The sequence below is a fragment of the Martinezella lusitana genome (assembly GCF_900094565.1).
GTDB lineage: Bacteria > Pseudomonadota > Alphaproteobacteria > Rhizobiales > Rhizobiaceae > Rhizobium > Rhizobium lusitanum.
This window is the reverse complement of the sequence record NZ_FMAF01000002.1, coordinates 574,460-629,683: the sequence shown is the minus strand read 5'-3', so window position 1 is coordinate 629,683 and position 55,224 is coordinate 574,460. Positions and strand designations below refer to the sequence as shown.

General features: G+C 61.5%; 56 protein-coding genes and 1 tRNA gene (2 of these 57 only partly in view). 27 read left to right on the top strand and 30 right to left on the bottom strand.

The genetic code is table 11. The annotated features are described in order from the left end of the window. A protein-coding gene (locus GA0061101_RS06260; protein ID WP_037196624.1) for a M23 family metallopeptidase crosses the window boundary here: on the top strand, window positions 1-983 show its 3' portion. 958 nt of this gene lie to the left of the window's left edge; only the last 983 of its 1,941 coding nucleotides appear in the window; the start codon falls outside the window, past its left edge; it ends in the stop codon at window positions 981-983. A 38-nt stretch (window positions 984-1,021) separates the two neighbouring features. Here the strand turns inward: GA0061101_RS06260 and GA0061101_RS06255 are convergent, their stop codons facing one another. The 9 genes from GA0061101_RS06255 to GA0061101_RS06215 all read right to left on the bottom strand — a co-directional run bounded on the left by GA0061101_RS06255 (window position 1,022) and on the right by GA0061101_RS06215 (window position 12,603). Further along, window positions 1,022-1,531: a P-loop nucleotide/nucleoside kinase family protein gene (locus GA0061101_RS06255; RefSeq protein ID WP_092573242.1), complete on the bottom strand. Its 510-nt coding sequence runs from the start codon at window positions 1,529-1,531 to the stop codon at window positions 1,022-1,024. Between the two features lie 127 nt (window positions 1,532-1,658). Next, the gene (gene clpB / locus GA0061101_RS06250) at window positions 1,659-4,259 is read right to left on the bottom strand and encodes an ATP-dependent chaperone ClpB (protein ID WP_037196631.1); all 2,601 of its coding nucleotides are present in this window, start codon (window positions 4,257-4,259) and stop codon (window positions 1,659-1,661) included. Window positions 4,260-4,513: 254 nt separating this feature from the next. Then, the gene (locus GA0061101_RS06245) at window positions 4,514-4,891 is read right to left on the bottom strand and encodes an HIT family protein (protein WP_092573241.1); all 378 of its coding nucleotides are present in this window, start codon (window positions 4,889-4,891) and stop codon (window positions 4,514-4,516) included. 190 nt (window positions 4,892-5,081) lie between these two features. Further along, window positions 5,082-5,771, bottom strand: a complete 690-nt coding sequence (locus GA0061101_RS06240) for a DUF4167 domain-containing protein (RefSeq protein WP_047553414.1) — start codon at window positions 5,769-5,771, stop codon at window positions 5,082-5,084. Window positions 5,772-6,119: 348 nt separating this feature from the next. Beyond that, window positions 6,120-6,995 carry a peptide chain release factor N(5)-glutamine methyltransferase gene (gene prmC, locus GA0061101_RS06235; protein WP_092573240.1) on the bottom strand — a complete coding sequence of 292 codons (876 nt, stop codon included), beginning with the start codon at window positions 6,993-6,995 and terminating at the stop codon, window positions 6,120-6,122. Next, window positions 6,992-8,071, bottom strand: coding sequence for a peptide chain release factor 1 (gene prfA / locus GA0061101_RS06230; RefSeq protein ID WP_037196636.1), 1,080 nt, complete (start codon window positions 8,069-8,071; stop codon window positions 6,992-6,994). The genes prmC and prfA overlap by 4 nt, the downstream gene beginning before the upstream one ends. A gap of 90 nt (window positions 8,072-8,161) precedes the next feature. After that, the gene (gene ptsP / locus GA0061101_RS06225; RefSeq protein ID WP_047640852.1) at window positions 8,162-10,429 is read right to left on the bottom strand and encodes a phosphoenolpyruvate--protein phosphotransferase; all 2,268 of its coding nucleotides are present in this window, start codon (window positions 10,427-10,429) and stop codon (window positions 8,162-8,164) included. Window positions 10,430-10,529: 100 nt separating this feature from the next. Further along, complete coding sequence (locus GA0061101_RS06220; RefSeq protein ID WP_037196641.1) at window positions 10,530-11,804, bottom strand: aspartate kinase; 1,275 nt, start codon at window positions 11,802-11,804, stop codon at window positions 10,530-10,532. A gap of 175 nt (window positions 11,805-11,979) precedes the next feature. Then, on the bottom strand, window positions 11,980-12,603 hold the full coding sequence (locus GA0061101_RS06215; RefSeq protein ID WP_047640864.1) for a hypothetical protein: 624 nt from the start codon (window positions 12,601-12,603) through the stop codon (window positions 11,980-11,982). A 257-nt stretch (window positions 12,604-12,860) separates the two neighbouring features. Here GA0061101_RS06215 and ubiG point away from each other — a divergent pair, with 257 nt between their 5' ends. After that, window positions 12,861-13,607, top strand: a complete 747-nt coding sequence (gene ubiG, locus GA0061101_RS06210; RefSeq protein ID WP_092573239.1) for a bifunctional 2-polyprenyl-6-hydroxyphenol methylase/3-demethylubiquinol 3-O-methyltransferase UbiG — start codon at window positions 12,861-12,863, stop codon at window positions 13,605-13,607. Window positions 13,608-13,639: 32 nt separating this feature from the next. Here the strand turns inward: ubiG and GA0061101_RS06205 are convergent, their stop codons facing one another. Genes GA0061101_RS06205 through GA0061101_RS06185 form a run of 5 tightly spaced genes read right to left on the bottom strand, consistent with a single transcriptional unit; the run spans window position 13,640 to window position 16,597 of the window. Beyond that, on the bottom strand, window positions 13,640-14,227 hold the full coding sequence (locus GA0061101_RS06205; protein WP_092573238.1) for a DUF3291 domain-containing protein: 588 nt from the start codon (window positions 14,225-14,227) through the stop codon (window positions 13,640-13,642). Then, entirely contained in the window at window positions 14,227-14,655 is a 429-nt protein-coding gene (locus GA0061101_RS06200) for a DUF1178 family protein (protein ID WP_037196647.1), read from the bottom strand. Before GA0061101_RS06200 ends, GA0061101_RS06205 begins: the two co-directional genes overlap by 1 nt. Then, a complete protein-coding gene (locus GA0061101_RS06195) occupies window positions 14,652-15,509 on the bottom strand; it encodes a carbon-nitrogen hydrolase family protein (RefSeq protein ID WP_037196648.1) in 858 nt (285 codons plus the stop codon). The genes GA0061101_RS06200 and GA0061101_RS06195 overlap by 4 nt, the downstream gene beginning before the upstream one ends. Before the next feature lie 23 nt (window positions 15,510-15,532). Further along, a complete protein-coding gene (grxC, locus tag GA0061101_RS06190) occupies window positions 15,533-15,790 on the bottom strand; it encodes a glutaredoxin 3 (RefSeq protein ID WP_092573237.1) in 258 nt (85 codons plus the stop codon). Between the two features lie 30 nt (window positions 15,791-15,820). Continuing rightward, window positions 15,821-16,597, bottom strand: a complete 777-nt coding sequence (locus tag GA0061101_RS06185) for a ComF family protein (RefSeq protein WP_047553429.1) — start codon at window positions 16,595-16,597, stop codon at window positions 15,821-15,823. A gap of 94 nt (window positions 16,598-16,691) precedes the next feature. Here GA0061101_RS06185 and GA0061101_RS06180 point away from each other — a divergent pair, with 94 nt between their 5' ends. After that, a complete protein-coding gene (locus tag GA0061101_RS06180; RefSeq protein ID WP_092573265.1) occupies window positions 16,692-17,573 on the top strand; it encodes a class I SAM-dependent methyltransferase in 882 nt (293 codons plus the stop codon). A 38-nt stretch (window positions 17,574-17,611) separates the two neighbouring features. On the opposite strand, the gene GA0061101_RS06175 is transcribed toward GA0061101_RS06180, so the two are convergent. Continuing rightward, window positions 17,612-17,833: a Flp family type IVb pilin gene (locus GA0061101_RS06175; RefSeq protein WP_425349990.1), complete on the bottom strand. Its 222-nt coding sequence runs from the start codon at window positions 17,831-17,833 to the stop codon at window positions 17,612-17,614. A 49-nt stretch (window positions 17,834-17,882) separates the two neighbouring features. After that, window positions 17,883-18,200, bottom strand: a complete 318-nt coding sequence (locus GA0061101_RS06170) for a hypothetical protein (RefSeq protein WP_034481918.1) — start codon at window positions 18,198-18,200, stop codon at window positions 17,883-17,885. A gap of 388 nt (window positions 18,201-18,588) precedes the next feature. On the opposite strand from GA0061101_RS06170, the gene GA0061101_RS06165 reads away from it, so the two are divergent. Beyond that, a complete protein-coding gene (locus GA0061101_RS06165) occupies window positions 18,589-18,915 on the top strand; it encodes a hypothetical protein (RefSeq protein ID WP_092573236.1) in 327 nt (108 codons plus the stop codon). A 2-nt stretch (window positions 18,916-18,917) separates the two neighbouring features. On the opposite strand, the gene mutT is transcribed toward GA0061101_RS06165, so the two are convergent. The 4 genes from mutT to GA0061101_RS06145 form a co-directional block, all read right to left on the bottom strand. Further along, the gene (gene mutT, locus GA0061101_RS06160) at window positions 18,918-19,331 is read right to left on the bottom strand and encodes an 8-oxo-dGTP diphosphatase MutT (protein ID WP_092573235.1); all 414 of its coding nucleotides are present in this window, start codon (window positions 19,329-19,331) and stop codon (window positions 18,918-18,920) included. Next, a complete protein-coding gene (locus GA0061101_RS06155) occupies window positions 19,328-20,137 on the bottom strand; it encodes a GNAT family N-acetyltransferase (RefSeq protein WP_037196656.1) in 810 nt (269 codons plus the stop codon). The genes mutT and GA0061101_RS06155 overlap by 4 nt, the downstream gene beginning before the upstream one ends. After that, the gene (argJ, locus tag GA0061101_RS06150) at window positions 20,118-21,359 is read right to left on the bottom strand and encodes a bifunctional glutamate N-acetyltransferase/amino-acid acetyltransferase ArgJ (protein WP_092573234.1); all 1,242 of its coding nucleotides are present in this window, start codon (window positions 21,357-21,359) and stop codon (window positions 20,118-20,120) included. Before argJ ends, GA0061101_RS06155 begins: the two co-directional genes overlap by 20 nt. 63 nt (window positions 21,360-21,422) lie before the next feature. Next, a complete protein-coding gene (locus GA0061101_RS06145; RefSeq protein ID WP_092573233.1) occupies window positions 21,423-22,325 on the bottom strand; it encodes a peptidylprolyl isomerase in 903 nt (300 codons plus the stop codon). 245 nt (window positions 22,326-22,570) lie between these two features. Between GA0061101_RS06145 and secA the strand changes: the two genes are divergently transcribed. The 3 genes from secA to GA0061101_RS06130 all read left to right on the top strand — a co-directional run bounded on the left by secA (window position 22,571) and on the right by GA0061101_RS06130 (window position 28,156). Beyond that, window positions 22,571-25,291, top strand: a complete 2,721-nt coding sequence (gene secA / locus GA0061101_RS06140; RefSeq protein WP_092573232.1) for a preprotein translocase subunit SecA — start codon at window positions 22,571-22,573, stop codon at window positions 25,289-25,291. A gap of 172 nt (window positions 25,292-25,463) precedes the next feature. After that, the gene (locus GA0061101_RS06135; protein ID WP_092573264.1) at window positions 25,464-26,882 is read left to right on the top strand and encodes a lipopolysaccharide biosynthesis protein; all 1,419 of its coding nucleotides are present in this window, start codon (window positions 25,464-25,466) and stop codon (window positions 26,880-26,882) included. Window positions 26,883-26,884: 2 nt separating this feature from the next. Further along, window positions 26,885-28,156 carry a GNAT family N-acetyltransferase gene (locus GA0061101_RS06130; RefSeq protein ID WP_037196670.1) on the top strand — a complete coding sequence of 424 codons (1,272 nt, stop codon included), beginning with the start codon at window positions 26,885-26,887 and terminating at the stop codon, window positions 28,154-28,156. 82 nt (window positions 28,157-28,238) lie between these two features. On the opposite strand, the gene GA0061101_RS06125 is transcribed toward GA0061101_RS06130, so the two are convergent. Further along, window positions 28,239-29,885: an AMP-binding protein gene (locus GA0061101_RS06125; protein WP_092573231.1), complete on the bottom strand. Its 1,647-nt coding sequence runs from the start codon at window positions 29,883-29,885 to the stop codon at window positions 28,239-28,241. Window positions 29,886-30,139: 254 nt separating this feature from the next. On the opposite strand from GA0061101_RS06125, the gene GA0061101_RS06120 reads away from it, so the two are divergent. Beyond that, window positions 30,140-31,120, top strand: a complete 981-nt coding sequence (locus GA0061101_RS06120; protein WP_037196674.1) for an aldo/keto reductase — start codon at window positions 30,140-30,142, stop codon at window positions 31,118-31,120. A gap of 251 nt (window positions 31,121-31,371) precedes the next feature. Beyond that, window positions 31,372-32,166 carry a class I SAM-dependent methyltransferase gene (locus GA0061101_RS06115; RefSeq protein WP_047553454.1) on the top strand — a complete coding sequence of 265 codons (795 nt, stop codon included), beginning with the start codon at window positions 31,372-31,374 and terminating at the stop codon, window positions 32,164-32,166. Between the two features lie 64 nt (window positions 32,167-32,230). Here GA0061101_RS06115 and GA0061101_RS06110 read toward each other — a convergent pair whose 3' ends face one another. Then, complete coding sequence (locus tag GA0061101_RS06110) at window positions 32,231-32,818, bottom strand: TetR/AcrR family transcriptional regulator (protein WP_047553457.1); 588 nt, start codon at window positions 32,816-32,818, stop codon at window positions 32,231-32,233. A gap of 233 nt (window positions 32,819-33,051) precedes the next feature. Between GA0061101_RS06110 and GA0061101_RS06105 the strand changes: the two genes are divergently transcribed. Further along, window positions 33,052-34,350: an MFS transporter gene (locus GA0061101_RS06105; protein WP_047640860.1), complete on the top strand. Its 1,299-nt coding sequence runs from the start codon at window positions 33,052-33,054 to the stop codon at window positions 34,348-34,350. A 142-nt stretch (window positions 34,351-34,492) separates the two neighbouring features. After that, window positions 34,493-34,577 (top strand) — tRNA-Leu (locus tag GA0061101_RS06100). A 78-nt stretch (window positions 34,578-34,655) separates the two neighbouring features. On the opposite strand, the gene GA0061101_RS06095 is transcribed toward GA0061101_RS06100, so the two are convergent. Beyond that, window positions 34,656-34,895: a hypothetical protein gene (locus GA0061101_RS06095; protein WP_081938725.1), complete on the bottom strand. Its 240-nt coding sequence runs from the start codon at window positions 34,893-34,895 to the stop codon at window positions 34,656-34,658. A 229-nt stretch (window positions 34,896-35,124) separates the two neighbouring features. On the opposite strand from GA0061101_RS06095, the gene GA0061101_RS06090 reads away from it, so the two are divergent. Together GA0061101_RS06090 and GA0061101_RS06085 are read left to right on the top strand one after the other, a co-directional pair. After that, window positions 35,125-35,718: a YqaA family protein gene (locus tag GA0061101_RS06090; RefSeq protein ID WP_037196680.1), complete on the top strand. Its 594-nt coding sequence runs from the start codon at window positions 35,125-35,127 to the stop codon at window positions 35,716-35,718. Between the two features lie 17 nt (window positions 35,719-35,735). Next, window positions 35,736-36,248 carry a disulfide bond formation protein B gene (locus GA0061101_RS06085; protein ID WP_037196681.1) on the top strand — a complete coding sequence of 171 codons (513 nt, stop codon included), beginning with the start codon at window positions 35,736-35,738 and terminating at the stop codon, window positions 36,246-36,248. A 116-nt stretch (window positions 36,249-36,364) separates the two neighbouring features. Here the strand turns inward: GA0061101_RS06085 and GA0061101_RS06080 are convergent, their stop codons facing one another. Further along, window positions 36,365-36,922 carry an HNH endonuclease gene (locus GA0061101_RS06080; protein WP_037196682.1) on the bottom strand — a complete coding sequence of 186 codons (558 nt, stop codon included), beginning with the start codon at window positions 36,920-36,922 and terminating at the stop codon, window positions 36,365-36,367. A 110-nt stretch (window positions 36,923-37,032) separates the two neighbouring features. Then, window positions 37,033-37,722, bottom strand: coding sequence for a DNA-3-methyladenine glycosylase family protein (locus tag GA0061101_RS06075; RefSeq protein WP_245297440.1), 690 nt, complete (start codon window positions 37,720-37,722; stop codon window positions 37,033-37,035). On the opposite strand from GA0061101_RS06075, the gene gluQRS reads away from it, so the two are divergent. Next, on the top strand, window positions 37,721-38,602 hold the full coding sequence (gene gluQRS, locus GA0061101_RS06070; protein ID WP_037196684.1) for a tRNA glutamyl-Q(34) synthetase GluQRS: 882 nt from the start codon (window positions 37,721-37,723) through the stop codon (window positions 38,600-38,602). The genes GA0061101_RS06075 and gluQRS overlap by 2 nt on opposite strands. Here gluQRS and GA0061101_RS06065 read toward each other — a convergent pair. Then, window positions 38,567-39,487, bottom strand: a complete 921-nt coding sequence (locus GA0061101_RS06065; RefSeq protein WP_037196685.1) for a YihY/virulence factor BrkB family protein — start codon at window positions 39,485-39,487, stop codon at window positions 38,567-38,569. The two genes, gluQRS and GA0061101_RS06065, sit on opposite strands and share 36 nt — an antisense overlap. A 98-nt stretch (window positions 39,488-39,585) precedes the next feature. On the opposite strand from GA0061101_RS06065, the gene GA0061101_RS06060 reads away from it, so the two are divergent. The 6 genes from GA0061101_RS06060 (at window position 39,586) to GA0061101_RS06035 (ending at window position 44,266) form a co-directional block, all read left to right on the top strand. Further along, window positions 39,586-40,419, top strand: a complete 834-nt coding sequence (locus GA0061101_RS06060) for an SDR family oxidoreductase (protein WP_037196686.1) — start codon at window positions 39,586-39,588, stop codon at window positions 40,417-40,419. 121 nt (window positions 40,420-40,540) lie between these two features. Beyond that, complete coding sequence (locus GA0061101_RS06055) at window positions 40,541-40,744, top strand: twin transmembrane helix small protein (RefSeq protein ID WP_037196687.1); 204 nt, start codon at window positions 40,541-40,543, stop codon at window positions 40,742-40,744. Between the two features lie 13 nt (window positions 40,745-40,757). Next, complete coding sequence (locus tag GA0061101_RS06050; protein ID WP_037196688.1) at window positions 40,758-41,336, top strand: cob(I)yrinic acid a,c-diamide adenosyltransferase; 579 nt, start codon at window positions 40,758-40,760, stop codon at window positions 41,334-41,336. A gap of 197 nt (window positions 41,337-41,533) precedes the next feature. Next, window positions 41,534-42,283 (top strand): electron transfer flavoprotein subunit beta/FixA family protein, encoded by a 750-nt coding sequence (locus GA0061101_RS06045; protein ID WP_037196689.1) that lies wholly within the window; start codon window positions 41,534-41,536, stop codon window positions 42,281-42,283. A gap of 27 nt (window positions 42,284-42,310) precedes the next feature. Further along, window positions 42,311-43,240, top strand: coding sequence for an electron transfer flavoprotein subunit alpha/FixB family protein (locus GA0061101_RS06040; protein WP_037196690.1), 930 nt, complete (start codon window positions 42,311-42,313; stop codon window positions 43,238-43,240). 147 nt (window positions 43,241-43,387) lie between these two features. Continuing rightward, window positions 43,388-44,266, top strand: coding sequence for a 3-hydroxybutyryl-CoA dehydrogenase (locus tag GA0061101_RS06035; protein ID WP_034511539.1), 879 nt, complete (start codon window positions 43,388-43,390; stop codon window positions 44,264-44,266). Window positions 44,267-44,430: 164 nt separating this feature from the next. Here GA0061101_RS06035 and tlpA read toward each other — a convergent pair whose 3' ends face one another. Beyond that, the gene (gene tlpA, locus GA0061101_RS06030; protein WP_037196692.1) at window positions 44,431-45,096 is read right to left on the bottom strand and encodes a thiol:disulfide interchange protein TlpA; all 666 of its coding nucleotides are present in this window, start codon (window positions 45,094-45,096) and stop codon (window positions 44,431-44,433) included. A 23-nt stretch (window positions 45,097-45,119) separates the two neighbouring features. Between tlpA and argH the strand changes: the two genes are divergently transcribed. From argH to GA0061101_RS06010, 4 genes are all read left to right on the top strand, one after another. Beyond that, window positions 45,120-46,520, top strand: coding sequence for an argininosuccinate lyase (gene argH / locus GA0061101_RS06025; protein ID WP_037196693.1), 1,401 nt, complete (start codon window positions 45,120-45,122; stop codon window positions 46,518-46,520). Window positions 46,521-46,619: 99 nt separating this feature from the next. Continuing rightward, a complete protein-coding gene (gene lptM, locus GA0061101_RS06020) occupies window positions 46,620-46,811 on the top strand; it encodes an LPS translocon maturation chaperone LptM (RefSeq protein ID WP_037196915.1) in 192 nt (63 codons plus the stop codon). Window positions 46,812-46,824: 13 nt separating this feature from the next. Beyond that, the gene (gene lysA / locus GA0061101_RS06015; RefSeq protein WP_092573230.1) at window positions 46,825-48,096 is read left to right on the top strand and encodes a diaminopimelate decarboxylase; all 1,272 of its coding nucleotides are present in this window, start codon (window positions 46,825-46,827) and stop codon (window positions 48,094-48,096) included. 246 nt (window positions 48,097-48,342) lie between these two features. Next, window positions 48,343-51,084, top strand: coding sequence for a TIGR02302 family protein (locus tag GA0061101_RS06010; protein WP_092573229.1), 2,742 nt, complete (start codon window positions 48,343-48,345; stop codon window positions 51,082-51,084). Window positions 51,085-51,099: 15 nt separating this feature from the next. Here the strand turns inward: GA0061101_RS06010 and GA0061101_RS06005 are convergent, their stop codons facing one another. The 3 genes from GA0061101_RS06005 to GA0061101_RS05995 form a co-directional block, all read right to left on the bottom strand. Then, a complete protein-coding gene (locus GA0061101_RS06005) occupies window positions 51,100-51,459 on the bottom strand; it encodes a response regulator (protein WP_047637973.1) in 360 nt (119 codons plus the stop codon). A gap of 158 nt (window positions 51,460-51,617) precedes the next feature. Then, window positions 51,618-52,166 (bottom strand): hypoxanthine phosphoribosyltransferase, encoded by a 549-nt coding sequence (gene hpt, locus GA0061101_RS06000; protein WP_037196699.1) that lies wholly within the window; start codon window positions 52,164-52,166, stop codon window positions 51,618-51,620. 199 nt (window positions 52,167-52,365) lie between these two features. Then, window positions 52,366-53,034, bottom strand: coding sequence for a hypothetical protein (locus GA0061101_RS05995; RefSeq protein WP_047637903.1), 669 nt, complete (start codon window positions 53,032-53,034; stop codon window positions 52,366-52,368). Window positions 53,035-53,243: 209 nt separating this feature from the next. On the opposite strand from GA0061101_RS05995, the gene ftsE reads away from it, so the two are divergent. From ftsE to GA0061101_RS05980, 3 genes are all read left to right on the top strand, one after another. After that, window positions 53,244-53,903: a cell division ATP-binding protein FtsE gene (ftsE, locus tag GA0061101_RS05990; RefSeq protein ID WP_034511554.1), complete on the top strand. Its 660-nt coding sequence runs from the start codon at window positions 53,244-53,246 to the stop codon at window positions 53,901-53,903. After that, entirely contained in the window at window positions 53,896-54,942 is a 1,047-nt protein-coding gene (locus tag GA0061101_RS05985; protein ID WP_208864991.1) for a cell division protein FtsX, read from the top strand. The genes ftsE and GA0061101_RS05985 overlap by 8 nt, the downstream gene beginning before the upstream one ends. Before the next feature lie 114 nt (window positions 54,943-55,056). Continuing rightward, window positions 55,057-55,224, top strand: the 5' portion of a protein-coding gene (locus tag GA0061101_RS05980) for a YdcF family protein (RefSeq protein WP_037196917.1). It continues 510 nt past the right edge of the window; the window shows 168 of its 678 coding nt (coding positions 1-168); its start codon is at window positions 55,057-55,059; its stop codon lies off the right edge, out of view.

Sequence of the window (55,224 nt, the reverse complement as noted above, 5' to 3'; positions counted from 1 at the left end):
AGAAGGGCGAGCAGGCCAAGATCATCCGCGCCAGCATCTACCGCGGCACCAAGCATTTGCTGACCATCGCGCAGAACGATCGTGGCGATTTCGTCGCCGGCAGCGAACCGCATATGCTTGACGCCATCGCCACCGCCTTCGACAACGACGCCCCCCCCTCTGTGGCCGGCCGCGATCTGCCGAGCGTCTATGACGGCATCTATCGCGCAGCGCTTTCCTACGGCATGAACAAGGAAATGGTGGCGCAGATCGTCAAGCTGCTTGCCAGCAATGTCGATTTCCAGGCGCAGCTGAAACCGGCGGATTCGCTGGAAGCCTTCTTCTCGGTTGCCGATGAAAACGGCCAGGCGACAGCCGATTCCGAACTGCTCTTCGTCAACGCCAAGTTCGGCGATACCGTGACCCGCTTCTACCGTTTCGAAGATCCGGCCGATAATTCGATCGATTACTTCGATGACGGCGGCAAGAGCATCCGGCAATTCCTGTTGCGCAATCCTGTTCCGACCGGCGTGTTCAAATCCGGCTTCGGCATGCGACGCCATCCGATCCTCGGTTTTGCGCGCATGCATACGGGCGTGGATTGGGCTGCGCCCCGCGGCACGCCGATCATCTCCGCCGGCAACGGCATCGTCGAAAAGGCCGGCTGGGATTCAAGCGGCTTCGGCAATCAGACGCTGATCCGTCATGCCAATGGCTACGTCTCCTCCTATAACCATCAGAGCGCCATCGCCAAGGGCATCGTGCCGGGCGCGAAGGTGGTTCAAGGACAAGTCATCGGCTTCATCGGCTCGACCGGCCTCGCGACCGGCCCGCACCTCCACTATGAACTGATCGTCAACGGGACGAAGGTCGACCCGCTGCGCATCCGCCTTCCCGGCGGCAAGTCCCTCGAGGGCGAGGCTCTCGCCAAATTCCAGGAAGAGCGCAAGCGCATCGATACGCTGCTCAGCGACGACAAGTCGAAACAGGTCGCAAGCAAGTAGCCCTGAAGGCTGGGACATCCCCGTCAGCGGGCAACCAGTTAGGCTCGAACAGATCCCATCCGAACAACCAGTTCCGCCATGAGCTCATCCACCGCCTTGAAAGCCGTATCGACGACGATAGGCCCCGAGCTCCAGCTATCATAGTTTCGCGTAACGACCTCGTCCCAGGTCGGGTTCACAAGGCCTTCGATATCGGCCTCGCGCGTTTCCACGCGCCGGCGATGCTCGGTCCTGTCGGAACAGATGACCTCCACCTCGATTGACGGCACACCCGCCCGCTGCGCGACGTGCCTCCAGGCTTCGCGCGTCACCGAAATGGGATTGACTGTATCCGCAATCACGGTTCTCCCCAGTTTCAGATTGTCTTCGGCGACCCCATAGGCAACCATATATCCGGCAGGTCCGACATCAGCTCTCAACATACCGGAATTCCGCAACGCCTGCTCGATCGTGTCGAGCCGGACGTGCACACCGCCCAACCGCTGCGCCAGCGCGCGCGCAATGGTGGTTTTTCCGCTGCCCGGCAGGCCACCGAAGATAACAAGCATGGTTTCCTCCGTCCCTCTCCAAACCCGCGCCAGCATCACAGAGGAGGCAAGGTCAGGCAAGCAGGCTCTCAAAAGCAAGATGGCGGCCGAAAGGCCGCCATCCGCATTTCATCAAACATTCTCGACCTTATGCCGCCTCGTTCACCGCATGGCGCGGGCGGAACAACAGCCTGTCGGAACCGCTGGTGACCTTGACCAGCGAGCCATCCGGAATCTGCCCGGAGAGGATCTGTTCGGCGAGCGGATCCTGGACATATTTCTGGATCACCCGCTTCAGCGGCCTTGCACCATAGGCGGGGTCGTAGCCCTTGTTGGCGAGCCAGTTGCGGGCATCGTCGTCGAGCTCGAGCGTGATCTTGCGCTCCGACAAAAGCTTCAGCAGCCGCTCCAGCTGGATATCGACGATCGCGCCCATCTCCTCGCGCTTCAGGCGATGGAACAGGATGATCTCGTCGACACGGTTCAGGAATTCCGGGCGGAAATGCGACCGCACCACATCCATCACCTGTTCGCGCACCAGATCGCTGTCATCGCCTTCCTTCAGCTGGGTCAGATATTCGGCGCCCAGGTTGGAGGTCATGATGATCATGGTGTTGCGGAAGTCGACCGTGCGGCCCTGGCCATCCGTCAAACGCCCGTCGTCCAGAACCTGGAGCAGGACGTTGAAGACATCGGGATGCGCCTTCTCGATCTCGTCGAACAACACGACCTGATAGGGTCGGCGACGGACGGCTTCGGTCAGCGCACCGCCTTCCTCATAGCCGACATAGCCGGGAGGGGCGCCGATCAGCCGGGCCACGGAGTGCTTCTCCATGTACTCGGACATATCCATGCGCACCATGGCCGTATCGTCATCGAAGAGGAAGCGGGCGAGCGCCTTGGTCAGCTCCGTCTTGCCGACGCCGGTGGGGCCGAGGAAGATGAACGAGCCGATCGGCCGGTTCGGATCCTGCAGCCCAGCGCGCGACCGGCGGACGGCACGCGATACCGCCTGAACGGCATCGCCCTGGCCGACGACCCACTTCGCCAGTTCGTCTTCCATCCGGAGCAGCTTGTCGCGTTCACCTTCCAGCATCTTGTCGACCGGAATCCCGGTCCAGCGGGAAACGATCTGGGCGATATTGTCGGCGGTGACCACTTCCTGCACCATGGAATCGCGGGCACTGTCCCGCTCTTCCGCAGTTTGCAGCTCCTTCTCCAGCTTCGGGATCACGCCATAGGCGAGCTCGCCGGCACGCTGGAATTCACCCTTGCGTTGGGCGGTCGCCAACTCGTTGCGGGCTTCGTCAAGCTGCTTCTTCAGATCGGCGGCAAGACCCAGCTTCTGCTTTTCGGCTTGCCAGCGCGCCGTCAGCGCATCGGCTTCCTCTTCCAGCGAGATAAGCTCGGTCTCCAGCCGCTTCAGCCGGTCGGCCGAGGCCTGGTCGGTTTCCTTCTTCAGCGCCTCACGCTCGATCTTCAGCTGGATGATACGGCGATCGAGTTCGTCGAGTTCTTCCGGCTTCGAGTCCACCTGCATGCGCAGGCGGGCCGCAGCTTCGTCCATCAGGTCGATGGCCTTGTCCGGCAGGAAACGATCGGTGATATAGCGGTTCGACAGCATGGCGGCGGCCACCAGGGCGGCATCGGCGATGCGGACCTTGTGGTGCTGCTCATACTTTTCCTTCAAGCCGCGCAGGATCGAAATCGTATCCTCGACTGTGGGCTCCTCGACCATGACGGGCTGGAAGCGTCGTGCGAGAGCCGGATCCTTTTCGACATGCTTGCGATATTCGTCGAGCGTGGTCGCGCCGACGCAATGCAGCTCACCGCGGGCGAGCGCAGGCTTCAACAGGTTGGAAGCATCCATGGCGCCATCCGCCTTGCCCGCGCCGACCAGCGTGTGCATTTCGTCGATGAACAGGATGATCTCGCCGTTTTCCGACTGGACCTCGTTGAGCACGGCCTTCAGCCGCTCTTCGAACTCGCCGCGGAATTTCGCGCCGGCAATCAAGGCGCCCATGTCGAGCGCCATCAGCTTCTTGTCTTTCAGCGATTCAGGCACGTCGCCATTGACGATGCGGAGCGCCAGGCCCTCGACGATCGCCGTCTTGCCGACGCCGGGCTCGCCGATCAGCACGGGGTTGTTTTTCGTGCGGCGGGAAAGAACCTGAATGGTGCGGCGAATTTCGTCGTCACGGCCGATGACCGGGTCGAGCCTGCCTTCGCGAGCCTCGGCGGTGAGGTCGCGTGCATATTTCTTCAGTGAATCGAAGCCCTGCTCCGCATTGGCGGAATCGGCGGTACGACCCTTGCGGATATCATTGATGACTTGATTGAGTGTAACAGGCGTCACGCCGGCTTTCTTCAGCGTCGCGGAAGTGGAAGCGGACGACTCGATCGCCAGTGCCTGCAAGAGGCGCTCGACGGTGACGAAGCTGTCGCCCGCCTTCTTTGCCGCATCCTCGGCGGTGGCAAATACCTTGGCGAGCGGCTGTGCGAGATAGACCTGGCCATCGCCGCCGGAAACCTTCGGCAACTTGGCAAGCGCGGCGTCATTGGCAAGACGGGCAGCCTTGGCATCACCGCCGGCGCGTTCGATCAACGACGCGGCCATGCCTTGGTCGTCGTCCAAAAGCACTTTCAGAACATGTTCGGGTGTGAACTGCTGATTACCCTGCGCAAGCGCATAGGTTTGGGCGGATTGCAGGAAACCGCGCACCCGCTCGGAGTATTTTTCAATATTCATACTGGACCTCCATGGATCGGCCTGCCCTAACCGGCGCAGATCGATGATTGAGATTGAGCCCCCTCAAGAGGCGGACCCCGCCTTGTCGCTGTTGAGATTTGCGGCAAGGCAACTGAGGAGAATATGGGAGGGTATCTGAGGAGTTTAAAGGGCGGCAAAAGCGAAAAAAGTGAGGGATTTGCCGGGTTGAGCCGCGTTGACCCAAAGGCGGAAGATTGCAGCGACATCGGCCTCTGCAAAGCAGGAAGGACATGTCATCCGCGAACGATGGCGCGGATTCCCCTACCCGCGTTGCGCTCATCGGCAAAACGGGCAACCACGTGCAAATGAACATGAAACACGTGCTGCCCTGCAACGGCTCCGACATTCCAGCCGAGAGTGAAGCCATCCGGGTCGCAATATTCCAGGTGAGCCTTTGCCATTGTCAGCATTTCGCCCAACCCGGCCCACTCCTCGGAGCGGATATCGAAAGGGCTTTCCGCATGCCGACGCAGGATGATCATGACCACATGCGGCATTTCCGGATCGATAGTGCCAAGCATATAGAAGGAGCGGTTGCCACCCAGAGGCTCATCGGCGAGCAATTCATTCCCCAGACAGAAACGGCAGCCGGCTTTATCAGTCGAAAGCATCAAATTTCTCCACTCGATATGCCGGAGAAGGACAAGTTCCGTTTCGGAAGCGAATGATAACGGCTCCGGAAACTTCTGGCCGTACTCTGAGAAAAAAAGGAACCGAAAGCAGAAATGGGAACGGCGGCACTTTCAGCACCGCCGTTCCCATTTCGGTATTTTGACCGGCTTCCCCTGAGGGGAGGTCGTCTTATTCCGATGCAGCGTCGGCCAAAGCCGGGGCGTCGCCCGCGGCGGCCTCGTCCTTCCCTTCCGCATCAGCCGCGCGGCGGGGCTGGCGACGCGGGCGGTTTCCGGCATTGCGACGGCGCGGCTGGCGCTCGGCGGCTCCGCCGGGAGGCGTCTCTTCCTCGATTGCCACCTCGGCCGGGATGCCTTCAATCACCGGCTGCGGGCCGGTGCCGTCGATAACCTCGGGTTCGGGAGCCGGAGCGGGCGCAACGACGGGAGCATGCTGACGAACCGGAGGCGGAGCCATCTGCGGCTGGTCGTCCATGTCGTTTCCGTCGATATCGTCCATATCACGGTCGCCCGCATCGCGGTCGTTATAATTATTCTGATCGTCGCGCTGAAAGCGCTCCTGCATCTGCGCCTGGGCGCTGGCGATAATCCGATTGTAATGCTCGGCATGCTGAAGGTAGTTTTCAGCCATGACGCGGTCGCCGGAGCTGTGTGCGTCGCGAGCCAGAGCCGCGTACTTCTCGGCGATATGCTGAGCGGTTCCGCGAATCTTCACATCGGGACCGGAGCTGTCATAAGTCCTGGTCAGCGGATTCGAGCCTTTGCGGTTGAAGTTGTTATTGTTGTTGTTATTTCCGCCGCCGCCGCCGTTGTTGTTACCACGCCCCCGACCGCGCTTGTTCTGCTGTCCTGGCCTCATAGATCCTTCACCTGAATTCTCTTCGTTGGGATAAAATCATACACGACACCTGCCGCCGCGGCTCGGATACTTCCGAGCCAGGGCCTGCGTGCCGCAAGCAAACTGCGCTTTAGCGCCGGTCTGCCGCTCGACTACGTCAGATTAACTGATCACGCATTGGGTTATCTTCAACCTTTGACACTCTTACCAAAGAGCGGATCCCCGAGGCCTGTCCAAGATAGACGAATCGTCCCGTCTATTCCCAGCCGCCCAACGCGTGAGCGCAACCTATATCGCTTCCTCAGGAAATCCAAGCTTTTTATTTGCGATAACAACAGGGGGCCTACAAACCTGCAGCAACGTGTCGCGTTACCGATGAAATTGAAACACAAGCACCCGGTCGTTCTGGCCGTAGTCAAGAACCGCCTCGACAAGGAGAAATCCTGCTCCTTCAAAAACCGAAGTCACCGTTTCACGCTGATCGTAACCGATCTCCACCCCTATCTTGCCATCCGGGTATAGAAACCGCGCCGCATCCTTTGCGATCGCCCTATATGCATCCAGCCCATCAAGGCCCCCGTCAAGGGCCGCGGGAGGATCGAAATCCTTTACTTCTGGAGCGAGAGTAGAAATGACACTGGACGCAATATAGGGCGGATTTGAGACAATCACGTGAAATCGTTCGTGGATGGCATCAAACCAGCTTCCTTGCGCAGTCTCGAACCGCGCCGCCAAGCCATTCCGCTCCGCGTTCCCGCGGGCAGTCTCCAGCGCCTCAGCGGAGATATCGGAACCGACGCCCGTCGCTTGCGGGCATTCACGCAGCAGGGCCAGACAAATGGCCCCCGTTCCCGTTCCCAGATCCAAAATGTGGACATTCCCAAGCTCGGATTGAAGGCGCCGCACATGCGGCAGCATGGTATCGACGAGGATTTCGGTGTCGGGACGCGGCTCGAGCGTGGCGGGCGACAACCGCAACGACAGACCGTAGAATTCCCGCTCACCGAGGATTCGATAAACCGGCTCATGGTTCAAACGGCGGGCGACCGCCGCCCGCGCCGTCGTCACATCATCCGGCAGCACCGCCTGGGAACCCCGTGTCACAAGTTCCGTCGATGAAAGGCGGAGAAGCCCTCCGACCAGGATGCGCGCCTCGGTGGCGGGATCATCGAGGTCTGCCTCCGCAAAGCTGGCGCGCACCTCCTGCAGGAGCCCGGCTACGGTCGACCCCTGCCCGCCGCTCATGCCTGTTCGCCAAGCTGGGCGAGCTGGCTCGCCTGGTAATCCGCCAGAAGCGCATCGACCACCTCGTCGATCTCGCCTTCCATCATCCGGTCGAGCTTGTAGAGCGTCAGGTTGATGCGGTGATCGGTAACCCGTCCCTGCGGGAAATTATAGGTGCGGATGCGTTCGGATCGGTCGCCGGAGCCAACCTGGCTCTTGCGATCGGCCGAGCGTTCGCTGTCGGCGCGCTGGCGCTCCATGTCGAAGAGACGCGAGCGCAGCACCTGCATCGCCTTGGCGCGGTTCTGATGCTGCGACTTTTCCGAGCTCGTTACCACGATGCCGGAGGGAATATGGGTGATGCGCACCGCCGAGTCCGTGGTGTTGACGTGCTGGCCGCCGGCACCCGAAGAGCGCATCGTGTCGATGCGGATATCCTCGGCGCGGATCTCGATATCGATTTCCTCGGCTTCCGGCAGCACGGCGACGGTTGCCGCCGAGGTATGAATTCGGCCGCCCGCTTCGGTCTCCGGCACGCGCTGCACGCGATGCACGCCGGATTCGAACTTCAGCCGCGAGAACACGCCCTTGCCGCTGATGGTCGCGATGATTTCCTTGTAGCCGCCCGCCTCGCCTTCGCTCGCCGAGAGAACTTCGACTTTCCAGCCATTGTTCGCGGCGAAGCGCTCATACATGCGGAAGAGATCGCCGCCGAAAAGCGCGGCTTCCGAGCCGCCGGTCCCGGCGCGGATTTCCAGGATCGCGCTCTTCTCGTCGGCGGCGTCCTTCGGCAGCAGCAGGATCTGGATTTCCTGTTCCAGCACCTCGATCCGCTCCTTGACCTCGGGCAATTCCATATCGGCAAGATCGCGCATCTCGCGGTCGACGGACTTGTCGGTGAGCATGGCTTCCAGATCCGAAGCCTCGGCAATCGCCTTCTCATAGTCGCGGATCTTGGCGACGACCGGCTGCAATTCGGAATATTCCGAAGCAAGCTTCACATAGACATCCGCGGCGGGACCGGCGGACATGCGCGCCTCGATTTCACCGAAACGGCGCTCCAGCTCGCGCATTTTTTCAACGGGAAGCTTGGCCACCCTAGACTCCAATTCTTCTTATTATATCTGCTGTGATGTGATGCGCATGATCTCGTCCGGACACCGCTTACGGTCTTTCGGGATCACACGCTAAAGCGGAATATTGTGACTTTCGGCGAAGCGCACAAGGATATCGCGCATCGAGGTCGTCGGACGCTTGTCGTTCAGTGCCTCCTCCATGACGGTCGAGAGGGCCTGAAGATCGAGCCCCAGAAGCATCGCCTTGACCGGACCGATCGAGGCCGGCGACATCGATACCGAACGGAAGCCGAGGCCGAGCAGTGCCATGGCCGAAATCGTCTTGCCGGCCAGTTCGCCGCAAAGCGTCACCGGCGTCTTGTTGCGCTCGCCGGCCCGCACGATATCCCGAAGAATACGCAGGAACGGCCGGTCGAGCGGATCGAAGCGATCCGACACGCGGGCATTGCCGCGATCCACCGCCATCGAGAACTGGAACAGATCGTTGGAACCGACCGAGACGAAATCGACTTCCGCCATCAGCTCGTCCAGTTGCCAGAGCAGCGCCGGCACTTCCAGCATGGCGCCGAACTGCAGCTTGCGCGGCAGGCTATGCCCGAAACGGGAGAGATGCTGCACTTCCTTCTGCAACAGCTCGCGCACCGCCTTGATCTCGGAGACCTCCGTGACCATCGGCACCATCAACTTCAACTCGCCGTCGGCCGCCGCCTTCAGCATGGCCCGCAGCTGCATGCGCAGCAAGCCCGGGCGATCCAGGGAGAGACGAATGGCGCGCCAGCCGAGAGCCGGATTCTCTTCCTCATGCGCGCGGAAATAAGACACGACCTTGTCGCCGCCGATATCAAGCGTTCTGAAGGTGACGACGCGCCCGTCCGCCTGCTTTAACACATTGCGGTAGAACGCCTCCTGCTCATCCGCCTTCGGCATGGTGGAAGCGATCATGAACTGCAGTTCCGTGCGGAACAGGCCGATGCCTTCGGCACCGGATTCGGCAAGCTGCGGCAGATCGACCAGCAGGCCGGCATTCATCTGCAATGAAATGCGCTGCCCGTCCTTGGTGACCGGCTCGACCGAGCGCAACGCGCGGAACTGCTCCTGCCGGCGGGCGCGAAAACGCACCTTTTCCTCGTAGGAACGCTGGTGATCGGCCATCGGCCGGAGATGCACATGGCCACCATCGCCATCGATGATGACCGAATCGCCGTTTTCCGCAAGGGCGACGATCCCGGTCGCCTGGCCGATGACCGGAATGCCCATGGCACGGGCGACGATGACGACGTGGCTCGTGACGGCGCCCTCTTCGAGCACCAGGCCGCGAATATTGGCACGGGGATAGTCGAGCAGCTCGGCAGCACCCATGGCGCGCGCGAAGATGATCGCATCGTTCGGGAAACCTTCGGCGCTTGTGCGGCCCGAATGGCCGATAAGCTGCCTGAGCAGCCGATTCGCCAGGTCTTCGAAATCGTGCATGCGCTCGCGCAGATAAGGATCGGTCAGGCGCATCATGCGCGCCTTGGTATCGCTCTGCACTTTTTCGACAGCGGCTTCCGCCGTCAGGCCGTTGCGCACGGCTTCTTCGAGCTTGCGCACCCAGCCCTGGTCATGCGCGAACATGCGATAGGTTTCGAGCACCTCGCGATGCTCGCCCTCCATCGAGACGTCGCGGCGCGACAGCATGTCGTCGATCGAAATACGCAGCGAACCGAGCGCTTCGGCCAGCCGGCGGATTTCCTTGTCGGCATCCTCGTTCAAGAGGTTGGTGACGACGATGCGCGGCTCGTGCAGCACGACATAGCCGAGGCCGATGCCTTCATTGTAGCAGTCGCCGTCGATGGTAACCGAACGGGTGAGATCGAGTTCCAGTCCCGGCTTCGTGATCTTCTTCAGCTCGCCGGTGGCGATCATTTCGGCGAGCACCATCGCCGTGGTTTCGAGCGCTTCCAGCTCTTCTTCGCGATAGGTCCGGCTCGCCTTGTTCTGAACGACGAGAACGCCGAGCGACCGGCCGGTGCGCAGGATCGGCACGCCGAGGAAGGAATGGTAGATCTCTTCGCCCGTTTCCGGCAGGTAGCGGAAGGCGGGATGCGATTGCGCGTCGGACAGGTTGAGCGGCTGGGCGGAGGCGGCGATCGTGCCGACCAGGCCTTGCCCCATCTTCAATTGCGAAAGGTGGACGGCTTCCTTGTTAAGGCCCTCTGTAGCATAGAGCTCGAGTACCCCGTCGGCGCGCAGCACATAGACCGAGCAGACTTCGGCGACCATGTTGCTGGCGATCTGGCGAACGATCCGGTCAAGACGCTCCTGCGGCTCCAGCGGCTCCGCCATCAATTCGCGCAGCCGCTTGAGCAGAACGCGTGGACCGCCGGATAGGTCTCTCATTGCGTCTCTAGCTCCCGAATCAAGATGTCATGCCATTCTTGCCCGCGTCTGAGCCGGCCGAAGCTTGCCTCCGTCACGGTCCGTCGTCAGCAGTCCTGTATCAACTCTTATCCAGACCGTAGCAGGAATGCAAAGTCCTGACTGCCAGTTCCGCATAAGGACCGTCGATCAGAATGGAAATCTTGATTTCTGACGTCGTAATGGCCTTGATGTTGATACCTTTTTCGGCAAGTGCCCGGAAAGCGGTCGCGGCAACGCCAGCGTGCGAACGCATGCCGACGCCGATGACCGAAACCTTGACCAGACCTGATTCGTTTTGGATCACGTCGTAGCCGATCTTTTCCTTGTTCTCGCCGAGAACGCGCAGCGCCTTGTCGACATCGCCCGAGGGAACCGTGAAGGTCATGTCGGTCTTGGAGCCGTCCTCGGAAATATTCTGGACGATCATGTCGACATTGATGTGGTTTTCGGCCAGCGGCCCGAAGATGGCGGCGGAAACGCCCGGCCGGTCGGCAAGACGGCGCAGCGAGATCTGGGCCTCATCCTTGGCATAGGCAATGCCGGTGACTACTTCCTGTTCCACGATTTCTTCCTCGTCACAAATCAGCGTTCCGGGCGGGTTCAAGAGATCGCCCATGCCCGGAGCATCGGGATCTTCAAAAGAGGAGCGCACGAAGGTGCGAACCTTAAAGACCATGGCCAGCTCGACCGAGCGCACTTGCAGCACCTTGGCGCCGAGCGAGGCCATTTCGAGCATTTCCTCGAAGGCGATCTTCTTCAGGCGGCGTGCCTTCGGCTCGATGCGCGGATCGGTCGTGTAGACGCCGTCGACATCGGTATAGATATCACAGCGATCGGCCTTGACGGCAGCGGCGATCGCCACCGCCGACGTATCGGAACCGCCGCGGCCGAGCGTCGAGAGGCGGTTGTCCGGGCCAAGCCCCTGGAAGCCGGCGACGACAGCCACCTGGCCTTCTCCCATGCGGCGGATCATTTCGCCGCCGTCGATTTCGAGAATGCGCGCCGCGCCATGCGCATTGTCGGTGCGGATCGGGATCTGCCAGCCCTGCCAGGAGCGGGCGTTGATGCCCATGGCCTGCAGCGCGATCGCCAGCAGGCCCGATGTCACCTGCTCGCCGGAAGCCACCACCGCGTCATATTCGCGCGCATCATAGATCGAATGATCGGCACCGGCGACCTTCGGCATGTTCTGGACCCAGCCGACCAGCTCGTTGGTCTTGCCGGACATGGCGGAAACGACGACCGCGACCTCATGGCCGGCGTCGACTTCACGTTTCACATGGCGTGCGACATTCTTGATACGGTCCAGATCCGCGACGGACGTTCCGCCGAATTTCATCACGATGCGTGCCATGTGCCTCTACCAGTACCCGGCGCCGGGCGGCCGAAATGCGATAAGCCCGGCATGCAAAATCGCCCTTCCGGTTTGGTAGCCGGAAAAGCTTGATCTCAATGGGGGCGTCTCTTAGCGAGTTTGGCAGGCGGGTGCAATAGCTTGGCACAGCCGGCGCCCCTAAAACTATTCTCTACTACTCCACTTTTAGGCTCGACCACATCTTGTCGAGGATAGCCCCTTCCTTGGGGATATTTTCCTTGTTGGAGAAAGTGGCAACGAGTACGCCGCCATCCGGACGCCCCGTAGCCACGATCTCATACTCCATGACATCATTTTCCGTTGAGGTTTCCGCCTTGACGCCTTTCAGCACGACCCCGCCGATAATTGAGCGCTGCGTGGCCTGCTTCGTCATCTTGGCACCGGCGTTGATGCTTTCCTGAACCATCTGCTGCAGCACGAAATCCGTGATGCTTGAAGGATTGAGTCCCTTGTATTCCTGCACGATGATGCCGGTGCCAATCGGCGTTATCAGCGCATATTGCTGCACGGTGCCGCCAAGGTCAGTCTTGGCGACAGAGAACTGGCCATCGTGATCGAAGGAGAATTTGGTCCCGGTGAACGTCACCGTTTCGCTGCGCTGCAGCGCCACCGAGAGCTTGCGGCCATCCTTCATCGTCATGTCGAGCGTGTCGCCGGGATTGATTCCCACTTCGACGCCATCGATGGTCAGGCGAAAACCCTTGCCGTCTCCGGCCTTCGCCGGCGCGGCCGCGAGACAGGCAATTGCAATTGCCGCCGCAAAACATAGTGGTCTCATAAGGAACTCCTCCATAAGTCGGCCGATCGAAATCGATCCGGCTCTGCAAGTCCATTTGACAGCCCCGGCGATTGATCGGCCATGCGACGGTTCACTGTCAACCACCGTCCAGCCGGTCTCACCGATCGGGACAGCCGGCGGACAGCATCTAAGGCCCGGCCCTTGACATCGGCCGCCGATCGTCCGACTTCACATCCGACAGATTATTCCTCGCAACCGTCCGAACGAGTGGCGCGGCACAGACCAGGGAGTGAGCCATGACCGAAGCGGCGAAAAGCACGATCGACCAGAGCGAAGTGGACCGTTTCTCCGCCATGGCGGCCGAATGGTGGAGCCCGACCGGCAAGTTCAAGCCGCTGCACAAATTCAATCCCGTTCGCCTTGCCTATATCCGCGATCACGCCTGCGAAAACTTCGGCCGTGATCCGAAGAGCGGCCGGCCTCTGGAGGGCCTGCGCGTGCTCGATATCGGTTGCGGCGGCGGATTGCTGTCGGAGCCGATGGCGCGCATGGGTGCCTCCGTCGTCGGCGCCGACCCCTCCGAAAAGAATATCGGCATCGCCTCGACGCATGCGAAGTCCTCCGGCGTTGCCGTCGACTATCGCGCCGTCACCGCCGAGCAGCTGGCCGAAGCCGGCGAGACTTTCGATATCGTGCTGAACATGGAAGTGGTCGAGCATGTTGCCGACGTCGAGTTCTTCCTGTCGACCTGCGCGAAAATGGTGCGGCCCGGCGGCCTGATGTTCGTCGCCACCATCAACCGTACGATGAAGGCGGCAGCGCTTGCGATCTTCGCCGCCGAAAACGTCCTGCGCTGGCTGCCGCGCGGCACGCACCAGTATGAAAAGCTCGTTCGCCCGGAAGAGATCGAAAAGCCGCTCGCCGCCGATGGGATGGACATCATGGCCCGCACCGGCGTGTTCTATTCGCCGCTGCAGGACCGATGGAACCTGTCGAAGGACATGGATGTGAACTACATGCTGCTGGCGAAGCGGCCGGGCTAAAGCCACTATCTGCCGAAAGCGGGCAATTTGGCCTAGACTTTCAGCGCCCTGACATGCGCCAGCAGATCGCCCTGGCCTATGGCATTCAGGGCAGCGATTTCCTTCACCCGGCCACGGTCGATCTCTGCGGGATGGCCGTCAGGGCCGTAGGGGTGCTTGAACGAGAAGGCGCGAGCGCTCGGCCCGTTGTCGTGAAGATGTTCCAGCCGCTCGACACCGTCTTTCCATGCCGGAACCGTATCGGCATCCAACCACCAGAGAACCAGCGGCGGCCAGCTTTGCCTGACATTCCAATGCCGAGCATGTTTCAAGGCATCCGCATGCACACCGCTATAGCTAAACGCCATCAGCGATTCGATATCCGCCCAGAGCGATAGCGACGACGGAGCGGTCGCAAAGCCGCTACCTGCGATGAAGCGCGGAAAGATCTGTTCGCCCCAACAGGCTATGCCAGGCTCACCTGCATAACCGGAACGGCCGATGAAGCCATAGGCCCGAGCCGCCGCCTCGAAATTCGCCGCTTCCCGCAGGCGAAATCCTTCCACGGCGGGACTTTCATAAGCCGCGACATGCAGCCCGAAATTATACATGGCGAGATGCCTGCGGCCGTCTGCCGGCATCAATTGGTATCGTCGGGTAGGACGGGGATGGCGGCGATTTCGATACCCTCGTCGACAAGAGCCTTCGCCTCGTCCGGCGTCGCCTTGCCGATAATCCCGCGTGCATCCGCCTCGCCATAATGGATCTTGCGGGCCTCTTCGGGAAATTTCGTGCCGACATCCTCGGCATTGGCTTTGATGGCTTCGACCGCTTCCTTGAGCTTGGCCATCGCTTCCTTACGGGCAGCATCCATGGCAAGCGTCTGCATCTCGGTCTTCTTGCGCGCGGTAGATACAGACGGCGCCATCAGGAGCTTTGAAATCGCGGCCGAATTGCAGACGGGGCACGTCAGGAAACCGCTTTCGACCTGCCGGTCGAAATCGGCACTTTCCGAAAACCAGCCCTCGAACTCGTGGGCATTGTCACAACTAAGGGAGTAGCGGATCAAGCAGCGACGCCTCCAGCCGCCGGCGTCGCGATCTTTTCCAGCGAAAATTCACGCGCATTCTTCAGGTTTGGAATTTTGTCATGGGCTGCTTTCACCGCCGCAATATCGATCTCGGCGATAACCACCGCCTCGCCTGTGCCGCCGGCGGATGCCAGCACCTTGCCCCAGGGGTCGATGATCATCGAGTGCCCGAAGGTCTCACGGCCGTCCTCATGCTTGCCGGCCTGCGCGGCGGCGATGACGAACATGCCGTTCTCGATGGCGCGGGCGCGCAAGAGGATTTCCCAATGCGCCTCGCCGGTCTGCCTGGTGAAAGCGGCAGGGACCGTCATTACTTCGGCGCCGGCAACAGCCTGGGCGCGGAAGAGCTGCGGAAAGCGCACGTCGTAGCAGATGGAAAAGCCGAGTTCGGCAAAGGGCAGCGACGTGATTCGTGCCTCCGATCCAGGCCGATAGACCGCGCTCTCGCGCCAGCTTTCGCCATTGTCGAGATCGACGTCGAACATATGGATCTTGTCGTAACGGTTGACGAGCTTGCCGTCAGGACCGAAGAGGAAGCCGCGATTGGCGATCTTGCCGTCGTCGAGCGCGATTGCTGTCGAGCCGATGTGGAGGTAGATGCCGAGTTCCTTCGCCAGCTCGGCGGCCGTCTTGACGATGATGTCGCCTGCCTCATCGCGCAATACGGCGCGCAGACCGGGTCGGTCCTTCTGCACGGCGCCCGTCATCTCCGGCGTCTGCACATAGACAGCGCCCTGCGAAGCGCCTTCACGGACCAGACGCGCCATGTCGGCTGCGTTCTTCACCGGATCGACACCGGAGCACATCTGAATGGCGGCGGCTTTGAAGGTCATCGTCGTCTCCCTTGCGAAGCGGTTCAGGCGGCGAGCATCGGATCGAGCTTGCCGGCCCGATCGAGCGCATGGATGTCGTCGCAGCCGCCGACATGCTCGTCATTGATGAAGATCTGCGGGAAGGTCGAGCGGCCGTTTGCCTTTGATATCATCTCCTGGCGCAGCTCGGGCGAATAGGTTGCGTTGCGCTCGACATAATCGACGCCCTTGGATTCGAGCAGCGATTTCGCCCGGGCGCAATAGCCGCAGAATTCACGCGTATAGATAACGACGGATGTCATGATCCACTCCGGAAAAGTACAGGTTCACAGTCATATAAGATGGCCGACGACCCTTGCAAAGGTCAAAACCGTCACATCCGCCGCACCGGCTTTCTTCAGGGCGCGTGTCGCCGCCGCCACCGTCGCGCCGGTGGTGTAGACATCGTCGACAAGCACGACGCGCCGGCCGAACACATCGCCCGCGCGATGCTCTGACACCGCGAACGCCCCGCGCACATTGTCCTGCCGCGCCTTGGCGCCAAGACCGACCTGCTGGCTCGTGCGCTTGACGCGCAGCAGCGTCGCCGGAAGCAGCGGCTTGCCCGAAAGGCGGGCAAGATGGCGGGCGAGTTCGGCTGCCTGGTTGTATTTGCGCGCAAACAACCGCGCCCGATGCAGCGGCACTGGGATTATGGCGTCGCAAGCGGTGACCATGCCGTCGCTGGCGCGCAGCATCCAGCCGGCCATCATCGGCGCCAGATCGGTACGATCGCGATATTTCAAGCTGAGAACGAGGTCGCGCACGATGCCGTCGTGAACCGCGGCGGAACGCAGCCGGTCGAAAACCGGCGGGTCGGCGATCGCCTCGGCGCTGAGGATCCCAGCGCCGAGATCATGGGAAAACGGGCTGCCCAGGATCTCGCAATAGGGCCGCTCGATGAACCGGATACCGGACCAGCAGGCGGGACAAAGGCCGCGATGCGCGCCAACCGAAACCCCGCAACCGGGACAGGCAGGCGGATAGACCAGATCGGCCAGAGCCAGCCAGGGCCTTATCAGCCCGGACCGCAATTTCGTTAGCGTGATTTCGCGCGCCATCATCCCCATATGATTGACACTAGCTTTTTCCCGCAGGCTTTGCGAAGGGAAAAGTGCGTGCTCGCCACGCCCCGCCGAAGTGATGATATTGCAGGAAACCGCCATGGAAATCGTGTTCGACCAATCGCTGCTCGCTGCCCGCAAACGCCGGGCGCTGCGACAGGGCGACGCCAAGGCTGCGTTTCTTCTCGACATCGCGGCGAGCGAACTGGCGGAGCGACTTGGTGTCATCGAACGGCATTTCGACGAAGCGGTGGAGCTTCACGGCGCGACCGGCATCGCGGCGCGCCTCGCACTGGCGACCGGCAAGATCGGCCACCTCAGCAGGATCGAAAGCGAGACGGGCTTTGCCGCACCCGGCGAGACCTTGATCGCGGCGCCGCTCGAGGAATTGCCGCTCGAAGCCGAGTCGGTCAATCTTGTCCTCTCTCCCCTCAGCTTGCATGTCACCAACGATACGCCTGGCGTTTTCATCCAGGTCCGCCGCGCGCTGAAGGCCGACGGCCTTTTCCTGGCGGCGATCCCGGGCTTGGGAACCCTGCAGGAATTGCGCGATGTGCTGCTGGCAACCGAGATCGAACTGACGGGTGGAGCCAGCCCGCGCGTCATCCCCTTCGCCGATGTCCGCGATGTCGGCGGCCTTTTGCAGCGCGCCGGTTTTACCCTGCCCGTCATAGACGCCGAGACCTATACGGTGCGCTACGACAATCTGTTCGCGCTGATGCGCGACCTCCGCGCCATGGGCATGACCAATCCGCTTGCCGACCGCAGCCGCAAGCCGCTGACACGCGCCTTTTTCCTGCGCGCCGCCGAACTCTACTCTGAGCGCTATTCCGATGCCGACGGCAGGATTCGGGCCACCTTCTCGATCATCTATGCATCCGGCTGGACGCCGCATGAAAGCCAGCAGAAGCCGCTTCAGCCGGGTTCGGCCAAGGCACGCCTGGCCGATGCGCTCAAGGTCGAGGAGCACAAGCTCAAATAATAGTCCGTCAGTCGAGGCGAATGGAGCGGGCGGCCGCTTCAATTCCCGGAAGCGGACGAATTCTGAATCGTGTTGGACAATATATTGAAGGCGCTCGCAAGGCTCCCGCCGAAAGCGCCGACACCACTGATGATCGCCGCGGACATGAGGGCAGCGATGAGGCCGTACTCGATGACCGTTGCACCGGTCTTGTCATTGAAAAAACGCCGTACAGAACGCATACGCTCAAAGCTCCCAGCCCCAGCATTGGACATCAACATCTCGTGAATCCGATGCTCGTCATGGCATCTGGCAGGCTATGCGTAAGCTCTATTGGCAGCCGCTGTCGGCGCCGTACCCCTGAACGATGCAGACCGAACCCGGCTCATGCTGCAGCACACTGCGGCGGATCGTATAACGCTTGCCGTTTTCAGTCTGTGGGATCGAACCGGTGGTAATATTGTCGAGATCCGGTGCACTTGCAAGCACACGCGACTTGGATTTGTCGGAGAGCATTGGCGTCAGGATAAGCGAAAGCGCGACCGCCGCCGTACCGAACAGCAAAGCGATATTCAACGCGCCCGTCTTGCGCGACGTGGAATAGGACTGCTCTTTTTCCTGAACAGCTTTCCAGAAATCGTCGTCCATTGTGTCAAGCCTTCTCTAACGCACCCAACAACCGCTTGATTGAGAGCATTGAATGCCAGAAGGTCATAAACGATCCCTTAATATCCACATGCAAATTAATGAGGCGTAATATTCCGGGACAGCGCCCGATTCGGGCTATAGGCCTGATATTAAATGGCTAATTTCTGTTAACCATACTTGCCGGATGCCGTCTCTGAGCGCGCCAAATATGTGCGCTGCAAACTCAAACAAGACCCGGTGCGTCATCAGGCGACAAACTCCTCTCATAATAGCACGCCAAAGAATAGTTATAAATAGATTACACCAATAGATTGATGTTGACGCCCACTCGCGCGAATGCAACGCATGACAAAGATACCATTCTTATAAGTTGTGGCGGAGCTGACATATGGTGGGGTTGTTCAAAGCGGTCGGCGGCCTCGTTGTCGCCTTCGCGATCGTGTTGGCCGTCTCGATGCTTTTCATCGGTGGCATCGGCGGCTTTGTCGCGGGGCTGGCCGCGGCGCTTTTCTATGCATTTTGCGGTGCCGTGATTTTTACCTTCGGATTGATGCTCGAGCATCTAGAGGCAATCCGCCGGGATTCAGCCACACAATCGGAAATGCTGACGGAGTTGCTCCGGAGAACACCGAAGACAGAGCCTTCCCATCGAGAGGCTACGGCGAATAATCTCGATCAGCTCGCTCAGTCGAACTTCCGCTTCAAGGAAATCTAACCCTAAAGCAGATCCTGCAGGAATGGGATCAGCGGCTCATCGGCCGGCGGCATCGGATAGTCGCGCAGGGCCTGCGGCCGCACCCATTTGATCGCCTGCCCTTCCCGGCCATGCGGGATGCCTTCGTAACGCCGGCAGATATAGAGCGGCATCAGCAGATGGAAGGTTTCATAGGTGTGGCTGGCGAAAGTCAGCGGTGCCAGGCAGGCAATCTTGGTCTGGATACCAAGCTCTTCCTCAAGCTCGCGCACCAATGTCTCCTCCGGCGTCTCGCCGGTCTCGACCTTGCCGCCGGGGAATTCCCAGAGACCGGCCAGCGACTTGCCCTCGGGCCGCTGCGCCAGAAGAATCCGGCCATCCGTATCGATGAGCGCACAGGCGGCAACGAGAACGATCTTGCGGCCAGCTTCGCTCATGCTTCCTCCGAAGATTGCCAATAGCAATAGCGATAGGCCTCGCGGAATCCGAAGCGGGCATAAAGCGCCAGGGCCGGCTCGTTGTCGGCGGCGACCTGAAGCCAGGCCGTCTTGGCGCTGCGCATCCGCGCCCAACGCAACGCCGACGTCAGGATTTCGGCACCCAACCCCTTGCGCCGATGCTGCGCCGAAACGGAAACCGACAGAATACCGGCAAGATCATTATCCTGTACGCAAAGTGTCGTCGCCACAGGTCCGGCATCGTCATTCTCGATGACGAAGAGACCCGACGGCGGCTTGATGCTGCTCACCACCTCGGCCAGCGCGGGCTTCAGGGCCGGATCAGCCCCATCAACCAGCAGGCTCGCGTCGACGTAGCGGCCGACATCATGGCTCGGAAGATGATCGAGCATATCCGGCAGCTCCAGATCGACCAGATCGGCGATCATGACGAGCGTCTCGTCGAACCGCGTCCAGCCGCGCTTCTGCAGGAGATCGATGAGCTGCGACGAGGCGAGCGGCGTCTCGCGCACCACCATCGGCCTGCCATAAGCTTCGAACTTCCGCTGCGCCTTCGCCAGCCGGATTTCGAGATCGCGATGATCGGAGGGGTCGAGCGGCACCACCGAATTGAGCCGTTTCGACGGATGACCCGCCGTCAGCCGCACCTGCCAGCTGCCATCATACTGCACGGACGAAGCAGGCCATGCCCGAAAGCCAACAGCTTCGAGCCTGCGCACCAAGGGCAGCTTGTTTATCGTGGACTGCGCATGCATCAGCGGGATATCAGCTCCGGTAGTCGCCATTGATGGCAACATATTCCTTGGTGAGGTCGCAGGTCCAGACCGTCGCGCGGCCATTACCGAGGCCGAGATCGACCTTCACGGGAATATCCTGCTGCTTCATCACGTTCGACGCCGCCTCCTCCGAATAGGAAGCGTCGCGTTCGCCGTTAACGGCAACGCGGACATCGCCGAACCAAATGGCGAGCTTGTCGCGATCCGCCATCTCGCCGGCCTTGCCGACCGCCATGACGACGCGGCCCCAATTGGCGTCTTCGCCGGCGGCCGCTGTTTTGACCAGCGGCGAATTGGCGATGGAAAGCGCAATGCGCTTGGCGGCAGCGTCATTTTCGGCGCCGGTCACGGTGATCTCGAGCATCTTGGTGGCGCCTTCGCCGTCCCGGACGACCTGGATGGCGAGGTCCTTGAGGAGTTCGTTGAGTGCCGTGCGGAACGCCGCAAGCTTCGGGTCATCGGCGAGGTCGATGCGCGCCTGTCCGTCAGCCGCGGCAGCGCCGGTGGCAAACAGCATCAACGTATCCGAGGTCGAGGTATCGCTATCAACAGTCATGGAATTGAAGCTCGGGCCGACACCATCGGACAGCAGCGCCTGCAGCGCGGAAGAGGAAATATCGGCATCCGTCACGACGAAGGAAAGCATCGTCGCCATATCGGGGGCGATCATGCCCGCACCCTTGGCAATGCCGTTGATGGTGACCTTGACGCCATCGATCTCGGCGCTGCGGGTAGCAACCTTCGGATAGGTATCCGTGGTCATGATCGCCTTGGCCGCTTCGAACCAGAAATCGCTGACGGCATCCTTCGCCATGGTGTCGAGCACGCCGGCAAATTTGGTCGCGTCCAGAGGCTCGCCGATGACGCCTGTCGAGGCGAGATAGACTTCGTTTTCACCGCAACCGACGGCAGAGGCAGCGGACTTGGCGGTCAGTTCCGTCGCCTGGCGGCCCTTCAGCCCGGTAAAGGCATTGGCATTGCCGGAATTGACGACGACGGCGCGAGCGCTGCCATGCGCCAGGTTCGCCCGGCAGAAATCGACGGGAGCCGAGGGGCACTTCGAGCGTGTGAAAACGCCGGCGACAGCTGCCGGCTTGTCGAAGACCATCAGCAGGACGTCGGTGCGGTTCTTATACTTGATGCCGGCGGAGGCCGTGGTCATGCGCACACCGCGAAGGGCAGGCATGGAAGCGAAGGTTTTGGGTGCAAGCGGAGAGACGGAACCGGACATGAGAGCCACCTGATAGTGAAAGGCCCGGAAAATCCGGGCCCTGATGATCTTGCTTGCGACTGTTTACTGCTGCGGCTGGGCGTCAGGCGAGACGGCGTCGTCCGCCGGTGCTGCGTCCTGCTGCTTCTGCGCATCCTCATAGGCCTTGCTGAGCGCCGGGTCGCTGATGGCGACCTTGCTGTCCTGCTTGGCCTTGTTCAGGAGTTCAAGATACTTGTCGCGCATGACGAGCTGACGAACCTGGTCCTTGACCTGATCGAACGGCGGTGGCGGAGCCACGCGCTTGTCTTCGACCTTGATGACATGCCAGCCGAAATCGCTCTTGACCGGAGTCTTCGTGTAAGTGCCAACCGGCAGGGCAAAGGCAGCGTCTTCGAATTCCTTGACCATGCGGCCATGGCCGAAATAGCCGAGATCGCCGCCGTCGGCCTTGTTCGGATCGGTGGACTTTTCCTTGGCGAGTTCGGCGAAATCCTTGCCGCCGTCGAGTTCCTTGATGACTGCCTTGGCTTCATCCTCGGTCTTCACCAGGATATGGCGGGCATGCACTTCTTCCTGCTTCGGAAGGGCGGCGACTTCCTTGTCGTAGCGGGCCTTGACTTCGGCATCCGTGATGGCGTCGGCAACATGCGCCTTGAAATAGGCATTGTGCAGCTCGCGGTCGCGCAGATAGGCCATGTGAGCCTGGAAGTCCGGAGTCTGATCGAGCTTCTCGGCGGCGGCCTTCTGCGAAAGCAGCTTCACGTCGATCGAAGCCGAAAGCGCGGCGACCTTCTTCTGGTCGTCCGGAAGCTGGCCGAGCTGCGGATCAAGATTGGCGATCGCCAGATTGAGTTCGGACTGATGGATTTCAACGTCGCCGACCTTGGCGACAACGGGATCCTGGGCATCAGCCGCAAAGACAGGCGCCTGGAAGGTGATGATTGTTGCGAAAGCAACCGCAGCAAGTTTGTTGTACTTCAACATAAAATAACCCTTCGGTGGTCTCGACCGGCTCGATAGTTATGATTCCGGCGTGAAAAAGCCTTCAGCAGGAGAATGTGGCCTTTGTGTATCGGCCAAATCCCGTTGACATCAATCGACCCCCCTCTTATCTGTCACGCAACCTCGCGTCCAGAACAGTTTCCGGCCGTTTTGTGCTAAACTCCCGTTTTTTTGGGAATGGATAAAGCAGGATACGGCAGGATGAAATCTCAGAAAGGACCAGTAACATGGTCAGCCTAGGTGGAATTGCCCGCAAGTTGTTCGGCTCGTCCAACGACCGCCGCGTGAAGTCGTTCCAGCCGAATGTCGTTGCCATCAATGCGCTCGAGCAAGAGATGCGCGCGCTGTCCGATGAAGCTTTGACCGCCAAGACGGTTGAGTTCCGCCAGCAGCTCGCCGATGGCAAGACCCTCGACGACCTCCTCGTTCCCGCCTTTGCGGTGGCCCGCGAGGCGTCGCGCCGCGTTCTCGGCATGCGACCTTTTGACGTACAGCTCGTCGGCGGCATGATCCTTCATTCCAATGCCATTGCCGAAATGAAGACCGGCGAAGGCAAGACGCTCGTGGCGACCCTGCCGGTCTATCTGAATGCGCTGGCCGGCAAGGGCGTGCATGTCGTCACGGTCAACGACTACCTGGCACAGCGCGACAGCGCCACCATGGGCCGCCTCTATGGCTTCCTCGGCATGACCACGGGCGTCATCGTCCACGGCATGTCCGACGACGAGCGGCGCGACGCCTATGCCTGCGACATCACCTACGGCACCAACAACGAGCTCGGCTTCGACTATCTTCGCGACAATATGAAATACGAGCGCGGGCAGATGGTCCAGCGCGGCCATCCCTTCGCCATCGTCGACGAAGTGGACTCCATCCTGATCGACGAAGCGCGCACGCCGTTGATCATTTCAGGCCCGCTCGACGACCGTTCCGATCTCTACACGACGATCGACGCCTTCATCCCGCGCCTTTCGAAGGAAGATTACGAAATCGACGAAAAGCAGCGCTCGGCCAACTTCTCCGAAGAAGGCACCGAGAAGCTGGAAAACATGCTGAGCGAGGCCGGCCTGCTCAAGGGTGAATCTCTTTATGACGTCGAGAACGTCGCGATCGTCCACCACATCAACAACGCGCTCAAGGCCCACAAGCTCTTCCAGCGCGACAAGGACTATATCGTGCGCAACGATGAAGTCGTCATCATCGACGAGTTCACCGGCCGCATGATGCCGGGCCGCCGCTATTCGGACGGCCAGCACCAGGCTCTGGAAGCCAAGGAACGGGTGCAGATCCAGCCGGAAAACCAGACGCTGGCGCAGATCACCTTCCAGAACTATTTCCGCATGTACGGCAAGCTCGCCGGCATGACCGGCACGGCGTCGACGGAAGCGGAAGAATTCGGCAACATCTACGGCCTCGACGTGATCGAAGTGCCGACCAACCTGCCGATCCAGCGTATCGACGAGGACGACGAGGTCTATCGTACGCATGAAGAGAAATTCAAGGCGATCATCGCCGAGATCCTGGATGCGCACAAGCGCGACCAGCCGGTGCTCGTCGGTACCACATCGATCGAAAAGTCGGAACTTCTCGCCGACCTCATGCGCAAGCAGGGCTTCAACAACTTCCAGGTCCTGAACGCCCGCTACCATGAGCAGGAAGCCTACATCGTCGCCCAGGCCGGCGTTCCCGGCGCGGTGACGATCGCCACCAACATGGCCGGCCGCGGCACCGACATCCAGCTCGGCGGCAACCTCGAAATGCGCGTCGAGCGCGACCTGCACGATGTCGAGCCCGGTCCGGAGCGCGACGCTGCGATCGCCAGGATCGCCGAGGAGATCCAAGTACTCAAGCAGCGGTCGATCGCCGCCGGCGGTCTCTACGTCATCGCCAGCGAGCGCCATGAAAGCCGCCGCATCGACAATCAGCTGCGTGGCCGTTCCGGCCGTCAGGGCGACCCCGGCCGCTCGAAATTCTACCTGTCGCTGCAGGATGACCTGATGCGCATCTTCGGCTCCGACCGCATGGACGGCATGCTGCAGAAGCTCGGCCTCAAGGAAGGCGAAGCCATCGTCCATCCCTGGATCAACAAGGCGCTGGAACGCGCCCAGAAGAAGGTCGAAGCCCGCAACTTCGACATCCGCAAGAACGTTCTGAAGTATGACGACGTGCTGAACGACCAGCGCAAGGTCATCTTCGAGCAGCGCGTCGAGCTGATGGACGCGACGGATCTCACCGAAACCGTCGGCGACATGCGCCACGACGTCATCGAGGATCTCGTCGCCAAGCATATTCCTGAACGCGCCTATGCCGAGCAGTGGGACGCCGATGGCCTGAAGGCGGCGGTCGCCAACTTTTTCGACATCGACCTCCCGATCCACGACTGGGTCAAGGAAGAGGGCATCGCCGAGGACGACATTCGCGCACGCCTGACGGAAGTCACCGAAAAGGCCGCCACCGAAAAGGCTGAGCGTTTCGGCCCCGAGATCATGACCTATGTCGAGCGCTCCATCGTCCTGCAGACGCTGGACAATCTTTGGCGCGAGCATATCGTCAACCTCGACCATCTGCGTTCGGTCATCGGCTTCCGCGGCTATGCCCAGCGCGACCCGCTGCAGGAATACAAGGCCGAGGCTTTCGAGCTGTTCCAGGCACTCTTGAACAACCTGCGCCAGGCCGTGACAGCCCAGCTTTCACGTGTCGAACTCGTGCAGCAGCCGGCCGAACCGCAGACCCCGCCGATGCAGGCACGCCATATCGACGCCACGACAGGCGAAGACGAGTTCGCGCCGTTTAGCCTCGCAAGCGAAAGCTTCGTGTCTCCGGAAAGTCGCGACCCGCAAAACCCGGCAACCTGGGGCCGCGTCGGCCGCAACGAGGCATGCCCCTGCGGCTCCGGCAAGAAATACAAGCATTGCCATGGCGCCTTCGAGAGCACCGAAGTCGTCTGACATATCGTTGCTTTTGAAAATCAACAGGATGCCGCCTTCGGGCGGCATTTTTTGTTGCGGTGAGCCGCCATCGCTTATGTCGCTTTCAAAGGTTATAAAGAACTGATTCTTAACTCTCCTCTGCCAAGACTATCGCAGGTTGATGTCATATTTAAAGTATTGCGTATCGATGATGGCGGTCTTTCAAACAGCAGAGAGAATGCTGCCGTCCGCATTGCGGACTGCGCTATCGCCATATCTGCATAAACTTGCCGACCTTCTCACGGGCCACGACGAAAAGTCCGTTTCGCAGCGCATGGCACTGATCGCCTTCGCCATCCGCATTGCCGGCGCAGCACTCGCCTTCGTCTCGCAGATCGTCCTCGCCCGCCTGATGGGCAGATTCGAGTATGGCGTCTTCGTCTTCGTCTGGGTGCTGATGATCCTCTTCGGCAACCTCGCCTGCTTGGGCTTCCCCACCGCCGTCATCCGTTTCCTGCCGCAATATGAAGCCAGCGACAATCATGACGCCGTCCGCGGCCTGAATGCGACGGCGCGCCTGTTCGTCGTCGCGGTCTCCGGCGCCCTGGCGCTTATCGGCGCGATCCTGCTTTACGCCTTCAGCGGCAAGATCGAGCACTACTACGTCATGCCTGTTTTCCTCGGGCTGATTGCCGTGCCGATGATCGCGCTCGGTGACGTTCTGGATGGTACGGCGCGCGCCAAACACTGGCCGATCATGGCCTTGAGCCCGACCTTCCTGATCCGTCCGACGCTGATCCTGCTCTTCATGCTCGCCGCTGTCCTTGCAGGCGCACCCCGCGATGCGGTCACGGCAATGGCAGCGGCGCTGGCAGGCGCGTTTACGAGCGTCCTCCTGCAATACCTCGCCGTGACTTTGCGCCTGCGCCGCCATTATCCGAGCGGCGCGAAAGCCACCGAGTTCAATGCCTGGCTGGCGGTCGCCTTTCCGATATTCCTGGTCGAAGGCGTCGGCTATCTCCTTACCAATTCGGACGTCATCGTCGTCGGGATCTTTCTTGATCCGGAGGAGGTCGCCGTCTATTTCGCTGCCGCCAAGACCATGGCTCTGGTTCATTTCGTCTATTTCGCCGTCAAGGCAGCCATCGGCCCGCGCTTTGCCGCCATCATCGCCGAAAACGACCGGTCCAAGCTCGCCGCCTTCGCCACCGAAGCAACGCGCTGGACCTTCTTCCCGGCGCTGGCCGTCGGCCTTGCCGTCCTGGCGGCCGGGCAGTTCCTTCTGTCGCTTTTCGGCGCTGCCTTCGCCGAAGGCCAGGTGGTGATGGCCATCCTGCTTGCCGGCATCCTCGTCAAGGCGCTGGTCGGTCCCGCCGAAGTGCTGCTGACGATGGCGGACAAGCAGATGCTCTGCGTCTATCTCTATGCTGCGGCGCTCGTCGCCAATATCAGCCTCAACGTCATCCTCATTCCGCATTTCGGCATCGAGGGTGCGGCCATTGCCGGTGCCGCCGCCATGGCGGTCGAGGCCCTGCTGCTGCATCTTGCCGTGCGCCATGCGCTCGGCATCACGCTATTCGCCCTCATCCGCCGCCCGGCGGCACTCGCAACGACGAACGGGGCTCTCTGATCATGGCGCGCCCTCCCTTTACCGAAAGTACCGACAGCCAAGTGAATGCCCTGACGCATACGCTTGCATCGCTGCATTTCGAAACGCCGAAGGCCGAGGCCCGCGCCGAAGTCGGCCGGGCCGGCCGTGAACTCTGCCTCTATCCCGGCAAGCTTGGCTATGAGCTGCAGGACGAGTTGGACTTCCTGTCCAATCGCGCCATGGAGCCGAACGTCTTCTTCTCCGGGCGCTTCCTGGCGCCTGCCATGCCGCGGCTCGAAGACCGGCAGGTACGGCTCGCCCTGATGCGCGACAACAGCAGTACGCGCAGCCGCATGCGCCTGCTGATGCCCTTTACCGTCGACAAGCCGGGCTTTGCGCTCGGCCCCTCGATCATCCGCGTCTGGTCGAATTCGTTCGGCCCGCTCGGCACACCGCTGGTCGATGCGGAGGATGCCGGCGAAACGCTCGACAATCTTTTCGAAGCGCTGGCCCGACAGGAACTGCACCTGCCGACCACGCTCGTACTTCCTGATATCCGCCTGAACGGCCGTTTCGCGCAGATGGCAAAGGTCATTGCCATCGGCCGAAATCTGCCCATTGCGGTCGCAAACCCCTTCCAGCGCCCGATACTCGACAGCAAGGACGATGCTCTCGCCTATCTGAAGCGGACGATCTCGAACGCGCATCTGCGCGAAATGCGCCGGCAGTGGCGTCTCTTGGAAAACCAGGGCGAGGTCACCTATAGCGTCGCCCGCCAGCCTCGCGACGTTCACCAGCGCATGGAAGAATACCTGGCGCTCGAGGCAAGCGGCTGGAAGGGAAAAAAACGTTCGGCTCTGGTCACCGATCGCCATCATGCCGCCTTTGCCCGCGAAGCGATCTCCAACCTCGCGGCCGTCGACGCCGTGCGTATCCACACCATCGATCTCAACGGCAAGGCCATCGCCTCGATGATCGTGCTGATCATGGGCGGCGAGGCCTATACCTGGAAGACGGCCTATGACGAGGCCTATGCCCGCTATTCGCCGGGCAAGCTGCTGATGGCCGAGTTGACGGAGTGGCATCTCGACGATGCCAACGTCGTCCGCTCCGATTCCTGCGCGGTGCCGGATCATCCAATCATGAGCCGCTTCTGGCACGAGCGCGAAGAAATGGGCACGCTGATCATCGGCCTCGCCCAAAACGGCGACCGCGACGTCCGGCAGGTGGCCACGCAATTGCACATGTATCGCAGCACCCGCAACATGGCGAAACTGCTGCGCGAAAAGATCCTGTCGCTTACGAAGCGCTAAAGCAATTCCAGCAGAAGTGCGCCGCGGTTCTGCGTCCGGAATTGCGTGAAAACAAAGAGATAGGGCATTTCCGTGACTCCGTCTAAGACGGAAATGCTCTATCTTCGGCGGTCGCCCGCTCGCGCAGCAGGCGACGGATCACCTTGCCCGAGGTCGTCAGCGGCAGCGCGTCGACGAACTCGATCTCGCGCGGATATTCATGCATGGAAAGCCGCGTCTTCACCCACTCGCGGATCTCCACCGCCAGCGCCTCGCTCGGCTCGCGGCCGGGCACCAGGACGACATAGGCCTTGACGATCTCGGTCCGCACCGCATCCGGCTTGCCGACGGCCGCGGCAAGCTGCACCGCCGGATGGCCGCCGAGGCAATCCTCGATCTCGCTTGGGCCGATACGATAGCCGGAAGAGGTTATGACATCGTCGTCGCGGCCGACGAAGGAAACATAGCCCTCGGTATCCTGCCGGCCGATATCGCCGGTCAGCAGCCAGTCGCCGGCGAACTTCGCCTCCGTCGCCTTCTCATCCCGCCAATAGCCAAGAAACATCACCGGATCAGGTCGCCTTATCGCGATCTGCCCGCTTTCGCCCAAGGCGACCTCGACGCCATCGGCATCGACGACCGCAACCCGATGTCCGGGCACCGGCTTTCCCGTCGCGCCGGGGCGGCTGACACCGAAGGCCGCACTGGAGGACAGGACGAAATTGCACTCCGTCTGGCCGAAGAATTCGTTGACGCTGATGCCGAGCGCCGAGCGCGCCCATTCAAAGGTCTCGCGGCCAAGAGCCTCGCCGGCCGAGCCGATGGTGCGCAGCTTGAGATCGTAATGCGCCCGGGGATCATCGACGGCTTTCAGCAGTCTCAGCGCCGTCGGCGGGATGAAGGCGTTGCGCACGCCCATTTCGGCCATGATGCGGAAAGCCGTGTGCGGGTCGAACTTCTGCGCCGGAGAGGAGACGACGGGCACGCCGAGCATCAGGCTCGGCAGCAGGGCGTTCAACAGGCCGCCGGCCCAGGCCCAGTCGGATGGCGTCCAGAGCTTGTCGCCGGCTTGCGGAAAGCCCTCATGAGCGAACTGCATGCCGGGAATATGCCCCGGCAGGACGCGATGGCCGTGCAGCGCGCCCTTCGGCGGCCCGGTCGTGCCTGACGTGAAGATCATCAATGCCGGATCGTCCGGACCCGTATCGGCCAGCTCGAAGAGCGGCGGATGTGCGGCCACCAGATCGGCAAAGCCTGCGACATCGTTCTCCGCACCGTCGATGCTGATCACCTGCACCAGCTCCGGCAGCCGGTCGCGGATCGGCCGTAGCCGCTCGAGGCCGAACTGGTTGGTGACGATCGCGGATGCACCCGAGACCTTCAGCCGATATTCCAGCGCCTCGGCACCGAACAGCAGCGCCAGCGGCAGGGCGATCGCCCCCATCTTGTAGATCGCCACATGCGCCACGACCGTCTCGAAACTTTGCGGCAAGAGCAGCGCCACCCGGTCGCCGGCGCGGACCCCGAGTGCCGAAAGCGCATTGGCGAATGCGGCGGAGCGATCCCGCAACGCGCCATAGGTCATGGAGAGATGATCGCCGTCCGGATTGAAATGCTGCAGGCAGATCCGATCGGGCTCGCTTTCGGCCCAGGCATCGCAAACGGCGTGCCCAATGTTGAACCTCGCCGGAATTTCCCAACGAAAATCGCGATAGAGGGCTTCATAAGTATCACGCGGGGGCAATTTCATGCGGAATTCCGAAAAATGGTGCGGTGCAGCTAACACCTGTCACCCCAGAGGTTCAAGGAAACATTTGAAATTCCCGTCTTCCCCGCCGCGCGAATCGCCTTATTTATTGAGTAATATTTCGAAGCTCTTCACGAACAGATACACTGATCGGCGGCTTTGCTCCGCTGGCTTACCCTTGGTGACGCATCCACTTTGCCTGCCCCTCGGCGGCAGAGCGTTGTTGCGCCGGATACTTGAACGGACGGAGAATATCGATGGAATACGTAAAGCTTGGCAGGACCGGTCTTGAAGTCTCGCGCATCTGCCTGGGTTGCATGACCTATGGCGACCCTGACAAGGGCACGCACGCCTGGTCCCTGAACGAGGAACACAGCCGTCCGCTGCTGCGGCAGGCGATCGAGGCCGGCATCAATTTCCTCGATACGGCCAACACCTATTCCAACGGCTCGTCCGAGGAAATCGTCGGCCGCGCCATCAAGGATTTCGCGCGCCGCGACGACATCGTGCTCGCCACCAAGGTCTTCAACCGCATGCGCCCGGGTCCGAACGGCGCCGGCCTTTCACGCAAGGCGATCTTCGACGAGATCGACAACAGCCTGCGCCGCCTCGGCACCGACTATGTCGACCTCTACCAGATCCATCGCTGGGACTATACGACGCCGATCGAGGAAACGCTGGAAGCGCTGCACGACGTCGTCAAGGCCGGCAAGGCTCGCTATATCGGCGCCTCCTCCATGTATTCCTGGCAATTCGCCAAGGCGATCTACACCTCGCGCCTCAACGGCTGGACCGAATTCGTCAGCATGCAGAACCATCTGAACCTGCTCTATCGCGAGGAGGAGCGCGAGATGCTGCCCTTTTGCGAGGACCAGAAGATCGCCGTCGTCCCCTGGAGCCCGCTTGCCCGCGGCCGCCTTACCCGCGATTGGGACGAAGCGACGGCACGCACGGAATCGGACGAATTCGGCAAGACGCTCTACACCCAGGCTGTCGACGCCGATCACAAGATCGTCGACGCCGTCGGCGCCATCGCCAAGGCTCGCGGCATCGCCCGCGCGCAGGTCGCCACCGCCTGGATCCTGCAGAAGAGCGCCGTCACCGCGCCGATCATCGGCGCTTCCAAGCCCGGCCACATCACGGACGCCGTCGCTTCGCTGGCCGTCAAATTGACGCCGGAAGAGATCGAGGCACTGGAATCGCCCTATATCCCGCATGGTGTTGCCGGGTTTAAGTGACCGGAGATTTTGGAGCTGGTCAGGCGCATGCACCGGTGCAGCATCGGACTTGCCTGGCCCCTCCGCCCGCATATGCGCGCAATCGCCTACGGGCATGCTGGTGCAGCAAGCTCCTTCTCCCCGAGGGGAGAAGGGGTTCCGCCGCAACGGTACCGTTGAGCCCGCGGCAAATCGCGCAAAAGTTATTTCACGCGCCGGTCACAGATGAGTCATAACGGGATGAGGTTCCCCTTGCCCCCCGAGGACCGCTCATGACCACAGTTCCCTTCATAGCGCGGCGCTTTCAATCGACCGCGGCCTACTACCTGCGCTATCGCATCCCCTATCCCGACAGGCTGATTGACCGCGTCGCCGAGCGCAGCGGCCTGAAGCCCGGCGACCATGTGCTCGACCTCGGCTGCGGCCCCGGCCAACTCGGCATCGCTTTCGCGCGGCTGCAGGGCGCCGCTGTCACCGCAATGGATCCCGAGCCGGAAATGCTCGCCGCCGCCGAAGCCGGCGCTCAGGATGCCGGCGTCGAAATCACCGTACGCCAGGGCTCCTCCTACGATCTCGGACCTGATATCGGCAAGCTGCATCTCTGCGTCATGGGCCGCTCCTTCCACTGGATGGACAGGCCGGCAACGCTTGCCGCGCTGGACAAGCTGATCGAGCCTGATGGTGCGGTCGTCCTCTTCCACGATAAAAGCATCCTCGCGGAACCGGACTGGCGCGGGATCGTCGAGCCGCTGGCGGAAGCCTATTCGCCCGAACGCAACGCCGACCGCCTGCTGCGCAAGAGCAAGGCCTGGGCGCCGCATGAAGCCATGCTGCTGGCCTCGCCCTTCCGCAATCTCGAACGCATCGGCATCGTCACGGAATATACTCGGGATATCGAAGACATCGTCGGCCGCGTCTTCTCGATGTCGTCTACCTCGCCGCAGGCGCTGGGCGACAAGGCGGCGGAATTCGAAGCGGCGCTCCGCGCGGAACTGCTTGCGGCCGCACCCGACGGCAAGTTCAAGGAGATCGTCGAGGCGAACGGGCTGCTCGCCTTCCGCGACTAGAGCAATTCCGGGAAAAGTGCGTAGCGGTTTTCCGTCCGGAATTGCGTAAAAACGCTCGCTATAGTCAGCCCTCGTCTTTACCCGGCGGAGGCGTCAGCTCCTGCCGGGTTGCCGACAGGAATTCCTGCGACAGCGCCGGATCGTCCATCGCCCGCGCCAGGATGACGGCGCCGACCATGGCCGAAAGGCTGGCAAAGGCCTTGCGGCGACGGTCCTCCGGCGCTTCGCCGGGAACAATCTGCTCGAGGACATCAACCAGTCCCATCAGGCCGCCGGTAAAGGTCGATTGCATTTCGGGGCCATGACGGCTGACCTCCTGCGTCAGTGCCGCGAAGACACAGCCGGTCGCATGCTCGACGACGTTGCGATGCGAGAGGTAATGGGCAAGCAGCGCTTCGAGCGGCTGCTCCGGCGAGCTTGCCGCCACTTCCTTCCAGCGCTCGAGCGAGCGCGACACCAGCGCCTTGCTCGCCTCGCAGGCCAGCTCGTCCTTCGATTCGAAATGACCGTAGAAGCCGCCATGCGTCAGGCCGGCGGCCTTCATGATCTCGGCGACACCGATGCCGTCAAAGCCCTTTTCGCGAAAAAGCTCTCCCGCGACCGCAAGAATCTTCTCGCGGTTCTCGGCGAATTTTTCCCGGCTCACTCTCATCAAAAAACTCCATCAGAGCTTCAATAAATATGAATTGACAATTTATATGATGGCCATCATCAATGCGCAACAAATATGATTGCAATCATGTAAATGCCTTTACACGAACGTTCAAGCCGGGAGAGCGGCATGGCGCTACAAGCGAAAACGGCCCCCCCGGTCTTTCGCGGAAAAGCGCTTCCACCGCTCGCCCAACCTGACGCCAAGACACGAAACTTTATTGGAACGCACTCATGGTCTCCACCGCTCTTGCTTCGACGCTCGCCCGGCGCAACATCCATTATGGATGGGTGGTCGTCGGCGCCACCTTCCTCACCATGCTCGTCACGGCCGGCGCCATGGGCGCGCCCGGCGTGCTCATCAAGCCGCTGCAGGACGAGTTCGGCTGGAGCACGTCGTCGATCTCCTCGGCGCTCGCCGTCCGGCTGTTGCTGTTCGGCCTGATGGGGCCTTTCGCCGCCGCCTTCATGAATTATTTCGGCGTTCGCAAGGTCATCGTTTTCGCGCTTGCGACCATCAGCGTCGGCTTCATCGGCTCGCTGTTCATGACGCAGGTCTGGCAGCTGCTGCTCTGCTGGGGCATCATCGTCGGCTTCGGCACCGGGCTGACCGCCATGGTGCTGGCGGCGACCGTTTCGACGCGCTGGTTCACCAAGCATCGCGGCCTGGTCATCGGCATGCTGTCGGCGAGCTCCGCCACGGGACAGCTCGTCTTCCTGCCGCTGATGGCCGAGCTGACGACGCGCTACGGCTGGCGCGCGACCGTGATCTTCGTCTGCGGCATGATCGTCGTTGCCGCCTTCATCGTACTGCTTTTGATGCGTGACCGCCCCTCGGACGTCAATCTGCCGCTGGTTGGCGAGATCCACGTCACCCCTGCACCGCCCGCCACCAAGAACCTGAAGGCCGCACTCGCCTCGCCCCTGTCGGTCCTGAGGGAGGTATCCACGACCTCCACCTTCTGGATCCTGTTCGCCACCTTCTTCATCTGCGGCCTGTCAACCAACGGCCTGATCCAGACGCATTTCGTCACGCTCTGCGGCGATTTCGGCATCGTCCCGGTCGCAGCCGCCAGCATGCTCGCCGTCATGGGCATCTTCGATTTCTTCGGCACGATCGGCTCGGGCTGGCTGTCCGACCGCTTCGACAATCGCTGGCTGCTCTTCTGGTATTACGGGTTGCGCGGCCTGTCGCTGGTCTACCTGCCCTTCAGCAACTTCACCTTCTACGGACTGTCGATCTTCGCCGTCTTCTATGGCCTCGACTGGATCGCCACCGTGCCGCCGACCGTCAAGATCGCCGCCGATCGCTTCGGCCGCGAAAAGGCCGGCCTCGTCTTCGGCTGGGTCTTTACCGGCCACCAGCTGGGCGCCGCAACCGCCGCCTATGGCGCCGGCCTCACCCGCACCGAACTCAACACCTACCTGCCGGCCTTCTTCGTCGCCGGCGCCTTCTGCCTGCTTGCCGCGATCCTCGCGATCACGCTGCAAAAGTCCGGCTCCGCCACGAGGGGCCCGGCCCTGGCCCACTAGGCTCCGCAACGCAAAAGCCCATGGCGTCCACCCACGCCATGGGCCAAACCGCAACCCTGCGGAAACACTCGCAATATCTGCCGCACCCGGCTTGCGCGCCCCGCCGATCACATGCTAGACAGCCGCCTCGTCAGGATCCGTTGCCCCATTGGCGGAATTGGTAGACGCGCTCGACTCAAAATCGAGTTTCGAAAGAAGTGCTGGTTCGACTCCGGCATGGGGCACCATCTTTCAGGCAATGCAAGCTGCCTTCACACTGGTACACGCGCAGCGCTTCAACAAAAACTCCCGTTCGGCTGCCCAGATTACTGCACGAACCCTTGTTCGGCCATGCATCCTTTAAATGTCTCGTTTGAGGCAAAAGCACCGGCAATCCAGTACCTGCCGGCAATTACCTGCGTGTCGGAAGCTCGACCACTACAGATTGCTTTTGCCCGCTCAATTTGCCCTTGCTCTGTAGATGAAACGCGGTGCCAACCATTAGATGCGCTGCCGTTGCATCCGGCGAAGATCGCCCCCATAATTACGATATAAATTGCGCGCATTGATACCTCCCGAGATTCTTGACCTGAGGTTTCTATTCATTCTTTATAAAACACGCAAAACGGGAGATTCGCGCAGTCTTCCCACGAAAGCAAGATGGCGGTATCTTTGAACGCCAAACTCCCCACCATCACGAAAAATTTTGATTTTGTGCGGCTTCCGTCACCCGGCGACCATTTACAGCCATAATCCTGCCCCCTAAAGGTTTGCAACGCAGCAACAGGGGACCTCATGCTTCGAAGACTTTACGACTGGACCATGTCGCTCGCCGGCCGCAAATCGGCGGAAATCTGGTTGGCTGTTATCGCCTTCGTCGAGAGCTCCATCTTTCTCGTGCCCGCGGACGTGCTGTTCCTGCCGATGTCGCTCGCCAAGCCCGAGCGCGCCTGGCGTTATGCGCTGACGGCAACGGTCGCCTCGGTACTCGGCGGCATTGCCGGCTGGGCGCTCGGCTATTTTGCCTTCGAGGCCATCGCCAAGCCGATCCTGGAATTCTACGGCAAGCTCGACGCCTTCAACCAGATGAGCGCCGGCGTCACCTATGGATGGGTGGTGCTGCTGCTGATCACCTCTGGCCTTGCGCATCTGCCGCCGATCAAGGTGGTGACCATCCTGTCCGGCGTCGCCCATATCGATCTCGGCCTGTTCATCGTCTCGGCGATCGTTGCCCGCGGCGCGCGCTTCTTCTTCCTGGCCTTCCTGCTGCGCCGCTATGGCGAATCCATCCGCCATTTCATCGAGAAGCGCCTCGGTCAGATCACCATGGCCGCCGCTGCCGTGCTGATCATCCTCTACCTCATCTTCCATTATGCCCTGGCGCGCTGACCAAGGAGCCCCCACGCATGTCCACGACCTCGCCTTCCCGACGCGCCGGCCTTAGCTATAGCGTGCTGCTGACGCTCGGCATGATCGTCGTCATCGGCACGGCCCTCGGCTTCCAGCATATCGGCGGCTACATTCCCTGCGCCCTCTGCCTGGACCAGCGCCAGCCCTATTACTATGGCATTCCGGTCGCCATCGCCGCCGCGCTGTCGGCCGTCGCCGGCATGCCCTCCTGGATCACGCGAGGGCTGCTGGCCATCGCTGGCCTGATGATGATTGTCGGCGGCGGTATCGGCGTCTATCACGCGGGCGTCGAATGGCATTTCTGGGCAGGACCGACGACCTGCTCGACGACGGCCAGCAGCATGACGCAGAATGCCGGCGACCTCTTGAACGAGCTCAGCACCGTCAAGGGGCCTTCCTGCACGGAAGCCGCCCTGCGCATCCTCGGCCTGTCGATGGCCGGATGGAATGTGATCGCCAGCATCATCCTGGCCGCAATCGCCTTTGTCGGCGTGAAGAAGGCGGCCTGATCTGGCCGATCGGCAGCATCTTTCGTATGCCGTTCCTCCGATACCCCCTCTGTCATTGTCGTGACAAAGGGGGGTGACGCGCTCCGCGAAAACGCCCACGAAAGAGGCGTCATCCCTTACGGCTGCAGTTCCGAATCCCAGTAGAGATAGTCGAGCCAGCTGTCGTGCAGGTAGTTCGGCGGGAACAGGCGGCCGTTGTTGTGCAGGTCCTGCACGGTCGGCTGATAGGGCTTCTGCGCCGGGAACATGCCGGCCTGCTTCGGCAGCTTGCTGCCCTTGCGCAGATTGCACGGCGAGCAGGCGGCCACCACGTTCTCCCAGGTCGTCTCGCCGCCATGGGCGCGCGGGATGACGTGATCGAAGGTCAGGTCGTCATGCGAGCCGCAATACTGACATTCGAACCGGTCACGCAGGAAAACGTTGAACCGGGTGAAGGCGGGATTGCGGGATGGCTGCACGTATGTCTTGAGGCAGACGACGCTCGGCACCCGCATCGAGAAGCTCGGCGACGATACGCAGTGGTCGTATTCAGCAATGATATTCACACGGTCAAGGAAAACCGCCTTGATCGCGTCCTGCCAGGACCAGAGCGACAAGGGGTAATAACTCAGCGGCCTATAGTCAGCGTTCAGGACGAGCGCCGGTAAGGACTGCGGGGAGACTGCAATCGTCAAGGAACCCTCCTGATCGATTCGGCATCTGCACCTGTATATTAGGCCGGTTGTTACAGGATTGTGAAGTCCAATAAATTCAGCGCATAAAGGCAAAACCAAGGAAACGCAGGTTAAACGATAGGCAGCGCATCCCGCCGGGTTTTCGCGGCGTAATAGGCCCAGAAAAGCCGGGCCGCGACCGAGCGCCAGGGCGCCCAAACTGCCGCTTCCAGGGCCAGAGCCTTGGCCGGCGGCCGTTCTTTATAGCCGAAAGCCATGCCGACGGCGGCCTGCAGCGCCACATCGCCGACCGGAAACACATCTGCGTGACCAGCACAAAACATCAGGTAGACCCCGGCCGTCCAGGGGCCGATTCCCTTGATGGTCATCAGCTCGGAGAGCGCCTTCTCCGGTGATTCGTCGCAGAGCGCATGCAGATCGAGGCCGCCTCCAACGACGGCATCGGCCACGCGCGCCAAGGTATCATGCTTGATTCGCGACAGGCCGAAGGCTCGCCAGGCGTCCGGCTCAAGGCCGGCATAGCCATCGGCGGTCACGCTTCCCAGCCGTGCCGTCATCCGCCCCCAGATCGCATCGGCGCTGGCGCGCGATACGACCTGCGAGACGATGATATGGGCAAGCCCCTCGAAGCCCGGCTCGCGCAGCCGCAGCGGCACCGCGCCCGCCTCTGCGGCAACGGGCCGCAGGCGCGGATCGAGCTCCAGCAGGGCGGCCAATCCCCGTTCGATATCGCCATCGTCGCGAATGATCTGCATGGCGTCTCGTAGTCTCCGGTTCAAATTCGTGGCAGAAGAAAGCATGATCGAGATATCCCGTCAAAAGCCGAAATTCCGCTTTGCCCCGAGCCCGAACGGCCCGCTGCACCTCGGTCATGCGCTGTCGGCCATCCTCAATCACGAGATGGCGGCCAAGGCCGGCGGCGATTTCCTGCTGCGTATCGAAGACATAGATCAGGCCCGCTGCACACCCGATTTCGAAGCCGGCATCTTCGCCGATCTCGCCTGGCTCGGTCTTCGCTGGCAGGAGCCGGTGCGCCGGCAGTCCGAACATTTTCCGGCTTACCAGGAGGCCCTGCAGGCACTCATCGGGCGCGGCCTCGTCTATCCCGCCTTTCTGACGCGCGGCGAAGTCAAGGCCAGGGTGACAGCCTTCGAGGCGGGCGGCAGGCCCTGGCCCCGCGATCCGGACGGCACGCCGCTCTATCCCCCTGACGATCGCAAGCGCGACGGTGCGGAGCGGCAGCGCCTGCTGGAAGCCGGCCTCAGGCATGCCTGGCGTCTCGATATGGAAAAGGCCATGGCGGCGACGAATGGGCCGCTCCACTGGCGGGAAAGCGGCGATGGCGAGAGAGGCGATATAGCGGCCGATCCGGCAGCCTGGGGCGACGTCGTGCTGTCACGTTCCGACGCGCCGTCGAGCTACCATCTTTCCGTTGTCGTCGATGACGCCGTGCAGGGCATTACCCATGTCGTGCGTGGCCTCGACCTTTTCCACGCCACCTCGATCCACCGCCTGTTGCAGACCCTGCTCGGCCTGCCCGAACCGCTCTATCACCATCATCGCCTGGTCCTCGACAGCGACGGCCGGAAGCTTTCCAAGAGCATGGGCGATACCGGCATTGCCGAATGGCGCAGGCAGGGCCTGTCACCGGCGGAGCTTCGCCGCCGCATCGGCCTCTGACGACGCCTTTTCCGCTGCGCGGCTTGCTGCTGCCTTGCCGAACAGCAGGCGCCGCACCCGGAACTTCATCAGCGCGGCGTTGATCTCCGCCCCCATGATGAAGATCACGGCGAGCATATAGAGGAAGATCAGCACGATCATGACAGATGCCAGACCGGCATAGGTGGCGGTATAATTGGCGAAGGTCGAAAGATAATAGGCAAAGAGCAACGCGCCGATCGACCAGAAAACCATCGTCAGCACCACGCCGGGGATGACGTCGAGCAGGCGGCGCCGACCGGCCGCCAGCCACAGATGCAAGATCAGCAACCCGGCCAGCAGCAGGAAAATGGTGCCGTAGATTCGCCAGCTGAAGACGATATCAAGGATATCGGCCAGCGCCGGCACCCATTGCCTGGCATAGTTGACCGCCAGCGGCACGGCGACGAGCAGGATGCTCAGGATCGCGAAGATCAGCACCGCGATCAGCACATAGCCGAGACTGGCAAGACGATTGAAATACCAGGGCCGCGTCTCCAGCACGCGGTAGGCACGGTTAAGGGATATGCGCAGCGCCTCGACGCCGTTCGAGGCGAAGTAGGCGGCCGCAAGCACCGAGATCGTCAAAAGGCCGCCGCGCGGGATCGTCAGCACCTGCACCACCTGATCCGCCACGGGCTTGGCGATCGCCTCCGGCCAGGTATCGAAGATGAGATGCACGGCCGTGGACGAAAACTGGCTCGCGCCGAGAAAGCTTGCCAGCGCCGTGCCGAAGATCAGAAAGGGGAAAACCGCCAGCAGCGTCGAAAGCGCCACATGGCTTGCCATGGCGAAGCCGTCATCCTCGACGAAATGAAACACCGCATCGTAAACCACCTTGTAAACCGTCCGCAGGACTGTCGGCATTCCATCTCCACTTGACCTCGGCATTCACCCGCCGGTTGTCGATTGTGTCGGCCCCCCAAATATGGGAAACGAGTTTCTGTTTGTACAGGAAACATCCTATGACAGAACAACGCATTATCCTGCTAACTGGTTGCTCGTCCGGAATCGGCGCTCACTGTGCCCGGGCGTTGCAGACCGACGGATGGCGCGTTTTTGCAACCGTGCGCAGAGAGGAAGACCTCGGCCCGCTCGAAGCCGACGGCATTGAAGCGCTGCTCATGGATTATACGCGACCAGAGACGATTTCGTCCGTCGTGGCAACGCTGCGTGAACGGACGGGCAACCGCATCGACGCTCTCTTCAACAACGGCGCCTACGGTCAGCCAGGGGCCGTCGAGGATCTCACAACCGAAGTTCTGCGCGAGCAGTTCGAGACCAACTTCTTCGGCTGGCACGAACTGACGCGCCAGGTCATTCCGCTGATGCGCAGGCAGGGGCATGGCCGCATCGTCAACTGCTCGTCCATTCTCGGGCTCATTCCCTATCGCTTCCGTGGTGCCTACACGGCCTCGAAATTCGCGCTGGAAGGTCTGACGATCACGCTCCGGATGGAGCTGCAGGACAGCGGCATCCATGTCAGCCTGATCGAACCCGGCCCGATCGCGACGCGCTTCACCGCCAATGCGCTCGCAAAGATCCGCGAGCATATCGACCTCGAAGGCTCGGCTCATGCCGCTGAATACCGCCGGCAGCTGCGGCGGCTTGATGGCTCGGGTCCGATCAGTAAACATAAATTGGGGCCCGAAGCGGTCTACGATGTGTTAAAATTGGCTTTGAATGTGAAAAATCCGCGTCCACATTATCTTGTAACCATCCCTGCCAAGCAGGGCGTCCTCTTGAAAAGGCTATTGCCGGCTAACCTTTTCTATCGTCTGATGCGCCGGCTGGATTAGAGCAATCCCAGGAAAAGCGCTGAGCGGTTTTCCGTCCGGAATTGCGGAAGAATAATGAGAAAGAGCGGATCGGAGAGCCCAGGAAAGGCTGAACTGCTCTGAAGACAAGGATGGAGGAGCCATGTCGACCGTTACTTATATCGCCGCCGTCATTGTCATGGGCCTCGTCGCGATCGTTCTCGTTCGCGGCCTGCTGAACATGATGAAAGGCGATAATCCCAACCGTTCGAACCGGCTGATGCAGCTGCGCGTCCTGCTGCAGGCGATCGCAGTCATTCTGATCATGCTCACGCTCTGGCTGACGGGCGGCGGGCGCCCCGCCTGACAACAGGAAGACGATGGTCAAGCTCAACAAGATCTACACCAAGACCGGCGATGACGGCACGACTGGCCTCGTCGCCGGCCCGAGGCGGCTGAAGCACGATCTGCGCGTCGAAAGCTACGGCACCGTCGACGAAACCAATTCCGCGATCGGCGTCGCCCGGCTGCACACGGCCGATATGCCCGATCTCGACGCCATGCTGATGCGCATCCAGAACGATCTCTTCGATCTCGGCGCCGATCTTTCGACGCCGGAAACGGATGAGCCGCCGGCCTACGAACCGCTGCGCATTATCGATCGTCAGGTCGAACGCCTCGAACACGACATAGATGCACTCAACGCCGATCTCGAGCCGCTGAAGTCCTTCGTTCTCCCCGCCGGCCGCCCTGCGTCCGCCCATCTGCACCTCGCCCGCACAATCGCGCGGCGCGCCGAACGCCTTATGGTGGCGCTGTCCCGCAGCGAGGGCGAGCGCGTCAGCCCGGCGGCGCTGAAATATGTCAACCGGCTGTCCGATTTCCTCTTCGTTGCCGCGCGTCATGCCAACGACCATGGGCGGGCCGATGTGCTCTGGGTTCCCGGCAAGAATCGGTAGCGGGACGTTTCCCACACTCGGGGCGCATTTTTATTGACGTTAACGTAAACGTTATTTACACCCCTAAAGCAATTTGCCTGTCTGCGGCATGGAAGCGTTGTAATTGGGAAAAAAACGCGTATCCATGTCGCCATTCGACAAACGGAGCGGCGCTGAACAGGCCATGGTCTGGAGCGCAGTGTTGAAGGAAGGACCTCATGAAGATTCTCGTCCCCGTGAAGCGGGTAGTTGATTACAACGTCAAGATCCGCGTGAAGCCGGATGGTTCGGGCGTTGAGCTTACCAACGTCAAGATGTCGATGAACCCGTTCGACGAGATATCGGTTGAAGAAGCGTTGCGGCTGAAGGAAGCCGGCAAGGCCGAAGAAGTGGTGGTCGTGTCGATCGGACCTGCCAAGGCTGAAGAGACGCTGCGCACGGCGCTTGCCATGGGTGCGGATCGCGCCATCCTGGTCGAGACCGACGATGCCGTCGAGCCGCTCGCCGTTGCCAAGATCCTGAAAGGTGTCGCGGATGCGGAGCAGCCCGGCCTGATCATCGTCGGCAAGCAGGCGATCGATGACGACTCGAACCAGACCGGCCAGATGCTGGCTGCCCTTCTCGGCACGGCGCAGGCAACCTTCGCCTCGAAGATCGAGATCGGCGACGGTAAGGCCCAGGTCACCCGCGAAGTCGATGGCGGCCTGCAGACCATCGAGATCAAGCTTCCGGCTGTTGTCACCACGGACCTGCGCCTCAATGAGCCGCGCTATGCCTCGCTGCCGAACATCATGAAGGCCAAGAAAAAGCCGCTCGACAAGAAGACGCCGGCCGATTTCGGCGTGTCGACCGAGCCGCGCCTGAAGGTCCTGAAGACGGAAGAACCTGGTGGCCGCAAGGCGGGCGTCAAGGTCAAGTCGGTCGCGGAGCTCGTCGAGAAGCTCAAGACCGAAGCCGGCGTCCTGTAAACCAGTCCGAACGAGGAGTTAGACATCATGGCCATTCTTCTTCTGGCTGATCACGACAATGCACACCTCTCCGACCAGACAGCCAAGACACTGACGGCAGCGACCAAGATCGGCGGTGACGTCCACGTGCTCGTCGCCGGCTCGGGCGCCAAGGCTGCCGGCGAGCAGGCTGCCAAGCTTTCAGGCGTCTCCAAGGTGCTGGTTGCCGAGGATGCGTCGCTTGCCAACAATCTCGCCGAACCTCTGGCAGCGCTGATCGTTTCGCTGGCCGGTTCCTACGACACCATCATCGGTGCGGCCACCTCGGTCGGCAAGAACGTCCTGCCGCGCGTTGCCGCCCTGCTTGATGTCGCCCAGGTCTCCGAGATCATCGAAGTGGTCTCTTCCGATACCTTCAAGCGGCCGATCTATGCCGGCAATGCCATCCAGACCGTGCAGTCGACGGACGCGAAGAAGGTGATCACCGTGCGCACGGCCTCCTTTGCCGCAGCTGACGCAAGCGGCAATGCCGCGATCGAAAGCATTTCGGCAGCTGCAAACCCCGGTCTTTCCAGCTTCGTTGGCGATGCGCTGTCGAGTTCCGACCGTCCGGAGCTGACCTCTGCCAAGATCATCATCTCCGGCGGCCGCGCGTTAGGCTCGGCCGAGAAGTTCCGCGAAGTCATCCTGCCGGTTGCCGACAAGCTCGGTGCCGCCGTCGGCGCATCGCGCGCCGCCGTCGATGCCGGCTACGCGCCGAACGACTGGCAGGTGGGCCAGACGGGCAAGGTGGTTGCGCCGCAGCTCTACATCGCCTGCGGCATTTCCGGCGCCATCCAGCATCTGGCCGGCATGAAGGACTCGAAGGTCATCGTCGCCATCAACAAGGACGAGGAAGCCCCGATCTTCCAGATCGCCGACTACGGCCTCGTCGCCGACCTCTTCGAAGCACTGCCGGAACTCGAAAAGGCGCTTTGAACGCGCCTATCGATCTTCTCGCAGTTGCGAGAGACTGGAAAATCGTCTCTTATAGGTCTATCAATCTTGCCGGGCTAGAAATAGCCCGGCAAATTTGTGATGTAAAACATAGCGCACCGCCAAGAGCGCGCCGCCGGGGAGTTGGCAATGAGTTCGCTGAAGACGATCGGTATTATCGGCGCCGGCCAGATGGGTTGCGGCATCGCCCACGTATCCGCCATGGCCGGCTACAAGGTCCATATTTACGATCTGTCACAGGATCGCATCGAAAGCGGACTTGCCACCATCAATGGCAATCTTGCCCGACAGGTCACCTCCGGCAAGACCAGCGATGAGGACCGTAAGGCCGCACTTGCCCGCATCACCGGATCGAACGACCTCAACGATCTCGCCCAGGTCGATCTCGCCATAGAGGCCGCGACCGAGGACGAAAGCGTCAAGCGCAAGATCTACGCGCAGATCTGCCCAATCCTGAAGCCCGAGGCACTCCTCGCCACCAACACCTCGTCGCTGTCGATCACACGCCTCGCCTCCGCCACCGACCGGCCCGAACGCTTCATGGGCATTCACTTCATGAACCCGGTTCCGGTAATGAAGCTGGTGGAATTGGTGCGCGGTATCGCCACCGACGAATCGACGTTCTCCGCCGCCAGGGAATATGTCACCTCGCTGGAAAAAACGATCACCGTCGCCGAGGACTTCCCGGCCTTCATCGTCAACCGCATCCTGCTGCCGATGATCAACGAGGCGATCTACACGCTCTATGAAGGCGTCGGCACCGTCGATGCCATCGACACCGCCATGCGGCTCGGCGCCAACCACCCGATGGGGCCGTTGCAGCTCGCCGACTTCATCGGCCTCGACACCTGCCTGTCGATCATGCAGGTGCTGCATGACGGTCTCGCCGATTCGAAATACCGCCCCTGCCCGCTGCTGGTGAAATATGTCGAAGCCGGCTGGCTCGGCCGCAAATCCGGCCGCGGCTTCTACGACTATCGCGGCGAAGTGCCGGTTCCGACGCGGTAAAACACCCTCGCCCCAACGGGGAGAGGGTCGCGCGACAGCGCGGAGTGAGGGGGCATTGCCGGGAATGCCAAGGTGTTCCCCCAGTAGATGAATATAAATGCGACGCACGGCCCCCTCATCCGCCCTTACGGGCACCTTCTCCCCGCGGGGAGAAGGGGGAAATATCAAATTCCGGCCGCCGCCTTCACCAGCTTCTTCGCATCGTCGCTATCCCATACCGCCGGCCCGTTCATCGCCGATAGCAGGCAGCCCTTGTCGTCGATCAGCAACGTCACCGGCAGGCCGAAGGCCAATCCCTGCTTCTTCAGCACATTGAACACGCCCATCGTGTTGTCACGGTAATAGCCGAGCTTGTCGATGGCATATTCCGTGCGGAACGCTTTCGGCTTTTCCTCGTCGCCCGTGTCGATGTTGACGGCGACCACCTCGAACTTGTCGTTGCCGACGCTCTTCTCCAGCGCATTCAGCGCCGGCATCTCCTCGCGGCACGGCACGCACCAGGTCGCCCACACGTTCAACAGCACGGTCTTGCCGGCAAAACTGCCGATCGAAAGCGGCTGCCCGTCGGGACCCTTGAAGGACACATCCTTCAGCGAGATCGGCGCCGGCGGCACGCTCATGGCGGCAACCTGCCCCCTGGTGAAGGGCGTCAGAGCAGCGGCGCGATCCTTGGCAGTCCCGCATTGATCGGCTGCGGCCGTTTCACCAATGCCATTGCCATACCCTGCCTCCTTCACGTATACCGCTGCCGCACCGGCGATAACCCCAGCGACGGCGGCAAGCATAACGAGTTTCATGGACGGCAGACCGAACGGCTTCTTTGCTGTCATTTCATTCTCCAGGTGGGCATCTCATGACTGACGGCACGGACACCAAATCCTCCAACCAGATGTGGGGCGGGCGTTTCGCCTCCGGCCCCGCGGCAATCATGGAGGAGATAAATGCCTCGATCGGTTTCGACAAGAAGCTGTTTGCACAGGATATCCGCGGCTCAATCGCGCATGCCGACATGCTCGCCCATCAAGGCATCATTTCCACCGAGGATAAAGACAAGATCGTTCACGGCCTGAACACGATCCTGTCAGAGATCGAAAGCGGCAATTTCGAATTCTCCCGCCGCCTCGAAGACATCCACATGAACATCGAGGCGCGGCTCGCGACCCTGATCGGCCCGGCTGCCGGCCGGCTGCACACGGCCCGTTCGCGCAACGACCAGGTGGCGCTCGATTTCCGCCTCTGGGTGAAGGAAGAGCTGCAGAAGTGCGAGCAGGCGCTGACTGGTTTGATCGCAGCCTTCCTCGACCGCGCCGAAGAACACGCCGAAACCGTCATGCCGGGCTTCACGCATCTGCAGACGGCGCAGCCCGTCACCTTTGGCCATCACTGCATGGCCTATGTGGAAATGTTCGGCCGCGACCGCTCGCGCGTGCGCCACGCCATCGAACACATGGACGAATCGCCGATCGGCGCCGCAGCGCTTGCCGGCACCGGCTTCCCGATCGATCGCCACATGACGGCCAAGGCGCTCGGCTTCCGCGAGCCCACCCGCAACTCGATCGACACCGTCTCCGACCGCGATTTCGCCATCGAATTCCTGTCGATCGCCGCCATATCAGGCATGCACCTGTCGCGCCTTGCCGAAGAGATCGTCATCTGGTCGACGCCGCAATTCGGCTTCGTGCGCCTGTCCGACGCCTTCTCCACCGGCTCGTCCATCATGCCGCAGAAGAAGAACCCGGATGCGGCGGAGCTGGTGCGCGCCAAGACCGGCCGCATCAACGGCTCGCTGGTGGCACTTCTGACAATCATGAAGGGTCTGCCGCTCGCCTATTCCAAGGACATGCAGGAAGACAAGGAACAGGTCTTCGACGCCGCCGAAAGCCTGGAACTGGCGATCGCCGCCATGACCGGCATGGTGCGCGACTTGACGATCAATACCGCCCGCATGAAGGCCGCCGCCGGCTCCGGCTATTCGACCGCGACCGACCTCGCCGATTGGCTGGTGCGCGAAGCAGGCCTGCCTTTCCGCGATGCCCATCATGTGACGGGACGCGCCGTGGCGCTTGCCGAAAGCAAATCCTGCGAGCTCGCCGAACTGTCGCTGGAAGAACTGCAAGGAATCCATCCCTCGATCACCGACAAGATCTTCGACGTGCTGACGGTCGAAGCCTCGGTTGCCAGCCGCAAGAGCTTCGGCGGCACGGCGCCTTCGGAAGTGCGCAAGCAGATCGCCTTTTGGCGTGCCCGCAACTGAAAAGACTGACGAAAACGCACCCAAACAATCAGGGTGCACAAACGCGGGAAACTTCGCTAAGAAGGGTGACTTTCGCGTTTGTCGCCCAAGAGGATTTCGATGCAGATCAACATGCCGCATATCATCCGCCTGACCGTCGTGCTTTCGGTCGTCGGCCTTGCCGTCGTCGGATGTGGCCGCAAAGGCGATCTCGACCCGCCGAGTGCTCACGCGACCAAGGGCGGCGACGTCTCCAAGCCGACCAAAGAGCCCAGCCCGGACAAGAAGTTCTTCCTTGATCCGCTTCTCTAAATAGGCATCGATCGTGAACCATTTTCAGTATCGCGACGGCATCCTCTATGCCGAGGATGTTCCGGTTCCCGAGATCGCCAAGGCGGTCGGCACCCCTTTCTATGTCTATTCGACGGCGACGCTCGAGCGCCACTATCGCGTCTTCTCCGAAGCCTTCAGCGATGTCGATGCCATGGTGTGCTACGCCATGAAGGCCAATTCCAACCAGGCGGTACTGAAGACGCTCGGCCGCCTCGGCGCCGGTGTTGACGTCGTCTCCGTCGGCGAGCTGCGCCGCGCCCTAGCTGCGGGAATCCCGGCAAACCGCATCATGTTCTCCGGCGTCGGCAAGACGGCGCAGGAAATGGACGTCGCGCTCGAAGCCGGCATCTACTGCTTCAACGTCGAATCCGAGCCCGAGCTGGAGGTTTTGAACCAGCGCGCCGTCCGCGCCGGCAAGATCGCGCCCGTTTCCTTCCGTATCAACCCCGATGTCGATGCCCGCACGCATGCGAAGATCTCGACCGGCAAGAAGGAAAACAAGTTCGGCATCTCCTGGGAGCGCGCCCGCGCCGTCTATGCCCGCGCCGCCAGCCTGCCCGGCATCAATGCCACCGGCATCGACATGCATATCGGCAGCCAGATCACCGAGCTGCAGCCTTTCGACGATGCCTTCAAGCTGCTGCGCGATCTTGTGGAAACGCTGCGCGGCGACGGCCACGATATCCATCATGTCGACATCGGCGGCGGCCTCGGCATCCCCTATCGCGACGACAACGATCCGCCGCCTTTGCCCGATGCCTATGCGCAGATCGTCAAGAACCAGCTGCGCGGCCTCAACTGCAAGATCGTCACCGAGCCTGGCCGCCTGATCGTCGGCAATGCCGGCATTCTGGTGACGGAAGTCATTTATGTGAAGGATGGCGGCAACAAGAGCTTCGTCATCGTCGACGGCGCGATGAACGATCTGATCCGCCCGACGCTTTACGAGGCCTATCACGAGATCCGGCCGGTCGCGATCACCGCTGCCAATGCTCCACGCATCAAGGCCGATGTCGTCGGCCCGGTCTGCGAGACCGGCGATTATCTGGCGCTCGACCGCGAAATGGCGATGCCGAAGCCCGGCGATCTCCTCGCCGTCAGCTCCGGCGGTGCCTATGGCGCCGTGCAGGCCGGCACCTACAACAGCCGGCTTCTGGTTCCCGAAGTGCTGGTCAAGGGTGGCGAATTCCATATCATCCGCCCGCGCGGCACCTATGAGGAGCTGATCGGGCTGGATTCCATCCCGGCCTGGCTCGAGGGATAATCGGCTTTGCTCGGGATTTCGGGCAGCAAGGGCAGACCCATCCGTCCCTGTCCGATCGATCACGTTTCAGCGAAGTCCGATGAAAAAGCAGCCTTTGGCACCGCTTGCCCTCGTCTTCGCCACAAAGAATGTTATCTTTGTTCGAATGGCGTCTCGCCGGGCGCCGCGAGCGCGGGCGTGTGGGATGCCCGGCCATTTCCAACGGGCAACTAGCCATCAACGTCAGATCGGGAGAAAACCGGACCGATGACCAGCCCCAGCAACCCTAAGAAGGGCGCTTTCGCCACCCGCCCGGCGCTGGCGCGCATGGTTGCGGTCAAGCGTCTGTTTGCTCGGCTCGTGCTGGTTTCCGAGCAGCTGCTGCCGGGGCTGCTGCTGCCGGCGTCCATTATTGCTCTTTTCCTTTCAGCCGCCTGGTTCGGCATTTTCCGCATCGCGCCCGATGTCCTGCGCTTCCTGCTGCTCGCCGTCTTCGCCGTCGGTTTCGCCATCTCCCTCTATCCGCTGCGCCGCCTGCGCTGGCCGAGTGTCAGAGAGGCCGACCGCCTGCTGGAGGAACGCAACGGCCTGGCGCACCAGCCGGTCGCCGTGCAGGAGGACGAGCCGGCTTTCGACACGCCCTTTGCCCGCGCACTTTGGCGCGAGCATCAGGCCCGCATGGCGCAGCGTATCGCCGCATTGGATGCGGGCCTGCCGAGGCCGGATATCGCGCGTTACGACCGCTTCGCACTACGTGCCATTCCGGCCTTGCTGCTGGTGACCGCCTTCAGCTTTTCCGGATCCAATGGCGGCGGCTCGTTGAGCGATGCCTTCACGGCATCGACCTCCACATCAAGCAATCCGGATGTCCGCGTCGATGCCTGGGTCACTCCGCCCTATTACACCGGCCAGGCGCCGATCTATCTCACAGGCAACGTCGCCAATGCCAGTGACAATCTCAACGTGCCGCAATTCTCCGAACTCACGGTGCGGGTTACGGGCGCCTCCACGGATGAAAAAGTGTTGTTCCAGGCAACTGGCGCCGACAAGGGCACCGAGGTTCCGGAACAGGTCGCCGATGCCGGCAATCAAGCCCCTGCCGGTAGCGGACCGGCGGCCCCGCCCGTCGCGCAGCCGGTGGTCAATAACGCCGCCAACGCGTCCAGCACCGATGCAATGATTGCGCGCACCCATGTTCTCAAGCTCGAAAAGGGTGGCGAACTGACGGTCAACGGCAAGTCCTGGTCGTTCAAGGTGATCTCCGACAAGCCGCCGGAAATCACGTTTGACGGCATTCCGCACGCGACCGCCAACGGCGCGTTGGAACTCGGCTTCAGGGTCAAGGACGATTACGGCGTCGAGGAAGCCCATGCGGAGATCGTGCCCGTCGATTCCGATCCCTCGGCGACGCCGCTCTATGACCTGCCGGAATTCAAGCTGGACATTCCGCGCCGAGACCGCCGAAACGGCAAGGGTCTGGCGAGCCACGATCTGACGCAGGATCCCCTTGCCGGCAAGCGTGTTCGCATCGCCCTGGTCGCCAAGGACGGCGCCGGGCAGACCGGGCGCAGCGCGCCCTATGAGATGGTGCTGCCGCCGCGCAATTTCAGCCAGCCGCTTGCCGCTGCCGTCGCCGAGGAACGCCAGGTCTTCGCGCTCGATACCCGCAAGATGCCGGAGGCGATCGAGCTCAATAAATCGCTGACCGTCAGGCCGGAAGAAACCATTTCCGATCTCGGCAACTATCTGGCGATCAGATCGGCCCTGACGCGCATGAAGCTCGCCAGCAGCGAAGCCTCACTGAAGGATACGGCCGACTATCTCTGGCAGATCGCGCTCGGCATGGAAGACGCGCAGCTGACCGATGCGGAAAAAGCGCTGCGGGATGCCCAGCAGAAGCTCTCCGACGCCTTGCAGCGCAATGCCTCCGATGACGAGATCAAGAAGCTGACGGCCGAGCTGCGCAAGGCGATGGACGCCTACATGAAGGAACTGGCCGAACGCATGCGCAACATGCCCGCCCAGCCCAACCAGCGTTCAGCCAATATTCTGCGTCAGCAGGACCTGCAGCGCATGATGGACCAGATCGAAAACCTCGCCCGCTCCGGCAATCGCCAGGCAGCGCAGCAGATGCTGTCCGAGCTGCAGCAGCTGATGAACAGCCTCCAGGCCGGCAAGCCGCAACCTGGGCAGCAGCAACAGAACCAAGCAAATGACAAGATGCGAGAGCAGATGGACAAGCTCGGCCGCATCATGCGCGACCAACAGAAGCTGATGGATCAGACCTTCAAGTTCGATCAGGCTATGCGCGACCGCATGCAGCGCGGCGACTCCAACGAGGACGGCGATGGCCTGATGGACCAGCCACTGCCCAATCTCGGTGACCAGATGCGCCCGGACATGGGGCAGCGAAATCAGGGGCAGCAGGATCAGCAACAGGGCCAGAACCAGCAAGGCAAGAAGGACAGCGACCCCACCGACGGCATGACGGCCGACCAACTGCGCGATGCCTTGAAGCAGCTGCGCCAGCAGCAGGACGACCTCGCCAAGCAACTCGGCGAACTCCAGAAAAACCTCGGTTCGATGGGGATGAAGCCGAACCAGAATTATGGCAAGGCTCAGCAGGAGATGAAGGGCGCATCCGGCCAGCTGACCGAAGGCAACGGCGAAGGCGCCGTGCAGGGCCAAGCCCGTGCGCTGGACGCCTTGCGCAAGGGCACCCGCGACATGATGAACCAACTCATGGCGCAGATGCAGCAACAGGGACAGGGCCAAGGCCAATTGCAGGGGCAATCGGGCCAGGGTAATCAGAACAGCCGCGATCCGCTTGGGCGGAGCCCCGAAACCAACGGTCCCATCGACAGCGCCAACGAGAACATGGTGCCGGACATCATCAAAGCGCAGCGCGCCCGCGAAATTCTGGACGCCATTCGCGAGCGGCTGAGCAACAATCCTTCGCTAAGCGAGGAACGGCGTTATCTGGAGCGTTTGCTGAATCTGGGGCAATAAGACAGGCAGCGCAGATCAAGCAGCCAATGCGCGGGCGACGGCCTTGCGGATATCCGGCAGCGCAAAGGGCTTGGCCACGACATCGACGATCTTTTCCATAAGGTCGTCGGCGCGCTCGCGCTGCTCGGCATATCCGGTCATCAGCAGGATCTTCATTCCAGGCCAGGTCGAATGCGCCTGATGCGCGAGTTCGATGCCGTCCATGACCGGCATACGGATATCCGAGAGAAGCAGGTCGAAACCGCCCAGCTTGAGCTTTTCCAGACCTTCGGCGCCGTCGGCCGCCTCTTCGGTCTCGTGGCCGTCCAAGCGCAAGGCGCGGGCGACAAAGGTGCGAAGAGAGTCCTCGTCTTCCGTAATCAGAATTTTTGCCATGGTCTGTGCTCCGTGGTCCATCATGTTCCGCGACAGAAATCACCAGAATTCCGTTTGCGATAGGTAAACGACGGGGGGACGATTAGGCTCCGTGGTTAATGAGTCGTCATCGCCGGAGCAGAATGGGACAGCCGGGCCGACTGCCCCATTAACGCAGATTACGGGGTGGCGTCGCCGAGGACCACGCCGACGAAGGGCAGTTCGCGGAAGGCATAGGCAACGTCCATACCGTAGCCGACAACGAAATAGTCGGGGCATTCGAAGCCGACATAATCGGCCTCCAGCTCCTCCTGGCGCTTGACGCTCTTGTCCAGCAGGACGGCGAGCGTCACATTGCGGGCGCCGCGCTCATAGAGCAGTTCCTTGGCAAAACGCAGCGTACGGCCCGATTCCAGAATATCGTCGATCAGCAGCACGTCGCGATCCCTCACATCGCTGTCGATGTCCTTCACGATGCGCACGCCCTGGGAGACCGTGCCCGCGCCATAGCTCGAAAGGGTGATGAACTCGACCTCCGGCGCCAGCCCCGTCTCGTGCAGCGCGCGCAACAGGTCGGCGGCAAAAATAAACGAACCCTTGAGGATGGCGATGACGAGGAGATCCTTCGTCGGTCCGCTGGCAATTTCCTTCGCCATGGCATGATTGCGCTCGGCAATCTGCTCGGCAGTGAAAAGCGGCTCGATGTTCTTCCCGCGTACGACAGGCATTGATTGGCATGCTCCATGGCTGCTGCGGCACTCGGCCGCCGATCAAGCACAAGCCCGTAGCACAATCGGCAAGCCTGACACACCCCCTAGAGCCGGATGATTTTAGGTCGAATCGACCTAAAATCTGAATCCGCTCTCGAATCAAACAGGTAGAGCGTGATGTCGCCCGAAAGCAGCTTACACTTTTCGACATCACGCCCTAGGGCATGAAGGAAAGACGAACATCCGGCGTTTTTCCACCAGGATGCTGCAATCGTGTGGAAAATCCGCGGCTTTCATGCGGCCCGAGACGGTTCATCGGCGCATTGACGACGACGCTTCGCACCAGCTGGTCGCCGGCAAAGAGATCGGCGCGCATCGACGGTATCGACAGGGTGGCACCGCTCGCATTCTCGATGATGCCATTCAGTGTCAGGACGCGCATGCCGTTCTCGTCGCGCGGCGTCAGCGTCACATGCGAGAATTGCAGCGGTTCGCCCGCCGCCTCGTTCGGTGCGCTGGACAATCCGGAAAATCCACCGGCAAGTCCGAAGACGAGCACGGCAAGGGCGACGATGAGCGCCACGAAGCAGCGCCGCGATGCCTGCTGCAAAACGCCTTCGGCAAAACGCAAAGCGGATAGGGTTCGCGAGAGGACATTCCCACGCTTCGGCCGTGACGGCGCTTTCGATCCGGAGGGACCGTCGTGGCGCATGTTGACGCCCGAAGCGCTCCTGCCGCGGCCGCCAATGACGGTCACGAATTCGGCATCGATGATATCCTGCTTCGGCACGAAACGGTGCGACTGACCCGAACCAGACCCAGGTTCGGGCGGAATGAGGTCATAAACCAGCCCCGCCTGCTGCTGCCGGTGGCGAAAAGCGCCCATGATGACCTCCCTTTGCGGTGATCCACATGGTTTCGACGCCCATTGCTAATCTGGGCATTGAAACGAATCCTGCCCAGTCGTAAATTTTAATGGTTAATGCTTCGCAAAGATCGCCATGAATGGGGCGCCTTTCCAGAAAATTTACCGGCTGTTAATGCCATTGGTTAACAAGTCGCCTGATTGAACCCTGCGGAAGACTGGACTGCCCGTTGATTCACTTTGAGAACGTCGGTTTGCGCTACGGCATGGGTCCGGAAATCCTCCGCGACCTGAGCTTCGACATTCCGAGAAAATCGTTCCAGTTCCTGACCGGACCTTCCGGTGCCGGTAAGACGACTCTGCTGCGGCTGCTCTTCATGTCGCTGCAGCCGACCCGTGGGCTGATCCGCATGTTCGACCGGGAGATTTCCTCGATCCCGCGCAACGAGCTGCCGCTCCTGCGCCGGCGCGTCGGCATCGTCTTTCAGGATTTCCGGCTGCTCGACCATCTGACGACCTACGAGAATGTCGCCCTTCCGCTGCGTGTGCGCGGCAAGGATGAAAGTTCCTATCGTACCGATGTGTTGGAACTGCTGAAATGGGTCGGCCTCGGCGAGCGCATCAACGTACTGCCGCCGGTTCTGTCAGGCGGCGAAAAGCAACGCGCCGCCATTGCGCGCGCCCTCATCGACCGCCCGGAAATCCTGCTCGCCGACGAGCCGACAGGCAATGTCGATCCGCCGATGGCACGACGGCTGCTCAACCTGTTCCTGGAGCTCAATCGCCTCGGCACTGCGGTCGTCATCGCCACGCACGACCTCGGCCTGATGGACCAGATCGAGGCTAGGCGCATGATTCTGTCGGGAGGGCATCTCGATATCTATGACTGAGCCCGCGCCCCGCAGGAAAGCCTCGAATGCCAAAGCTGCGCAGTCGCAGCAAACACCCCCCGCTCCTCCGCCGGAGCGGAAGCGGCCGGAAATGCGCGTGCGCGCCACCGGGCCGATCGTGCCGTCCTCCAATATTCAGGGCAACGCGCTGATCGTCGTCATCGCCATCATGGCCTTCCTCGCCTGCCTCACGCTCGGCGCCGTCAGCATGGTGCGCGCGACGGCGGCAAGCTGGGAGAGCCAGATTTCCCGCGAGATCACCATCCAGATCAAGCCGGACGACAATCTCGACATGGAGAAGGCGCTGGTCAGCGCCCGCGACATCGCGCTGAGCTTCGTCGGCACCAAGTCCGGCCAGATCGTCGACGAGGCGGCAACTGCGCGTCTTCTCGAGCCATGGCTCGGCGCCGGCCTGGACATCAAGGAATTGCCCGTCCCCCGCCTCGTCATCATCACCATCGACGAGACGCACCCGCCGGATTTCGAGGCGATGCGCGCCCTGCTCAAGGCGCAGATCTCGCAAGCGACGCTGGACGACCACCGCACCTGGGTCGACCGGCTGGTGTCGATGGCGCACACAACAGTCCTCATCGGCACCGGCGTCCTGCTGCTGGTCTTCACGGCCATGGTGCTGACCGTAGTCTTCGCCACCCGCGGCGCGCTCTCGGGCAATCGCCACATCGTCGAGGTATTGCACTTCGTCGGTGCCGAGAGCACCTTCGTCGCAACCGAATTTCAAAAGCACTTCCTGAAGATCAGCCTGAAGGGGTCGGCAGCCGGCAGCGGCCTCGCCGCCCTGTTCTTCGCAAGCGCCGGCATCCTGCAGAGCCGCACGATCGCCACGCCGCAGACCGACCAGGCAACCGCCCTTTTCGGCACTTTTTCCGTAGGCGCGCTCGGCTATGTCGGCATTCTCGCAACCATGATCGTCATCGCCCTGCTCACGACTCTCACGGCGCGCTTCACCGTCATGCGCACGATCTACGAGATCGATCTGATCCGTTCCGATCCCGGCAGGGCCGACGGTGTGCAGAATTGACGCCGCGGTGAGTATTTTTTGCTGTCCGTCAGCCCGTTCCTTGCCGCAATTGTCGTATAGTACCGAATCATGAGCATGGATCTGTCGACTCGCAAGACCGTGAGTTCGCAGTCGATGCGGGAGGAATCCCGCAGCGATAGACCTGTGCGTCGCAGCTTGTTCCGGCGCCTCCTGCGCTGGGGCGGCTTCGCCTTCATCTTTCTCGCCGCCATCATTTTCGGCGGCTTTCTGCATTTTGCCGATTCGATCACCACGCTGAAGCCACCGCTCGAGCCCAAGGCA

What these genes read in the sequence shown, in the direction of transcription:
- GA0061101_RS06135 (WP_092573264.1), top strand. Translation starts at nt 25,464, where the DNA reads ATGGCGGTCTTTCAAACAGCAGAGAGAATGCTGCCGTCCGCATTGCGG.
- GA0061101_RS06010 (WP_092573229.1), top strand. Translation starts at nt 48,343, where the DNA reads ATGACCAGCCCCAGCAACCCTAAGAAGGGCGCTTTCGCCACCCGCCCG.
- GA0061101_RS06085 (WP_037196681.1), top strand. Translation starts at nt 35,736, where the DNA reads ATGTCCACGACCTCGCCTTCCCGACGCGCCGGCCTTAGCTATAGCGTG.
- GA0061101_RS06220 (WP_037196641.1), bottom strand. Translation starts at nt 11,804, where the DNA reads ATGGCACGCATCGTGATGAAATTCGGCGGAACGTCCGTCGCGGATCTG.
- hpt (WP_037196699.1), bottom strand. Translation starts at nt 52,166, where the DNA reads ATGCCTGTCGTACGCGGGAAGAACATCGAGCCGCTTTTCACTGCCGAG.
- GA0061101_RS05985 (WP_208864991.1), top strand. Translation starts at nt 53,896, where the DNA reads ATGACTGAGCCCGCGCCCCGCAGGAAAGCCTCGAATGCCAAAGCTGCG.
- GA0061101_RS06245 (WP_092573241.1), bottom strand. Translation starts at nt 4,891, where the DNA reads ATGCTTTCGACTGATAAAGCCGGCTGCCGTTTCTGTCTGGGGAATGAA.
- mutT (WP_092573235.1), bottom strand. Translation starts at nt 19,331, where the DNA reads ATGAGCGAAGCTGGCCGCAAGATCGTTCTCGTTGCCGCCTGTGCGCTC.
- grxC (WP_092573237.1), bottom strand. Translation starts at nt 15,790, where the DNA reads ATGACATCCGTCGTTATCTATACGCGTGAATTCTGCGGCTATTGCGCC.
- GA0061101_RS06095 (WP_081938725.1), bottom strand. Translation starts at nt 34,895, where the DNA reads ATGCGCGCAATTTATATCGTAATTATGGGGGCGATCTTCGCCGGATGC.
- GA0061101_RS06115 (WP_047553454.1), top strand. Translation starts at nt 31,372, where the DNA reads ATGACCACAGTTCCCTTCATAGCGCGGCGCTTTCAATCGACCGCGGCC.
- GA0061101_RS06060 (WP_037196686.1), top strand. Translation starts at nt 39,586, where the DNA reads ATGACAGAACAACGCATTATCCTGCTAACTGGTTGCTCGTCCGGAATC.
- GA0061101_RS06045 (WP_037196689.1), top strand. Translation starts at nt 41,534, where the DNA reads ATGAAGATTCTCGTCCCCGTGAAGCGGGTAGTTGATTACAACGTCAAG.
- GA0061101_RS06255 (WP_092573242.1), bottom strand. Translation starts at nt 1,531, where the DNA reads ATGCTTGTTATCTTCGGTGGCCTGCCGGGCAGCGGAAAAACCACCATT.
- GA0061101_RS05995 (WP_047637903.1), bottom strand. Translation starts at nt 53,034, where the DNA reads ATGGGCGCTTTTCGCCACCGGCAGCAGCAGGCGGGGCTGGTTTATGAC.
- GA0061101_RS06035 (WP_034511539.1), top strand. Translation starts at nt 43,388, where the DNA reads ATGAGTTCGCTGAAGACGATCGGTATTATCGGCGCCGGCCAGATGGGT.
- GA0061101_RS06110 (WP_047553457.1), bottom strand. Translation starts at nt 32,818, where the DNA reads ATGAGAGTGAGCCGGGAAAAATTCGCCGAGAACCGCGAGAAGATTCTT.
- prmC (WP_092573240.1), bottom strand. Translation starts at nt 6,995, where the DNA reads ATGAGCGGCGGGCAGGGGTCGACCGTAGCCGGGCTCCTGCAGGAGGTG.
- GA0061101_RS06175 (WP_425349990.1), bottom strand. Translation starts at nt 17,833, where the DNA reads ATGTTGATGTCCAATGCTGGGGCTGGGAGCTTTGAGCGTATGCGTTCT.
- GA0061101_RS06075 (WP_245297440.1), bottom strand. Translation starts at nt 37,722, where the DNA reads ATGCTTTCTTCTGCCACGAATTTGAACCGGAGACTACGAGACGCCATG.
- GA0061101_RS06120 (WP_037196674.1), top strand. Translation starts at nt 30,140, where the DNA reads ATGGAATACGTAAAGCTTGGCAGGACCGGTCTTGAAGTCTCGCGCATC.
- GA0061101_RS06005 (WP_047637973.1), bottom strand. Translation starts at nt 51,459, where the DNA reads ATGGCAAAAATTCTGATTACGGAAGACGAGGACTCTCTTCGCACCTTT.
- GA0061101_RS06155 (WP_037196656.1), bottom strand. Translation starts at nt 20,137, where the DNA reads ATGGCGACTACCGGAGCTGATATCCCGCTGATGCATGCGCAGTCCACG.
- GA0061101_RS06215 (WP_047640864.1), bottom strand. Translation starts at nt 12,603, where the DNA reads ATGAGACCACTATGTTTTGCGGCGGCAATTGCAATTGCCTGTCTCGCG.
- GA0061101_RS06145 (WP_092573233.1), bottom strand. Translation starts at nt 22,325, where the DNA reads ATGTTGAAGTACAACAAACTTGCTGCGGTTGCTTTCGCAACAATCATC.
- GA0061101_RS06040 (WP_037196690.1), top strand. Translation starts at nt 42,311, where the DNA reads ATGGCCATTCTTCTTCTGGCTGATCACGACAATGCACACCTCTCCGAC.
- GA0061101_RS06090 (WP_037196680.1), top strand. Translation starts at nt 35,125, where the DNA reads ATGCTTCGAAGACTTTACGACTGGACCATGTCGCTCGCCGGCCGCAAA.
- lptM (WP_037196915.1), top strand. Translation starts at nt 46,620, where the DNA reads ATGCAGATCAACATGCCGCATATCATCCGCCTGACCGTCGTGCTTTCG.
- ptsP (WP_047640852.1), bottom strand. Translation starts at nt 10,429, where the DNA reads ATGAGAGACCTATCCGGCGGTCCACGCGTTCTGCTCAAGCGGCTGCGC.
- GA0061101_RS06195 (WP_037196648.1), bottom strand. Translation starts at nt 15,509, where the DNA reads ATGACCTTCAAAGCCGCCGCCATTCAGATGTGCTCCGGTGTCGATCCG.
- argJ (WP_092573234.1), bottom strand. Translation starts at nt 21,359, where the DNA reads ATGTCCGGTTCCGTCTCTCCGCTTGCACCCAAAACCTTCGCTTCCATG.
- GA0061101_RS06055 (WP_037196687.1), top strand. Translation starts at nt 40,541, where the DNA reads ATGTCGACCGTTACTTATATCGCCGCCGTCATTGTCATGGGCCTCGTC.
- GA0061101_RS06125 (WP_092573231.1), bottom strand. Translation starts at nt 29,885, where the DNA reads ATGAAATTGCCCCCGCGTGATACTTATGAAGCCCTCTATCGCGATTTT.
- GA0061101_RS06050 (WP_037196688.1), top strand. Translation starts at nt 40,758, where the DNA reads ATGGTCAAGCTCAACAAGATCTACACCAAGACCGGCGATGACGGCACG.
- secA (WP_092573232.1), top strand. Translation starts at nt 22,571, where the DNA reads ATGGTCAGCCTAGGTGGAATTGCCCGCAAGTTGTTCGGCTCGTCCAAC.
- GA0061101_RS06180 (WP_092573265.1), top strand. Translation starts at nt 16,692, where the DNA reads ATGGAAATCGTGTTCGACCAATCGCTGCTCGCTGCCCGCAAACGCCGG.
- GA0061101_RS06185 (WP_047553429.1), bottom strand. Translation starts at nt 16,597, where the DNA reads ATGGGGATGATGGCGCGCGAAATCACGCTAACGAAATTGCGGTCCGGG.
- GA0061101_RS06165 (WP_092573236.1), top strand. Translation starts at nt 18,589, where the DNA reads ATGGTGGGGTTGTTCAAAGCGGTCGGCGGCCTCGTTGTCGCCTTCGCG.
- GA0061101_RS06105 (WP_047640860.1), top strand. Translation starts at nt 33,052, where the DNA reads ATGGTCTCCACCGCTCTTGCTTCGACGCTCGCCCGGCGCAACATCCAT.
- GA0061101_RS06130 (WP_037196670.1), top strand. Translation starts at nt 26,885, where the DNA reads ATGGCGCGCCCTCCCTTTACCGAAAGTACCGACAGCCAAGTGAATGCC.
- clpB (WP_037196631.1), bottom strand. Translation starts at nt 4,259, where the DNA reads ATGAATATTGAAAAATACTCCGAGCGGGTGCGCGGTTTCCTGCAATCC.
- GA0061101_RS06240 (WP_047553414.1), bottom strand. Translation starts at nt 5,771, where the DNA reads ATGAGGCCAGGACAGCAGAACAAGCGCGGTCGGGGGCGTGGTAACAAC.
- ubiG (WP_092573239.1), top strand. Translation starts at nt 12,861, where the DNA reads ATGACCGAAGCGGCGAAAAGCACGATCGACCAGAGCGAAGTGGACCGT.
- argH (WP_037196693.1), top strand. Translation starts at nt 45,120, where the DNA reads ATGACTGACGGCACGGACACCAAATCCTCCAACCAGATGTGGGGCGGG.
- GA0061101_RS06205 (WP_092573238.1), bottom strand. Translation starts at nt 14,227, where the DNA reads ATGCCGGCAGACGGCCGCAGGCATCTCGCCATGTATAATTTCGGGCTG.
- GA0061101_RS06170 (WP_034481918.1), bottom strand. Translation starts at nt 18,200, where the DNA reads ATGGACGACGATTTCTGGAAAGCTGTTCAGGAAAAAGAGCAGTCCTAT.
- gluQRS (WP_037196684.1), top strand. Translation starts at nt 37,721, where the DNA reads ATGATCGAGATATCCCGTCAAAAGCCGAAATTCCGCTTTGCCCCGAGC.
- GA0061101_RS06065 (WP_037196685.1), bottom strand. Translation starts at nt 39,487, where the DNA reads ATGCCGACAGTCCTGCGGACGGTTTACAAGGTGGTTTACGATGCGGTG.
- tlpA (WP_037196692.1), bottom strand. Translation starts at nt 45,096, where the DNA reads ATGACAGCAAAGAAGCCGTTCGGTCTGCCGTCCATGAAACTCGTTATG.